At 63.0% G+C, this 55,376-nt stretch carries 57 protein-coding genes and 3 pseudogenes (2 of these 60 cut by a window edge); 21 read left to right on the top strand and 39 right to left on the bottom strand.

Annotated elements, in window-relative coordinates; genetic code table 11:
• Positions 1-259: pseudogene (locus tag CKW06_RS24250) on the top strand (conjugal transfer nickase/helicase domain-containing protein) (it extends 36 nt beyond the left edge of the window).
• 80 nt (positions 260-339) lie between these two features.
• Here the strand turns inward: CKW06_RS24250 and CKW06_RS21855 are convergent.
• The 10 genes from CKW06_RS21855 to CKW06_RS21810 all read right to left on the bottom strand — a co-directional run bounded on the left by CKW06_RS21855 (position 340) and on the right by CKW06_RS21810 (position 10,843).
• The gene (locus CKW06_RS21855; protein ID WP_024957962.1) at positions 340-2,991 is read right to left on the bottom strand and encodes an excinuclease ABC subunit UvrA; all 2,652 of its coding nucleotides are present in this window, start codon (positions 2,989-2,991) and stop codon (positions 340-342) included.
• A 25-nt stretch (positions 2,992-3,016) separates the two neighbouring features.
• Positions 3,017-4,882, bottom strand: a complete 1,866-nt coding sequence (gene nhaA, locus CKW06_RS21850; protein ID WP_024957961.1) for a Na+/H+ antiporter NhaA — start codon at positions 4,880-4,882, stop codon at positions 3,017-3,019.
• A 4-nt stretch (positions 4,883-4,886) separates the two neighbouring features.
• A complete protein-coding gene (locus CKW06_RS21845) occupies positions 4,887-6,215 on the bottom strand; it encodes a replication-associated recombination protein A (protein ID WP_269458352.1) in 1,329 nt (442 codons plus the stop codon).
• Between the two features lie 194 nt (positions 6,216-6,409).
• Complete coding sequence (locus CKW06_RS21840) at positions 6,410-7,027, bottom strand: DUF3422 family protein (RefSeq protein WP_223224752.1); 618 nt, start codon at positions 7,025-7,027, stop codon at positions 6,410-6,412.
• Positions 7,028-7,118: 91 nt separating this feature from the next.
• Positions 7,119-7,517, bottom strand: coding sequence for a VOC family protein (locus tag CKW06_RS21835; protein ID WP_024957960.1), 399 nt, complete (start codon positions 7,515-7,517; stop codon positions 7,119-7,121).
• Between the two features lie 43 nt (positions 7,518-7,560).
• Positions 7,561-8,670, bottom strand: coding sequence for an S-(hydroxymethyl)glutathione dehydrogenase/class III alcohol dehydrogenase (locus CKW06_RS21830; RefSeq protein ID WP_024957959.1), 1,110 nt, complete (start codon positions 8,668-8,670; stop codon positions 7,561-7,563).
• A 59-nt stretch (positions 8,671-8,729) separates the two neighbouring features.
• Entirely contained in the window at positions 8,730-9,002 is a 273-nt protein-coding gene (locus CKW06_RS21825; protein ID WP_050426966.1) for a metal-sensing transcriptional repressor, read from the bottom strand.
• Complete coding sequence (locus CKW06_RS21820) at positions 8,939-9,829, bottom strand: carbon-nitrogen hydrolase family protein (protein ID WP_024957958.1); 891 nt, start codon at positions 9,827-9,829, stop codon at positions 8,939-8,941. Before CKW06_RS21820 ends, CKW06_RS21825 begins: the two co-directional genes overlap by 64 nt.
• Positions 9,826-10,434, bottom strand: coding sequence for a GNAT family N-acetyltransferase (locus CKW06_RS21815; RefSeq protein ID WP_024957957.1), 609 nt, complete (start codon positions 10,432-10,434; stop codon positions 9,826-9,828). The genes CKW06_RS21820 and CKW06_RS21815 overlap by 4 nt, the downstream gene beginning before the upstream one ends.
• Position 10,435: 1 nt before the next feature.
• Positions 10,436-10,843, bottom strand: a complete 408-nt coding sequence (locus CKW06_RS21810) for a ketosteroid isomerase-related protein (protein WP_024957956.1) — start codon at positions 10,841-10,843, stop codon at positions 10,436-10,438.
• Positions 10,844-10,997: 154 nt separating this feature from the next.
• Here CKW06_RS21810 and CKW06_RS21805 point away from each other — a divergent pair, with 154 nt between their 5' ends.
• Positions 10,998-11,903, top strand: coding sequence for a LysR family transcriptional regulator (locus CKW06_RS21805; RefSeq protein WP_024957955.1), 906 nt, complete (start codon positions 10,998-11,000; stop codon positions 11,901-11,903).
• Between the two features lie 96 nt (positions 11,904-11,999).
• Here the strand turns inward: CKW06_RS21805 and CKW06_RS21800 are convergent, their stop codons facing one another.
• Positions 12,000-12,629, bottom strand: a complete 630-nt coding sequence (locus CKW06_RS21800) for an IS30 family transposase (protein WP_024957954.1) — start codon at positions 12,627-12,629, stop codon at positions 12,000-12,002.
• Positions 12,630-12,762: 133 nt separating this feature from the next.
• Between CKW06_RS21800 and CKW06_RS21795 the strand changes: the two genes are divergently transcribed.
• A complete protein-coding gene (locus CKW06_RS21795; RefSeq protein ID WP_231910821.1) occupies positions 12,763-13,542 on the top strand; it encodes an SDR family oxidoreductase in 780 nt (259 codons plus the stop codon).
• Between the two features lie 82 nt (positions 13,543-13,624).
• Here the strand turns inward: CKW06_RS21795 and CKW06_RS24245 are convergent, their stop codons facing one another.
• Positions 13,625-13,834: a helix-turn-helix domain-containing protein gene (locus CKW06_RS24245; protein ID WP_194434233.1), complete on the bottom strand. Its 210-nt coding sequence runs from the start codon at positions 13,832-13,834 to the stop codon at positions 13,625-13,627.
• 177 nt (positions 13,835-14,011) lie between these two features.
• On the opposite strand from CKW06_RS24245, the gene CKW06_RS21785 reads away from it, so the two are divergent.
• The 3 genes from CKW06_RS21785 (at position 14,012) to CKW06_RS21775 (ending at position 17,542) form a co-directional block, all read left to right on the top strand.
• The gene (locus CKW06_RS21785; protein ID WP_024957952.1) at positions 14,012-15,001 is read left to right on the top strand and encodes a zinc-dependent alcohol dehydrogenase family protein; all 990 of its coding nucleotides are present in this window, start codon (positions 14,012-14,014) and stop codon (positions 14,999-15,001) included.
• 417 nt (positions 15,002-15,418) lie between these two features.
• On the top strand, positions 15,419-16,897 hold the full coding sequence (locus CKW06_RS21780) for a SulP family inorganic anion transporter (RefSeq protein WP_032964208.1): 1,479 nt from the start codon (positions 15,419-15,421) through the stop codon (positions 16,895-16,897).
• A gap of 111 nt (positions 16,898-17,008) precedes the next feature.
• Positions 17,009-17,542, top strand: a complete 534-nt coding sequence (locus tag CKW06_RS21775) for an arsenate reductase ArsC (protein ID WP_076738356.1) — start codon at positions 17,009-17,011, stop codon at positions 17,540-17,542.
• Here the strand turns inward: CKW06_RS21775 and CKW06_RS21770 are convergent.
• From CKW06_RS21770 to CKW06_RS21755, 4 genes are read right to left on the bottom strand one after another with little or no spacing between them, the layout of a single operon-like run.
• On the bottom strand, positions 17,503-18,588 hold the full coding sequence (locus tag CKW06_RS21770) for an ArsO family NAD(P)H-dependent flavin-containing monooxygenase (protein WP_024957949.1): 1,086 nt from the start codon (positions 18,586-18,588) through the stop codon (positions 17,503-17,505). The two genes, CKW06_RS21775 and CKW06_RS21770, sit on opposite strands and share 40 nt — an antisense overlap.
• A 33-nt stretch (positions 18,589-18,621) precedes the next feature.
• Positions 18,622-19,680 (bottom strand): ACR3 family arsenite efflux transporter, encoded by a 1,059-nt coding sequence (gene arsB, locus CKW06_RS21765; RefSeq protein WP_024957948.1) that lies wholly within the window; start codon positions 19,678-19,680, stop codon positions 18,622-18,624.
• 20 nt (positions 19,681-19,700) lie between these two features.
• Complete coding sequence (locus CKW06_RS21760; RefSeq protein ID WP_024957947.1) at positions 19,701-20,192, bottom strand: arsenate reductase ArsC; 492 nt, start codon at positions 20,190-20,192, stop codon at positions 19,701-19,703.
• Between the two features lie 25 nt (positions 20,193-20,217).
• A complete protein-coding gene (locus tag CKW06_RS21755; protein WP_024957946.1) occupies positions 20,218-20,532 on the bottom strand; it encodes an ArsR/SmtB family transcription factor in 315 nt (104 codons plus the stop codon).
• 39 nt (positions 20,533-20,571) lie between these two features.
• Between CKW06_RS21755 and arsH the strand changes: the two genes are divergently transcribed.
• From arsH to chrA, 3 genes and pseudogenes are all read left to right on the top strand, one after another.
• The gene (gene arsH / locus CKW06_RS21750; protein WP_024957945.1) at positions 20,572-21,312 is read left to right on the top strand and encodes an arsenical resistance protein ArsH; all 741 of its coding nucleotides are present in this window, start codon (positions 20,572-20,574) and stop codon (positions 21,310-21,312) included.
• A pseudogene (arsC, locus tag CKW06_RS21745) lies at positions 21,309-21,726 on the top strand (arsenate reductase (glutaredoxin)). The gene arsH and the pseudogene arsC overlap by 4 nt, the downstream one beginning before the upstream one ends.
• Before the next feature lie 54 nt (positions 21,727-21,780).
• Positions 21,781-22,983, top strand: coding sequence for a chromate efflux transporter (gene chrA / locus CKW06_RS21740; protein ID WP_024957944.1), 1,203 nt, complete (start codon positions 21,781-21,783; stop codon positions 22,981-22,983).
• A 118-nt stretch (positions 22,984-23,101) separates the two neighbouring features.
• On the opposite strand, the gene CKW06_RS21735 is transcribed toward chrA, so the two are convergent.
• The 3 genes from CKW06_RS21735 to CKW06_RS21725 all read right to left on the bottom strand — a co-directional run bounded on the left by CKW06_RS21735 (position 23,102) and on the right by CKW06_RS21725 (position 26,441).
• Positions 23,102-24,274: a serine hydrolase domain-containing protein gene (locus CKW06_RS21735; RefSeq protein WP_024957943.1), complete on the bottom strand. Its 1,173-nt coding sequence runs from the start codon at positions 24,272-24,274 to the stop codon at positions 23,102-23,104.
• 169 nt (positions 24,275-24,443) lie between these two features.
• Entirely contained in the window at positions 24,444-25,559 is a 1,116-nt protein-coding gene (locus CKW06_RS21730; protein WP_050426964.1) for a serine hydrolase domain-containing protein, read from the bottom strand.
• A gap of 513 nt (positions 25,560-26,072) precedes the next feature.
• Positions 26,073-26,441 (bottom strand): H-NS histone family protein, encoded by a 369-nt coding sequence (locus CKW06_RS21725; RefSeq protein WP_049461414.1) that lies wholly within the window; start codon positions 26,439-26,441, stop codon positions 26,073-26,075.
• 298 nt (positions 26,442-26,739) lie between these two features.
• Here CKW06_RS21725 and CKW06_RS21720 point away from each other — a divergent pair, with 298 nt between their 5' ends.
• The 3 genes from CKW06_RS21720 to CKW06_RS21710 all read left to right on the top strand — a co-directional run bounded on the left by CKW06_RS21720 (position 26,740) and on the right by CKW06_RS21710 (position 31,262).
• Positions 26,740-27,837 carry a hypothetical protein gene (locus tag CKW06_RS21720; RefSeq protein ID WP_024957941.1) on the top strand — a complete coding sequence of 366 codons (1,098 nt, stop codon included), beginning with the start codon at positions 26,740-26,742 and terminating at the stop codon, positions 27,835-27,837.
• A gap of 51 nt (positions 27,838-27,888) precedes the next feature.
• Positions 27,889-29,868, top strand: coding sequence for a BCCT family transporter (locus CKW06_RS21715; protein WP_024957940.1), 1,980 nt, complete (start codon positions 27,889-27,891; stop codon positions 29,866-29,868).
• A 122-nt stretch (positions 29,869-29,990) separates the two neighbouring features.
• Complete coding sequence (locus tag CKW06_RS21710) at positions 29,991-31,262, top strand: DUF2254 domain-containing protein (RefSeq protein WP_024957939.1); 1,272 nt, start codon at positions 29,991-29,993, stop codon at positions 31,260-31,262.
• A gap of 72 nt (positions 31,263-31,334) precedes the next feature.
• On the opposite strand, the gene CKW06_RS21705 is transcribed toward CKW06_RS21710, so the two are convergent.
• Genes CKW06_RS21705 through CKW06_RS21685 form a run of 5 tightly spaced genes read right to left on the bottom strand, consistent with a single transcriptional unit; the run spans position 31,335 to position 34,355 of the window.
• Entirely contained in the window at positions 31,335-32,096 is a 762-nt protein-coding gene (locus tag CKW06_RS21705; RefSeq protein WP_024957938.1) for a sulfite exporter TauE/SafE family protein, read from the bottom strand.
• A gap of 18 nt (positions 32,097-32,114) precedes the next feature.
• Positions 32,115-32,552 (bottom strand): protein tyrosine phosphatase family protein, encoded by a 438-nt coding sequence (locus CKW06_RS21700; protein ID WP_024957937.1) that lies wholly within the window; start codon positions 32,550-32,552, stop codon positions 32,115-32,117.
• The gene (locus CKW06_RS21695; RefSeq protein WP_024957936.1) at positions 32,549-32,980 is read right to left on the bottom strand and encodes a DUF6691 family protein; all 432 of its coding nucleotides are present in this window, start codon (positions 32,978-32,980) and stop codon (positions 32,549-32,551) included. The genes CKW06_RS21700 and CKW06_RS21695 overlap by 4 nt, the downstream gene beginning before the upstream one ends.
• The gene (locus CKW06_RS21690) at positions 32,977-33,417 is read right to left on the bottom strand and encodes a YeeE/YedE family protein (RefSeq protein ID WP_032964199.1); all 441 of its coding nucleotides are present in this window, start codon (positions 33,415-33,417) and stop codon (positions 32,977-32,979) included. Before CKW06_RS21690 ends, CKW06_RS21695 begins: the two co-directional genes overlap by 4 nt.
• Positions 33,414-34,355, bottom strand: a complete 942-nt coding sequence (locus tag CKW06_RS21685; protein ID WP_024957934.1) for an MBL fold metallo-hydrolase — start codon at positions 34,353-34,355, stop codon at positions 33,414-33,416. Before CKW06_RS21685 ends, CKW06_RS21690 begins: the two co-directional genes overlap by 4 nt.
• A gap of 172 nt (positions 34,356-34,527) precedes the next feature.
• Here CKW06_RS21685 and CKW06_RS21680 point away from each other — a divergent pair, with 172 nt between their 5' ends.
• The gene (locus CKW06_RS21680) at positions 34,528-34,821 is read left to right on the top strand and encodes an ArsR/SmtB family transcription factor (protein ID WP_024957933.1); all 294 of its coding nucleotides are present in this window, start codon (positions 34,528-34,530) and stop codon (positions 34,819-34,821) included.
• A 263-nt stretch (positions 34,822-35,084) separates the two neighbouring features.
• Here the strand turns inward: CKW06_RS21680 and CKW06_RS21675 are convergent.
• A pseudogene (locus CKW06_RS21675) lies at positions 35,085-35,990 on the bottom strand (YifB family Mg chelatase-like AAA ATPase); the annotation flags it as partial.
• A gap of 262 nt (positions 35,991-36,252) precedes the next feature.
• On the opposite strand from CKW06_RS21675, the gene CKW06_RS21670 reads away from it, so the two are divergent.
• A complete protein-coding gene (locus CKW06_RS21670; protein WP_024957932.1) occupies positions 36,253-37,011 on the top strand; it encodes a carbon-nitrogen hydrolase family protein in 759 nt (252 codons plus the stop codon).
• Positions 37,012-37,110: 99 nt separating this feature from the next.
• Here CKW06_RS21670 and CKW06_RS24240 read toward each other — a convergent pair whose 3' ends face one another.
• From CKW06_RS24240 to CKW06_RS21650, 5 genes are all read right to left on the bottom strand, one after another.
• Positions 37,111-38,757, bottom strand: coding sequence for an XVIPCD domain-containing protein (locus tag CKW06_RS24240; protein WP_425513023.1), 1,647 nt, complete (start codon positions 38,755-38,757; stop codon positions 37,111-37,113).
• Between the two features lie 15 nt (positions 38,758-38,772).
• The gene (locus tag CKW06_RS24235; RefSeq protein WP_425513024.1) at positions 38,773-39,810 is read right to left on the bottom strand and encodes a hypothetical protein; all 1,038 of its coding nucleotides are present in this window, start codon (positions 39,808-39,810) and stop codon (positions 38,773-38,775) included.
• Between the two features lie 41 nt (positions 39,811-39,851).
• Positions 39,852-40,514: an imm11 family protein gene (locus tag CKW06_RS21660; protein WP_024957931.1), complete on the bottom strand. Its 663-nt coding sequence runs from the start codon at positions 40,512-40,514 to the stop codon at positions 39,852-39,854.
• A 100-nt stretch (positions 40,515-40,614) separates the two neighbouring features.
• A complete protein-coding gene (locus CKW06_RS21655) occupies positions 40,615-41,211 on the bottom strand; it encodes a hypothetical protein (protein ID WP_024957930.1) in 597 nt (198 codons plus the stop codon).
• Between the two features lie 43 nt (positions 41,212-41,254).
• Positions 41,255-41,611: a hypothetical protein gene (locus CKW06_RS21650; protein WP_024957929.1), complete on the bottom strand. Its 357-nt coding sequence runs from the start codon at positions 41,609-41,611 to the stop codon at positions 41,255-41,257.
• Positions 41,612-42,241: 630 nt separating this feature from the next.
• Here CKW06_RS21650 and CKW06_RS21645 point away from each other — a divergent pair.
• Positions 42,242-42,844, top strand: a complete 603-nt coding sequence (locus CKW06_RS21645) for a DUF998 domain-containing protein (protein WP_024957928.1) — start codon at positions 42,242-42,244, stop codon at positions 42,842-42,844.
• Positions 42,845-43,046: 202 nt separating this feature from the next.
• On the opposite strand, the gene CKW06_RS23665 is transcribed toward CKW06_RS21645, so the two are convergent.
• The 5 genes from CKW06_RS23665 to ubiK form a co-directional block, all read right to left on the bottom strand.
• A complete protein-coding gene (locus CKW06_RS23665) occupies positions 43,047-43,628 on the bottom strand; it encodes a hypothetical protein (RefSeq protein ID WP_138927662.1) in 582 nt (193 codons plus the stop codon).
• Between the two features lie 150 nt (positions 43,629-43,778).
• Positions 43,779-43,961: an SOS response-associated peptidase family protein gene (locus CKW06_RS24035; protein WP_231910981.1), complete on the bottom strand. Its 183-nt coding sequence runs from the start codon at positions 43,959-43,961 to the stop codon at positions 43,779-43,781.
• 430 nt (positions 43,962-44,391) lie between these two features.
• The gene (locus CKW06_RS23660; protein ID WP_143568547.1) at positions 44,392-44,601 is read right to left on the bottom strand and encodes a hypothetical protein; all 210 of its coding nucleotides are present in this window, start codon (positions 44,599-44,601) and stop codon (positions 44,392-44,394) included.
• 447 nt (positions 44,602-45,048) lie between these two features.
• Entirely contained in the window at positions 45,049-45,483 is a 435-nt protein-coding gene (gene arr / locus CKW06_RS21630; protein ID WP_024957926.1) for an NAD(+)--rifampin ADP-ribosyltransferase, read from the bottom strand.
• A 126-nt stretch (positions 45,484-45,609) separates the two neighbouring features.
• Positions 45,610-45,861: a ubiquinone biosynthesis accessory factor UbiK gene (gene ubiK / locus CKW06_RS21625; protein ID WP_005419983.1), complete on the bottom strand. Its 252-nt coding sequence runs from the start codon at positions 45,859-45,861 to the stop codon at positions 45,610-45,612.
• 155 nt (positions 45,862-46,016) lie between these two features.
• Here ubiK and CKW06_RS21620 point away from each other — a divergent pair, with 155 nt between their 5' ends.
• A complete protein-coding gene (locus tag CKW06_RS21620) occupies positions 46,017-46,355 on the top strand; it encodes a P-II family nitrogen regulator (RefSeq protein WP_005411374.1) in 339 nt (112 codons plus the stop codon).
• A gap of 150 nt (positions 46,356-46,505) precedes the next feature.
• The gene (locus CKW06_RS21615; RefSeq protein WP_012479022.1) at positions 46,506-47,450 is read left to right on the top strand and encodes an IS481-like element ISStma1 family transposase; all 945 of its coding nucleotides are present in this window, start codon (positions 46,506-46,508) and stop codon (positions 47,448-47,450) included.
• Positions 47,451-47,663: 213 nt separating this feature from the next.
• Here CKW06_RS21615 and CKW06_RS21610 read toward each other — a convergent pair whose 3' ends face one another.
• The gene (locus CKW06_RS21610; protein WP_024957654.1) at positions 47,664-48,323 is read right to left on the bottom strand and encodes an RIO1 family regulatory kinase/ATPase domain-containing protein; all 660 of its coding nucleotides are present in this window, start codon (positions 48,321-48,323) and stop codon (positions 47,664-47,666) included.
• A 434-nt stretch (positions 48,324-48,757) separates the two neighbouring features.
• Between CKW06_RS21610 and CKW06_RS21605 the strand changes: the two genes are divergently transcribed.
• Positions 48,758-49,663: an aspartyl/asparaginyl beta-hydroxylase domain-containing protein gene (locus CKW06_RS21605; protein WP_024957655.1), complete on the top strand. Its 906-nt coding sequence runs from the start codon at positions 48,758-48,760 to the stop codon at positions 49,661-49,663.
• 118 nt (positions 49,664-49,781) lie between these two features.
• Here the strand turns inward: CKW06_RS21605 and speE are convergent, their stop codons facing one another.
• Entirely contained in the window at positions 49,782-50,633 is an 852-nt protein-coding gene (gene speE / locus CKW06_RS21600; RefSeq protein ID WP_005411371.1) for a polyamine aminopropyltransferase, read from the bottom strand.
• 191 nt (positions 50,634-50,824) lie between these two features.
• Here speE and speA point away from each other — a divergent pair, with 191 nt between their 5' ends.
• Genes speA through CKW06_RS21585 form a run of 3 tightly spaced genes read left to right on the top strand, consistent with a single transcriptional unit; the run spans position 50,825 to position 53,409 of the window.
• Positions 50,825-52,714: an arginine decarboxylase gene (gene speA, locus CKW06_RS21595; protein ID WP_005411370.1), complete on the top strand. Its 1,890-nt coding sequence runs from the start codon at positions 50,825-50,827 to the stop codon at positions 52,712-52,714.
• Between the two features lie 37 nt (positions 52,715-52,751).
• Positions 52,752-53,072: a DUF6122 family protein gene (locus CKW06_RS21590; protein ID WP_024957656.1), complete on the top strand. Its 321-nt coding sequence runs from the start codon at positions 52,752-52,754 to the stop codon at positions 53,070-53,072.
• A gap of 10 nt (positions 53,073-53,082) precedes the next feature.
• Entirely contained in the window at positions 53,083-53,409 is a 327-nt protein-coding gene (locus CKW06_RS21585) for a hypothetical protein (RefSeq protein WP_024957657.1), read from the top strand.
• 249 nt (positions 53,410-53,658) lie between these two features.
• On the opposite strand, the gene CKW06_RS21580 is transcribed toward CKW06_RS21585, so the two are convergent.
• Both CKW06_RS21580 and CKW06_RS21575 read right to left on the bottom strand, forming a co-directional pair.
• Positions 53,659-54,978, bottom strand: a complete 1,320-nt coding sequence (locus tag CKW06_RS21580) for a sensor histidine kinase (RefSeq protein WP_024957658.1) — start codon at positions 54,976-54,978, stop codon at positions 53,659-53,661.
• Positions 54,975-55,376, bottom strand: the 3' portion of a protein-coding gene (locus CKW06_RS21575; protein WP_005414726.1) for a response regulator transcription factor. Its footprint extends 258 nt past the window's final position; 402 of the gene's 660 nt are visible here — the last part of the coding sequence; its start codon lies off the right edge, out of view; it ends in the stop codon at positions 54,975-54,977. The genes CKW06_RS21580 and CKW06_RS21575 overlap by 4 nt, the downstream gene beginning before the upstream one ends.

Below are 55,376 nucleotides of genomic sequence, written 5' to 3'. Positions count from 1 at the left end.
ACACGCTATGCGCAGGAGCATCCCGAAGTGGCCGCACTCGCCAAGCAGGAGAATCAACAGGATTGGCAGTGGGTGCAGAAGAGCTTCGAGAAGCTGCAGCTACATCGAAAGCAGCCCAGGACTGAACACTTGGACCTGTGAAGTCACGGGCCCGAGGAAGTCCCGCCGACTGCATGGCTACCTCCTCGAAGATGGGTCCTTGGCACTCGCCGAAATACCGCCCAACAACCCCCATCTTGCTCTGACTCAGGAAGGATGACGCGATTCGGGCATTGATCGCCACCGTCGTGTGGCGACGATCAAGTCCCCGCGAAAATTGGCAACATTTGGCGAACTGAGCTACTCGGCCCGCGCCAACTCCTGTGCAAGGAACGGAGCGGTTCTGCTGCCAGACGTTCGGGCCACCTGCTGAAGGGAGCCCGCCACCACGATGCTGCCGCCGGCAGCGCCTGCACCAGGCCCCACGTCGATCACCCAATCGGCCTGGGCCACCGCGCGCATATCGTGTTCGATCATCACTACGGTATTGCCGGCATCGACCAGGCGCTGCAACTGTACCAGCAGCCGGTCGGCGTCCGACGCATGCAGCCCGGTAGTCGGCTCGTCGAGCACGTACAGGCTTCGGCCGCGCTGGCTGCGCTGAAGCTCGGTCGCCAGCTTGATACGCTGCGCCTCGCCACCGGAAAGCTCGGTGGCCGGTTGCCCCAGGCGCAGGTAGCCCAGTCCGATATCGCGCAGCAGTTGCAGTGGCCTTGCCACAGCGTCTTCACCCGCGAAGAATTCGCTGGCTTCGTCCACGGTCATCTGCAGCACCTCGGCGATGTTGCGCCCGTTCCATTGCACCTTCAGCGTGGCCTCGTTGTAGCGTGCGCCATGGCACGTCGGGCACGGCGCGTACACGCTGGGCATGAACAGCAGTTCCACGCTGACGAAGCCCTCGCCCTCGCAGGTCTCGCAGCGCCCCTTGGCGACGTTGAACGAGAAGCGCCCGGCGTCATAGCGGCGGCGTCGCGCATCGGGCGTGGCAGCGAACAGCTTGCGCACATGGTCGAACAGGCCGGTGTAGGTGGCCAGGTTCGACCGCGGCGTGCGCCCGATCGGTTTCTGGTCCACCTGCACCATTCGCTGTATGGCGTCCACGTCGCCTGCCAGACGACCGCCAGTCGCTTCGATCACTGTCGGCCCTTCGCTGGTGGCGGTTTCGGCCGCATCGTCTTCCGGCTCGTGGCCCAGGTGCAGCAGCACCAGCTCCGGCAGGGCCTGCGCGACGAGGCTGGACTTGCCCGAGCCGGAGATGCCGGTGACGGCCGTCAGCACGCCCAGCGGAATGCGCGCATTCACGCCATGCAGGTTGTGGCGGTGAATGTCCTGCAGCTCCAGCCAGCCGGTCGCTTCGCGTGCCCGGCTTCCCGGCGCGGGGATCTCATCGAACAGGTAGCGTGCAGTACGCGATTCGGCAATCTTGCGCAGGCCATCCGGCTCGCCGCTGTAGAGCACGCGGCCGCCACGCTCGCCGGCATCCGGCCCGACATCCACGAGCCATTGTGCACGGCGCATCAGGTCCAAGTCGTGCTCCACCACGAACACCGAGTTGCCGGCCTCGCGCAGACGGTCGAGCGCGTCGTACAGGGCTTGGCTGTCGGAGGGGTGCAGGCCCGCCGAGGGTTCGTCGAGTACGTACACGACACCGAACAGCATGGAACTCAATTGCGTCGCCAGCCGCAGGCGCTGCAACTCGCCGGCTGAAAGCGTCGGCGTGGCTCGGTCCAGCGTCAGGTAACCCAAACCCAGCCCACGCAGTTGACGCAGGCGCGCCATCACGCCACCGGCCAGGCGCTGCGCGGCGAGGCGCTTTTCTTCCGATAGCGCCGAGGTGCGGCGCACGTCGGGCGATACCGCATGGACGGCGCGGCCGGAGGCCGCGCGTTCGGCACGGTCGCGTCGGGTCGCTTCCTTGTCCGTAGCCGCCCCCGCTGCATGGGCGCGGAAATCGCCCTGGGCGATGGGTTCGAGCAAGGCCGCCAACTGGTCCAGCGGCACCTGCATGAACTCGCCGATGTCCACGCCGGCGAACGTGACCGACAGCGCCTCGGGCTTGAGCCGCTTGCCGTGGCAGGTGGGGCACGGTTTGCCCTCCATGAACCGGGACACGCGCTTTCTCATCAGCGCGCTCTGGGTGTTGGCAAAGGTCTGCAGCACATACCGTCGGGCGCCGGTGAAGGTGCCCATGTAGCTCGGCTCCATCTTGCGCTTGAGCGCGGCGCGGGTCTCGGCCGGCGTGAGGCCGGCGTACACCGGCACCGTCGGTGTTTCCTCGGTGAACAGAATCCAGTCGCGATCCTTCTTCGGCAGGTCCTTCCACGGTCGGTCAACGTCGTAGCCCATGCTGACCAGGATGTCGCGCAGGTTCTGGCCTTGCCAGGCGGGGGGCCAGGAGGCGATCGCCCGCTCGCGGATGCTCAGGGAGGGGTCGGGCACCATGTTCGCCTCGGTCACCTCGTACACATGGCCCAGGCCGTGGCAGGTCGGGCACGCTCCCTGCGGCGTGTTGGGCGAAAAATCCTCGGCGTACAGCATCGGCTGGTTGGCCGGATAGGCGCCGGCACGCGAATACATCATCCGCACCAGGCTGGACAGGGTGGTGACACTGCCCACGGAGGAACGCGCGTTGCTGGAGCCTCGCTGCTGCTGCAGCGCCACCGCCGGCGGCAGGCCGTCGATCGCATCGACGTCCGGCACGCCGGCCTGGTCGATCAGTCGCCGCGCATAGGGAGCCACCGACTCGAAGTAGCGCCGCTGGGCCTCGGCATAGATGGTGCCAAAGGCCAGCGAGGACTTGCCGGAGCCGGAGACACCCGAGAACACCACCAGCGCGTTACGCGGGATGGAGACGTCCACCTCCTTGAGGTTGTTCTCGCGCGCGCCACGCACCTGCACGAGGCCGCTGGCCGCAGCGGCACAAGAGGATTCACCGAAAGAATTGTTTGGCATGTTCTTGACTTGTAGTTCGTCCCGCTCAGGACGGGACTTCCTGAGTTCGGGTGCCGCGGCGGCTGGCTTCCAGTGCTGCGGTGACAGAGCGGGCGTCGTAGCTGCCGCGCAGGCGGCGACCCTCGACGAAGAACGTCGGCGTGGCGTGCGCACCGCTGGCGACCGCACTGGCGAGGTCGCGCTCGACACGCTCGATCACCGCAGGGCTGTCGAGATCGGCGATGAACCGATCGACGTCGAGCCCAAGCTCTGCGGCGTAGCCGATCAGATCCTCGCGCTCCAGCGCGTGCTGACGGGTGAACACGAAGTCCAGCCACGGCCAGAACATCCCCTGGTTCGCCGCTGCCTCGGACGCACGCGCGGCAATCGGCCCGTGCGGGTGGTGCGGAAGATGGCGCACCACATACCGCAGGTCGTCACCGAAGTGGGCGCGAAGATCGTCCCACGAACCGGTGGCGTGCGCACAGTACTCGCACTCGAAGTCCACGTACTCGACGAGTGTGAGCTGCGCGTCCTCCGGCCCGCGGATGTGATCGATCTCCGGATCGACCGGCGGCTCAAGCACCATCGGCAGGTCCGCGGTCTTCTCACCCCACCGCTGGGCGGCGACCTTGAAGATGAGCCACCCGAGCAACGTGGCGAACACCATCGACACGAGCACGCCGACCGTCGCCTGGCGGCCCAGGTCCGAGGTCGTGCCGAACGCGAGCCCGATGATCAGCAGCGACACGGTAAAGCCGATCCCGGACAGCGCCGCCCCACCGAACACGCTCCCCACCCCGACGCCCTCGGGCAGCCGGCCCAGGCCGAGACGGATGGCGACGAGCGTGGTGAGCCCGATGCCCAGGAGCTTGCCGAGCACGAGCCCTGCGATGATGCCCCACGTGACTGGCGAGCCAAAGGCCTCGGCGAGCAGCCCGCCACGCAGGTCCACCCCGGCGTTCGCCAAGGCGAACACCGGCACGATCAGCAGCGCCGTCGGCAGCCGCAGGAACTCGTGCAGCCGCTCGTTCACCGAGATACCCCGGGACAGCCCGTAGTCCACCGCGCGGGCCGATGCGGCACTCGGAGACTGCCAGAAGTCACGGAACAACTGTCTTGCCGCAACGACCCCGTGACGTTGCGTCGCATAGGCGGGGATCAGCAGCCCCGCGGCCATCCCGGCGAGGGAGGCATGGATGCCGGAATACACGGTTGCGAGCCACAGCACGATCACGATCAGCACATACGGCATTGCCCGCCACTGGCGGGTGCGCCCCAGCAACCACAACCCGACGAGACTGGCAAGGGCGATCAACAACGGCACGACGCGGATCTCCTCGCTATAGACGATGCCGATGATGGACACGGCGAGGAAGTCATCGACCACGGTCAGGGTGAGCAGGAACACACGCAATTGACCAGACAGCCGCGGACCGACGATCGCCAGGGTGCCCAGCATGAACGCCGTATCGGTGCCGACCACCGCCCCCCACCCGTGCAGGCCCTGACCTCCGGCCAGCCCCACGAGCAGGACGTACACCAGCGCGGGAAGCACAACACCCGCGACCCCCGCGATCAGGGCGAGACGGGCACGGCTGGGGTCCCTGAGCGACCCGTGGGCGAATTCCTGACGCACCTCCAGGCCGATCAGGAAGAAGAAGATGACCATCAGGCCATCGTTGACCCAGTGATGCAGGTCCATGTGCAGGCCCAGCGGCCCAAAGTTGAACCCGACGTCCAGGTGCCACAACCCGAAATAGGCATCGGATAGCGGCGAGTTCGCCCACGCCAGCGCCACAACCGTGACGATCACCAGCAGCACCGCCGCCCCAGACTCCGTGCGTAGATAGCGGGCAACTCGACTCCGTCTGATATTCGCAGAGGATTCACCGAGAGAAGCGTCTGGCATATTCTTATCCTGTAGTTCGTGAGGTAGCAATGGGCCGATTTCGGGGGGGATGTCGGTCAAGCGTCCGGGCTTGGCGGCGTCGCGTCATCGAGCGAGCGCAGCCAAGCAAGCCTTTCTCCCAGCCTTCGCTCGACGCCCTGTCCGTTGGCTGGTACCAGCCCGGCCGCGCCACGCCCTCGGGAAAATAGGTTTGCCCAGCGGCATAGCCGTTGGGCTCATCATGCGCGTAGCGGTAGCCTTCGCGATAGCCCATCTGCTTCATCAGCTTCGTCGGCGCATTGCGAAGATGGAGTGGCACTGGCTGGGAACCGCTGCGCTTGACGAATGCCTTGGCCTGATCCCAGGCCGCATAGGCGGCATTCGACTTGGGGGTCAGTGCGAGGTAAGTCACCGCCTGGGCCAGCGGTATCTCACCTTCGGGTGAGCCCAGCCTGTCGTAGGCCAGCGCGGCATTGAGTGCCAGTTGCAGCGCCTGCGGGTCGGCATTGCCGATGTCTTCGCTGGCCATCACCACCATGCGGCGGGTCACCTGGCTTACGTCGCCGCTGCCGTCGAGGATGCGGGCCAGCCAATACAGGGCCGCATCGGGGTCGGAGCCCCGTAGCGACTTGTGGAAGGCTGAGAGCTGCCAGTAGAACTCGTCACCGCCCTTGTCGAACCTGCGCAGCGATGGACTGGTGGACAGCCTGGCAAACTCGCCATCGACCACGGTCTTGCCAGCGCCCGACGCCGCATTCGTCACCTGCTCAAGCAGATTGAGGAAGCGCCTGCCATCGCCATCGGCAAAGCCCTTGAGCAGGTCAAGCGCGTCCGCGTCCAGCGTGACGCCCTGGAGATGCGGCAGTGCGCGTTCGTAGAGCTGGTTCAGTTCGTCGCTGGACAGCGGTTCGAGGGTATAGACCTGTGCGCGCGAGAGCAGTGCGGAATTGACCGCCAACCCCGGATGCTCGGTCGTCCCCCCCACCAGGGTCAGGAGACCGGACTCGACATGGGGCAGCAGGGCATCCTGCTGCGCCTTGTTGAAGCGATGGATCTCATCGACGAAAAGCACCGTCGATCGACCATGGTTGTCCAGTTCAGCCTGGGCCTCGTCGATGGCTTGCCGGATGTCCTTCACCCCGGCCAGCACGGCCGAGATGGCGATGAATCGGCTGTTGGTCGCACTGGCGGCCAGGCGCCCCAGGGTGGTCTTGCCCACGCCTGGCGGCCCCCAGAGGATGAACGAGTGCAACTTGCCCGCCTCGAACGCGAGACGCAGCGGCTTGCCGGGGTCGAGCAAGTGCCGTTGCCCAACGAATTCATCCAGCGCCTTGGGCCGCAGGAGTTCGGCCAAGGGAGGCTTGGGCTTTGTCGTGAATAGATCGGCCAAGTTCCTCACCCTGGCATTTGTGATAGTTGACGTTCCGATAACGTTGGCACCTCAATCCAGGGAGCCGGATTTGTCCAACGCCGTGGGCTCTTTGTCGGCAATCGCATGCATGATGATGCGAGAGCCGCGGTAGCCGATGCTGTGGTTCCATACCCAGCTCAAAGCGACGCTGAGCCGTTCTCCACCAGCGAGTAGCACAGGCTGGCAGGATCGAAGCGATCGACCTCCTTCTCCGTTTCCTGCGTCCACGGAAGAAGTCTCAAACGGATGCCGGATACGACCGGGCCGGGAGGAACAAATCCATGCTTGAACGGATTTTCGCCGCACGGCTCTCCGGTCTCGGAATCCAGCGAAGCGCACCAGAGATACGTCGAGAACTCGGTGTGCTTTTCGCAGTGCAGGTCTCCTTCATCCCATGTCACGCCGTGAAGCGGCGTAGCATGGTCGGGTTCGGCAACGCCGAAGCGATGGGACAACTCGCTCATCGCCATCTGATCCCTGGCCTGGTCGCCTTCGGTCATGAAAGCGAGCTGCAATATGCCGCGGGGGGCCTGAATCAACAGATGCGGGCGCGCGTGCACTTCACCCGCGGCGGCAGCACGATCGGTATAGGCCGGCATGCCGTACACGGTGGCGGTCGCAGTGGGGTGTACGGTCGTCGTATTGATGTTGGCCGGCTCTTTCACAACGACCTCATTTCTTCTTGGTGAAAAAACACGCTTCAAAGCAAATGCCCGCAGCCATGCGTTTGGCACATGGCTGCGGGCCATCTTCATGAGCGGGCACCGCTCTACACGGTCCGTCCAATAGGCTGGCCGTCTAGAGGCTTGTGCTGGCCTTTTCAGAACGCCCTCAGCTTCCGGGCTTTCAGACGAAGGTGTACGCGCAGACCTTGTTGCCCGCCGGATCACGCAGGTAGGCCGCATAGGCACCCGGCAGGTGGCCACGCGGGCCGGGCTGGCCCTCGTCGGTACCGCCTGCGGCAAGGCCGGCGGCGTGGAAGGCGTCCACTTCGGCGGGAGTGGCGGCCGCAAAGCCGACCGTCACGCCGTTGCTGGAAGACGCTTCACCATTGCCCGGACGGGCGATGATGAAAGCCGGCTTTTCGCGACCGAAAAGCACCCATCCGTTGCCGAAAGGACCGAGGTTCTTGATGCCGAGAGCACCCAGAGCGGCGTCATAGAACGCGGTCGACTCCTGGAGGTCGGCGGCGCCGACGAAGACGTGCGAGAAGATGCCGTCGCCGGAAATGACAGGATTGGACATGGTTGATTTCCTTGGTGGCTGATGTTGAATGGATAGTGGGTGATCAGTAGTGGATCACCGTGCGAATCGACTTGCCTTCATGCATCAGGTCGAAGGCCTTGTTGATGTCGTCCAGGCCCATGGTGTGGGTGACGAACGGGGCGAGATCGATCTCGCCTTTCATTGCGTCTTCCACCATGCCGGGAAGCTGAGTGCGGCCCTTGACCCCACCGAACGCCGAACCCTTCCAGGTGCGACCGGTGACCAACTGGAACGGGCGGGTCGAAATTTCCTTGCCAGCACCAGCGACGCCGATGACGATCGACTGGCCCCAGCCGCGGTGGGCAGCTTCCAGAGCCGAACGCATCACGTCGACGTTGCCGATGCACTCGAAGGTGTGATCGACACCCCAGCCGGTCATCTCGATCAGAACCTCGTGAATCGGCTTGTCGAAGTCCTTCGGGTTGAGACATTCGGTCGCGCCGAAGGTACGAGCCAGTTCGAACTTCGCCGGATTGGTATCGATGGCGATGATGCGCCCCGCTTTGGCCTGGCGTGCACCTTGAATCGCAGCCAGACCGATGCCGCCGAGGCCGAAGATGGCCACCGAGTCGCCGGGCTGTACCTTGGCCGTGTTGTGCACGGCACCGATGCCGGTGGTCACGCCGCAGCCCAGCAGGCAGACGTGCTCGTGGTTGGCGTCCGGGTTGATCTTGGCCAGCGAGACTTCGGCGACGACCGTGTATTCGCTGAAGGTCGAGCAGCCCATGTAGTGGTAAACCGGCTGACCGTTGTACGAGAAGCGAGTCGTACCATCGGGCATCAGCCCCTTGCCCTGGGTTGCGCGAACCGCGACACACAGGTTGGTCTTGCCGGACTTGCAGAACAGGCACTCGCCGCATTCGGCGGTGTAGAGCGGAATGACGTGATCGCCAGGCTTCACGCTGGTCACACCTTCACCCACCTCCACGACGATACCCGCACCTTCATGACCCAGCACGACCGGGAAGATACCTTCGGGGTCCTCGCCCGACAGGGTGAAGGCGTCGGTATGGCAAACGCCGGTATTCGTGATCTTGATGAGCACCTCGCCCTTGCGTGGTGGCTCGACGTCGATCTCGACGATTTCCAGCGGCTTTCCTGGCCCGAAGGCTACTGCTGCACGTGATTTCATGATGTCGCTTCCTTTACTGCCTAACTGAATTTGCCCTCATCGAGGGCACCCTGGTGCCTCTATCGCAGATAGGAGCGGACGATAGAGATGGTCTCGTCAATGGACTTGTTCTGCGAATCGCTCCTGATTTCGCTACTGGGAAATTCTTCCCGCAGATAGCTCTCCAGAACGGTTTCCATCCATCCGTTGACTGCTCCACGAACGGCCGCAAGCTGCTGAGCAGCTGCAGGGCATTGCGCACCTGCATCAAGCGCTTGCTCAAGAGTCGCTAGGCGACCTGATGACCCGAGTGGCGAGCTTTCCGCAGTGCAGGCAACATCTGTCCGTCCCAGTCACGATCGACCGCAACCTGGGCCTGTTCTTGGTTTCGTTCCAGTGCCTCAACGTCAAGATCACTGATCGCCCATGTCTGCGTGCCGCAAGTAGTCGCGAGAATGCCGTCCTCGGGGAATCCACGATCCATGGGTGCATAGATCGTGGCCTCGCCAGTGTTCGTGTCCAGCGCCGGACTCCAGTCAGCGGCTCCCGTCGTCACGGCCTGTGCGACGAACATCCGGTTCTCCAGTGCCCGCGCCATGCAGCCCACACGAACCCGGGTTGCACCTGCCCTCGTGTCCGTACAGCTCGGGACCAACAGCAGGCGTGCACCCGCCTCTCGCTGGGCTCGCACGGGCAATGGAAACTCACTGTCGTAGCAAACAGCGATGCCGGCACGCACGCCATTCAGGTCGAACACCTTGAGTTCGTCGCCCCCCTCGATGACGCCAGTGTCTTTCTCGAACCCCGTCAACTGCAATTTGTCCTGGTAATCACGCGTGCCGTCCGGCGCAAACCACCACGCGCGGTTGCGATAGCGATCCGGTCCAACCCGGGTCAAGAACGTACCAGCCTGAATGGTCATGCGCAGCTCGCGCGCCAGGTCGGTGTACAGGTCCAGCCACGCAGGCTGCAAGGCCTGCAGCGCGGCCAGCGAGGCGTTGAAATCCTGGCGGATGCCAGGCTCGAACATCGCAGCCAGTTCGAGGGACAGATATTCGGGCAACACGGCCAGTTCCGCTCCGGCACGGCTCGCCTCCTCCAGAACCTGCCGCTGCCGCGCTGCGAATGCCTCGAAGTCCGTGGGCTGACCCACGGCGTATTTCGCAACTGCTACTTTCATTTCGCGTTCTCCAGGGGGCGCAGCCACATCGTGAGCGTCTGCTCGGTTTCGCTCGGCTCACCCACCTGTTTCCAGGGCAGCGTAACCTTCATGTCCGACTGCCGCACGTAGCCACGACGGGTCCAGAAGGGATCATTACTGCGGTAGTTGGAAGGACGCCGGGGATCGTCGTCTGCTCGATCCACCGACGCGAACGATGTCCACTGCATGCCCCCCAACGAACGGGCATGCGCTTCGCGTTCGTCAAAGAAGCGATGGCCCAGGCCAAGGCCCCGGAAGGCCGGAAGCAGGACTGATTCGCCGCAGTAAAACACTGTCTCCATCGGGATTCCTCGATCGGCGAACGGCACGTGGAAGGCCGGCTCCGCATCGCCGAGCGGCAATCCCGTGGACGCACCCACGACCACGTCATCAGCGAGCGCGAGTACCAGCAGGCTGTCTGCCGAACGGGCGTACATAGCGAGGTAGTGCTTCTCGTATTCGGTGTCGCCCTCGTACAGGTAAGGAAAGCTGCGGAAGACGCTCGCCCGCAGGCCTGCCACGGCATCGAACCATTCGGCAATGTCCGGACCACGACGAACCAGCACCTGCACGTCGCTGGTCATCTCAGGCGTCCCCTCCAACCTGTGCGATCCAGTCGCCGAGGTTGTAGTAGTTGGTGACACGAGCGATCTTGCCATCGCGGATGTCGAAGAACGCGCCACCCGGCAGCACGTAACGCTGGCCCTTGGCTTCCGGCAGCCCGTCGTCCGTCACTTTGTATTCGCCATGCACCACGTACTCCGCGCCTGCGCGCAGGCCGTCGGCGCTGACCATCACCACGATCCCGCGCAGTTGCTCGCCATAGCAGCGGTCCATGCGCTGCAGGAAGGCGCGGAAGGCTTCGCGACCGACCTCACGAGCGCCCTGGTTCAAGTCGTGCGCGACGTCATCGGTCAACATGGACAGCATGGCCTCGCGGTCGCCGCGGTTGAAGGCGTCGTAGTAGGCAGTGATGAGAGTGGCAGCGTTCATTCGCGTTCCTTATTGGGTTGTTCGGAGCGGAGCATTCCGGGGTGCTGTTAGTCTGGGCAACCGCTCCCCGCTTGTATATGGAATTGTTTCGATTTTATAATTTCACAATCTGGAACAATCAACGAGCAGCAAAACCGGCCATGAGGCGTGCGTCATGAACAAGGAAATGGAACTACTGCGTATCTTTCGGGTGGCGGCCGAAAGCAGCAGTTTTCGCGATGCGGCCGCCCGGCTGGGGACTTCTCCGCAAGGTGTAACCCGTGCCATCCAGCAACTGGAGCAACACTACGGCGAGGTGTTGTTTCATCGAAGCACGCGCCAGGTGCGCATCACCGCCTTCGGCGAAGGGCTGCTAGACCGAGTGCGCCCCGCATTGGAGCAGTTCGAGGATCTGTGGCGAACGCCTGGCTCCGACCAGCAGGCCTCTCTGTCCGGTACGGTTCGCATCACCGCACCGCACAGCCTGGGCACCAGAGCGGTGCTACCGGCACTGGAGCGCGTGGCCGAGCGTCATCCGGGCATCACGCTGGATGTGCGCCTGTCCGATCGCATCAGCAATACGGTTGACGAAGGGATTGACGTCGGGATCAGGGTCGGATTCATGCGCGATAGCCGCTTCGTCGCACGCAAGGCCGCCGACATGAGACTCCCCATCGTTGCCGCTCCGCGCCTGATCAAGAAAGTGGGCGTACCTGCAAAAATCGATGCGCTAAGCAGCCTGCCAGTTACCGTGGCCTTGGATATCAATACCGGCCGTCCCTGGCCTTGGCACTTCAAGGCGGGACGCCAGTGGACACCTACCGCACCCACTCTCGTCGCCGACAATGCCGACATGGAAATGGGAGCGGCGCTGGCCGGGATCGCGTTCGCGCAACTGGCGGACTACATGGCCGCCCCCTACATTGCCAGCGGGAAGCTCGTGCAAGTGCTGGAGAACGAAGAACCTCCGGCATGGGGGTTGTACGTCTATCGGCCTCAGCGTGGCCCAATTCCGGGAAGGGTTCGAGCGGTATTTGATGAAATGCTGGTCGCCGTTGGATCGTTGCCAGCTTTGCCCTGACGCGTCGCAAGACTCTGTAGGGCACACACCTTGAAAAGCGGGGCACTGAGGCTCGGTGGCTCACCCCTCCGGTTGAATGGTAATCCCCCGGCGAATTCAACGTTGAAGTGCAATGTGGTTGGGGTTGAAGAATACCTCGCTTGGGGTTAGGTAGCCGAGCCTCTTTCTGGGCCTGTCGTTGAGACGATCCTCGGCGGCTTGTAGCTCTTCCATGGTGATGGTCGAGAAGTCGCGGCTGCGCGGGAAATACTGTGGCAGCAGGCCGTTGAGGTTCTCGTTGCAGCCGCGTTGCCACGGGCTGTGCGGATCGGCGAAGTAGATCGCAGCCTTGAGTGATCTCTCCAGCCTGCGGTCCTCGGCGAACTCGCTGCCTCGATCGAAGGTGATGGTGTGGATGTAGTCGGCCAGCCGATCCATGCGGCACTCGATGGCTTGCGAGACGGCATCGGCGGTGCCGTCCGGACTCCAGGTCAGGCGCACGAAGCCGCTTCGCCGCTCGACCAATGTGATCACCGCGCCCGTGCCGCGTGCGGGACGCACCGAGTCGCCTTCCCAGTCGCCAATGCGGCTTCGCTCGGCGACTTCAGGCGGTCGAGCCTGAATCGGCTTGCGGTCGGCGAAGCGGCCCGTGCGGCGCTGGCCGTAACCGCGACGCCGCTTCGGTTGCCGCAAGTGCGAGTGCAAGCCGAGCTCGCGTGCATACCGGTAGACCGTCGTGTGGCTCACCTTGCCGGCTTTGAGCGGTTAAGCATGTTGCCCTCCTATTTGTTCCATATTCAGGAATAGCTTAATCCAATAATTTCCATTTATTGAGATCAATCATGGGGCTAAGATTTGTTCACTGCCAGGTTAATCAGCCATGGCGAAATACAAACCCGCCGATGAGGTTCTCAACATGAGCAATAACATTTCTGGAAAAGTTGTCGTTATCACCGGCGCCAGCAGTGGCTTGGGTGAAGCGACTGCACGCCACCTTGCTGCGCTTGGCGCGCGCGTAGTGCTGGCCGCACGCCGCAAAGATAAACTCGACGCATTGGTGACTGAGCTGACCAATGCAGGTGGTCAGGCAATCGCGTATCAGACCGATGTCACCTCTCAGGAAGAAGTCAAAGCGCTCATTCAAGGTACCGTGGACACCTACGGGCGCATTGATGTACTGGTCAACAATGCCGGGCTGATGGCGATTGCACCGCTCAGTGATGCTCGCACTGACGAGTGGGATCGCATGATCGACATCAACATCAAGGGGCTGCTGTACGGAGTCGCGGCTGCATTGCCGGTCTTCCAGAAACAAAACAGTGGCCACTTCATCAACATCGCATCGGTTGCAGGCCTGAAGATATTCAGCCCTGGCGGCACGGTGTACAGCGGCACCAAGTTTGCTGTACGGGCCATTTCCGAAGGACTGCGTCACGAAGTCGGTGGCAGCATTCGCACCACGACTATCGAACCGGGTGCTGTGGACTCCGAGTTGAAATTCGGCAGCACCCACCAACAGAGCCGCGATTTCGTGGTGGACTTCTACAAGCATGCAATTCCCGCTCAATCCGTCGCTCGGGCTATCGCCTTCGCAATTGAGCAGCCTGCTGAAGTGGATATTAACGAGATCGTTCTGCGCCCAACGGTGCAGGAATTCTAATGAGCTTAGGGCCTGCCGCTTCGGCGTCAGGCCCCGCTTATATCGAGTGAAAAGCTGTGTGAATCGCCCCCTGGTTCTGTAGTTACCAGATAACCGCGTTTGGCCGGTTTGAGTTTGTTGCATCAGATGGGTGTCGGCCAATAGCCGCCATTGTGTTCCCGGTGAGGCTTTGCCTGCGCGTAGTCCGATGCAGCAAGGAAACCCCCAGGTGTTGTTCGAGCATTTTTACCTGCTTTCCCACCAACTGAGGGGATAGGTTGAGGTCATCCGCAGCAGGGCTGAATGATCCCAGCTCTGACGAACGTAGCCATCTGGGTCGGGCGATCCATTAAAAACTCTCTGTTTCAAATATTACGTCATAGTAGGCCTTTATCCGCTACCAACCAATGATTACATTTTATTCACTCTTCGATTAGCCGCAGACCTTTCCTGCGCACTTCGAAGCCCATTCAAAAACGAGGTATCCGCAATGGCACGCATTGTCAGAATCCATGAATACGGTGACGCCAGTGTTCTGAAGCTGGAAAATTTGGACGTATCGGCACCGGCGGCAAACGAGGTGCAGATTGGCGTCAAAGCGATTGGCTTGAACCGAGCCGAGGTGATGTTTCGCAATCACGCATACCTACAGGAAGCCGAGTTCCCTAGCCGCCTGGGCTACGAGGCCGCAGGCATCGTGGTTGCAGTGGGTAGCGCAGTAACCGGGATCAAGGTGGGTGATGCAGTCGCTCTCATCCCGCCTCTGGACATCGCCCGTTGGGGCACCTACGGAGAGCTGGCCAATGTACCTGCTCATCTGGTGGTGAAGAGCCCCGAGAGGTTGTCCTTTGAAGAGGCTGCTGCGTCCTGGATGCAGTACGTCACCGCCTGGGGTGCACTCATCGAGCAGGCCAAACTCGGGCAACACGACTTTGTCCTTGTCACCGCGGCATCAAGCAGTGTCGGTCTGGCTGCCTTCCAGATAGCACGCATGGTCGGCGCCACACCAATTGCAATCACGCGAACCCGTGCGAAGAAACAGGCCCTTCTGGATGCTGGTGCCGCGTATGTGATCGTGAGTGACGAAGAGGATATCGTCGAGCGCGTGATGGAGATAACGGCCGGACAAGGCGCCCGCGTTGTGTTCGACCCGGTTGGCGGGCGGTCCTTCGAGCCCCTCACGCAGAGCATGGCCCGAGGTGGCATTCTGCTGGTATACGGTGCACTCAGCTCGGAACCGACGCCATTCCCGCTGTTTACCGTGCTGGGCAAAAGCCTAACCCTCAAGGGCTATCTCTATGCAGAAATTGTGGCCGACCCAGAAGTCCTTGAACGTGCCAAGGCGTTTATTCTGCAGGGGCTGGAGTCTGGAGCACTGAGCCCGATAATCGCCAAGACCTTCCCTCTGAGTGACATCCAGGAAGCCCATCGTTTCCTTGAGGCCAATCAGCAGATTGGAAAGATCGTGGTGACAGTCTAATCGCCATTTCTGGGGCTGAGAGCAGAATCTTTCGGCCCCAGTTCAACCCGTCCAACTGACCGCTTTTGGCCGATAGCGGACATAGGCCCCGCGGCGAATGTCCACCTCTTCTTTGGCGATTCGGTCAGAGCTCAATTCAATCTGATCAACTGCCTACCAGCTTGTCGACTTCGCCTGCGAAATGCTCTTGGGATCTGGGAAGCTACCCTTGAGAATGCACCGACGCGACCGCGATGCCGGCCGGATTTCCCCTCAGGCGCTATGCAAGTCTACAATATACCGTCAAGTACCCAACGGATCGGCTAGCGATGACTCCACCCTGATGCTTGATTGAAGAAGCGACCCAGACACATAGGTCTGGAAGGGTGCCTGTTTCTTTCGTTTGGCGCGCACGGCTGTGCGCGGAGATCATTTTCTATGTCTGCAATTTATCCCCTGCGCCAGCAATGGCTCGGTAACATCCGTGGTGACCTGCTGTCGGGCATTGTCGTTGCGCTAGCCCTGATTCCTGAGGCAATCGCGTTTTCCATCATCGCCGGCGTCGACCCAAGGGTAGGTTTGTATGCCTCGTTCTGCATCGCCGTCATCACCGCCATCGCCGGTGGCCGCCCTGGCATGATCTCGGCTGCGACCGGCGCCATGGCGTTGGTGATGGTCACGCTGGTGCGCGAGCACGGCATTCAGTATCTGTTTGCCGCCACCATCCTGGCCGGCGTCCTGCAGATGCTGGCCGGCGCCCTGCGGTTGGGCTCGCTGATGCGCTTTGTGTCGCGCTCGGTGGTGACCGGATTTGTGAATGCACTGGCGATTCTCATTTTCATGGCGCAGCTTCCCGAGCTCATCGGCATGCCGTGGATGGTGTATGCGATCTGTGCTGTGGGTCTGGCAATCATCTACCTGCTGCCGCTGCTGACCAAAGCCGTTCCTTCGGCATTGGTGGCGATCGTGGTTCTCACGGCCGCTTCCATGTATTTCGGCTTCCAGGTACGCACCGTAGGCGACATGGGGGCGCTGCCTGACAGCCTGCCGTCGTTCCTGATTCCGGATGTGCCATTCACCTGGGAAACACTCCAGATCCTGCTGCCGGTTTCGGCGACTTTGGCGGTCGTTGGCTTGTTGGAATCGCTGATGACCGCGCAGATCGTCGAAGACATGACCGATACCCCGAGCCAGAAGAATCGCGAATGTGCGGGCCAAGGCTTGGCTAACACCGTAACGGGCTTCTTTGGGGGCATGGCAGGCTGTGCAATGATCGGCCAGTCGGTGATCAACATCACTTCCGGTGGCCGGGGCCGTCTCTCGTGCCTTGTGGCCGGCGTGGTTTTGCTCCTTCTGGTTGTTTATGGGTCAAACCTGGTGAGTCAGATTCCAATGGCCGCACTGGTCGCAGTGATGATCATGGTCAGCATCGGCACCTTCAGCTGGCGCTCGCTGCGCGAGCTGGCCATTCATCCCAAGAGCTCTTCGGTCGTGATGATTGGCACGGTCATCGTGACCGTGGCTACCCACGACCTCGCCAAAGGCGTGTTGACAGGCGTGATCCTGTCGGCGGTGTTCTTCACCCGCAAGGTCGGCAAGATGCTGATCATCGACGACACCCAGGTCGAGACCGACTCGCGCGTCTACGTTGTGAAGGGGCAGGTGTTCTTTGCGTCTTCTGGACAGTTCGTGAGTAGCTTCAACTATCTGGATGTCCCCAAGGAGGTCATCATCGATCTGAAGGACGCCCACTTCTGGGACGTGACCGCCGTTGATGCGCTCGACCGGGTAGTGATGAAGCTGCGCGAGCACGGCGCGACCGTTGAGGTGTTCGGTCTCAACGATGCAAGTGAGACCTTGGTAGACCGCTTGGGAAAGCATCGTACGCCAGGCGCCACACGGTCGTCGGGTCATTGAACAGATGAGCGAAGCGGGCACCGAGGGGTGCCCGCTTCCTTTTCGGCAGTCATCGAGTTGACATATGGCAAGGCAATACTTCGATTATTCTAGATAAATGGTTGCGATGACATGCGTCCCCTGAATGTTCTGTTCCTTTGCACAGGCAACTCGGCGCGCAGCATTCTTGCCGAAGCACTGGCCAGCCATTTAGGGCGCGAACGTATCCGCGCTTACAGTGCGGGCAGTCATCCCAAGGGCGTAGTTCATCCGGTGGCCCTGCAGGTGCTCTCGGAGATTGGCTTCGACGTTGCCGGGCTGTCGAGCAAGCCGTGGGATGCATTCGCAGGTCCGGAAGCACCGCAGATGGATCTCATCGTAACGGTGTGCGATCGTGCCGCGGGTGAAGCGTGTCCCGTGTGGCCGGGCCACCCGGCTACCGCCCACTGGGGCATCCCCGACCCGGCCGCAGTGCAGGGCAGTGCTGATCAGGTCCATAAGGCGTTCCTGAGCACGCTTCACCAGCTCCAGCACCGTCTCGGATTGCTGTTGGCGCTTAAGCCTGAAGCGCTGGACCGCATGGCCCTGCAATCGCAGGTGCGGGCGCTGGGCAATGGCGCCGAGGCTCACGCGCGAGATAACACCGGAGAAGCCTCCCCGATGTAGTCGCTGATCTGCCTTACTGCCTCGCGCGCGTATCGGGTCACCCCGATCAGCGTGGCCGATGCTGCGCCATTCCAGTCGCCATAGCCGAGCAGCCAAACCGATGGCGCTGCGACCGACCGAACCTGGGTGTCATCCACGTCGATCCGACCACGAGCGTTGACAATGCCCAGTCCTTCCAGGTGCGACAATACCGGCCGGAAGCCGGTGCACCAGATCACCGCGTCGAAGTTGCGTTCGCTGCCATCTGCCCACTGCATGCCGGTGGCGGTGAAACGGACGGGTGGCGGCATGGAGACCAGTACACCGCGGCGCCGTGCGTCCACCACCGGCGGCACCATCACGATGTCGCCAAAACCATCCCGCTGAATATCCGGCTCACGTCCTTCCTGCTGAGCCCTCCACTTCTCGGTTGCGCGTGCGAACAGAACGCGCCCGTCGACATCGTCGGCCAGGAAGGCTGGCGCCCGCTGGGTGATCCACGTGGTCTTGGCCACCTTGGAGACCTCGGCCAGAATCTGTGCGCCTGAGTTGCCGCTGCCGATGATGGCCACGCGCATTCCGGCGAAGGGTTCGGGATGGCTGTAGTGGGCCGAGTGCAGCTGCACGCCGCCGAAAGCGTCCAGACCTTCATATCCGGGCGTGCAGGGATGCCGCCACGTACCCGTGGCGCTGATCACTGCACGTGTCTGCCACTGCCGGCCGTCATCTGCTTCCACCCGCAGCCGGCTCCCCGAGCGGCTGATGCGTTTCACCTGCACGGGACGGATGACGGGCAGCGCATACTTATGCTCGTAGCGCGCGAGGTAGTCGAGCACTTCCGCCTGCGACGGGCACGGTTCCCGGGTAGCAGGCATCGGCCAACCGGGAATCGAGCTCCAGCCCGCCGGCGAGAACAGATGCAGGGATTTCCACGCATGCTGCCACGCCCCGCCAGGTGACGTTTCGGCATCAAGAATCACATAGGACAGCCCGCTGCGACGCAGGAAGTAGCCAGCCGAAAGACCCGCCTGGCCACCTCCGATCACCACGACATCGACGCTGTCCATCGGGACTTCCTCATGCTGCAGCACCTAGGCGATTCAGCGGCTCCGTGCATCGGCAGGAAAGTAGCTTTTGCCCAGGCGCAGGGCGACGTGGACCAGCAGAATCAGCACGGGCACTTCCACCAGCGGGCCGATAACAGCCGCGAAGGCTACCGGGGAAGCCAGCCCGAACGCCGCGATCGCCACGGCGATGGCCAGTTCGAAGTTGTTGCCTGCTGCGGTGAACGCGATCGCGGTGGTGCGGGGGTAGTCTTTGGCGATCAGCTTGCCCATGAAGAAACTGATGACGAACTGGATGATGAAGTACAACGTCAGCGGGATCGCGATGCGTACCGCGTCCATCGGAATCCTCAGCACATCGCCTCCCTTCAGGCTGAACATCGCCACGATGGTAAACAGCAGTGCGGCGAGGGTTGCCGGGCTGATGGCGGGCAGGAACGTCTCTTCATACCATTGCACGCCCTTGCGCGCCTTCAACCATCGGCGGGTGAGGAAGCCCGCCAGGAACGGGATACCAAGGTAGATCAGAACAGCCTCGGCGATGGTCCAGAAACTGACATCGATGACGCTGCCCTGCAGACCGAACACCGGCGGCAACCAGGACAGGAAGAACCACGCATAGACGCTGAACAGCGCAATCTGGAAGATCGAGTTGAATGCCACCAGCCCGGCGACGTACTGGCCGTCACCGCGGGCAAGCTGATTCCAGACCAGCACCATGGCGATGCACCGTGCCAGCCCGATCAGGACCAGGCCGGTCATGTACTCGGGGTAATCGCGCAGGAACAGCACGGCCAGGCCGAACATCAGGAACGGACCGACGATCCAGTTCTGCAGCAGCGAGAGCATCAGTACCCGTTTGTCGGCGAAGACCCGCGGCAGTTCCTCGTACTTCACCTTGGCCAGCGGCGGATACATCATCAGGATCAGACCAATCGCGATCGGGATGTTGGTCGACCCTATGGAGAGGCTGTTCAACGCGCTGGGTACACCTTCGAACAACGCCCCCATGCCGACGCCGAGCGCCATGGCGGCGAAGATCCAGAGCGTGAGATACCGGTCCAGGAAGGACAGGCGGGAGGTATCAGTGGTCATGGGGATTTCCGGAAAGACGGTCAGTTGATCTGTGCGATCGGGTCGAGCCGGGCCTTGAGGGCCTCGCTGTCATCCCAGACGCTGTCTGAGATCTCCAGAAACGCCTTCAGGCGCGCCTTGATGATCTGGTGCGCGCGATCGAACGCTTCGGCTTTCTGTCCGTCCGAGCCTTCAACGCCGGCCGGATCGAACAGGCCCCAGTGCACCCGTACAAAGTCGCCGAACACTACCGGGCATGCCTCGGCCGCCGCGCTGTCGCAGACGGTGACGATCAGATCCATCGGCGCGGCATCCGCTTCGGCGAACTCGTCCCACGACTTGCTGCGAAGGCCGTCCACCGGGAAACCCTCGCGCTGCAACTGAGCAATGGCAAACGGGTTGACGCGGCCGGCCGGCTGGCTGCCGGCGCTGAAGGACTCGTAGCGGCCTTGGCCCCACTTTTTCAGGGTCGATTCGGCCAACACGCTGCGAGCGGAATTACCGGTACACAAGAACAGGACGCGACGGGTCATCTGAGCGATCTCTAAGGTGGGTTGGTCAGCAGCCAACGGGTCGTTCGCAGGCCTGTTCGTCGGCACAACAGTTCTCCGTGAGATAGGCCACCAATGCGGTCATCGCCTCGAACTCGGCCCGGTAGCAGATCGTCCGACCATGTTGCTCGGCGCTGATCAGGCCCGCAGCCAACAGTTCCTTCAGGTGGAAGGAGAGCGTGGCACCAGGCAAGCAGAGCGTCTGGGCAATGTCACCGGCCAGCTTGCCGCCGCTGCCGGCCTGTACAAGCAGGCGGAAGATCGACAGGCGGGTGGCGTGGCCCAAGGCAGCAAGAGCGTGGGTTGCAGCGTTATGTTCCATGATTCTAGAATAATAGAATCGATTCCGTAGGACAACCCCGTGCAGCAGATCCCCAACTTGGTCCCAGGTGCCTTGGACATCCCGACGGCCACCAAGCTCAACGACCCGGCCGCGCAGCCGCACCGCCCGCGCATCCTGATCCTGTACGGGTCGCTGCGACCTCAGTCGTTCAGTCGCAAGCTGGCGCTGGAGGCGCAGCGGCTGCTGGAACAGCTCGGGGCGGAAACCCGCCTGTTCGATCCACATGAGCTGCCGATGCTTGACTCGGTGCCAGCCACCCACCCAAAGGTGCAGGAGCTGCGCCAGGCCTCGCTGTGGTCGGAGGGACACGTGTGGGTCAGCCCGGAACGCCATGGCACCCTTACCGCGGTATTCAAGAACCAGATCGACTGGCTGCCACTGGAAGAGGGCAGCGTGCGCCCCACCCAAGGCCGCACGCTGGCCGTGATGCAGGTCTGCGGCGGTTCGCAGTCGTTCAACGTCGTCAACGCGCTGCGTGTGCTCGGCCGGTGGATGCGGATGGTGACGATCCCCAACCAGTCCTCGGTCGCCAAGGCCTGGCAGGAGTTCGACGACGAAGGTCGAATGAAACCCTCGGCGTACTACGATCGCGTGGTGGACGTCATGGAGGAACTGGTCAAGTTCACCCTGCTGGTACGTGGGCGCACCGACTACCTGGTGGACCGTTACAGCGAGCGCAAGGGGGCCATCGAGGCGGCGGCGCTCGCGGCCGCTGCAGGGGTGGTGGAAACTGTTTTGAACGAGGAGGAAAGTGCGTGAACGCGGTCATCTACCACAACCCCAAGTGCGGCACCTCGCGCAACACCCTGGCGATGATCCGCTTCGCCGGGATCGAGCCGGAAGTGATCGACTACCTGGCCCACCCGCCCAGCCGCGCGCGCCTGGTCGACCTCATCAGGGCCGCGGGCTTGAGCGTGCGCGACGCCCTCCGGCAGAAGGGCACTCCTTATGACGAGCTGGCACTGGGCGATGCGGCACTGAGCGACGACGCGCTGCTTGATGCCATGCTGGCGCACCCAATACTCATCAATCGTCCTTTCGTGCAAACCGATAATGGCACGCGCCTGTGCCGCCCTTCCGAACTGGTGCTGGATCCTGCCGAAGCTTCCCGGACCATTCCGGAAGGAAGATGGAGAGTTGGTGGCCGAGCACAGGGGAAGCCCGGCGACCTAGTCTGGGTGCTGGGCCGGGCTGGCCGCCTTTGAGAACAACCGGAGATCCTGCCCCATGCCGACGCTCCATCCCGCAAAAAGCGAAAGTGCGTGGCGTGTCTTCCTGGTGTTCCTACGACTGGGACTGACCTCGTTCGGCGGCCCGATCGCCCATCTGAGCTACTTCCGCCTCGAGTTTGTCGAGCGCCGCCGGTGGCTGACGGACCGTAGCTACTCGGATCTGGTGGCCTTGTGCCAGTTACTGCCAGGCCCAGCCAGCAGCCAGGTTGGGATGGCGCTGGGCTTGGCTCGCGCCGGCTGGCTTGGCCTGCTGGCCGCCTGGGCAGGTTTTACCCTGCCATCGGCCGTACTGATGATCCTGTTCGGATTTGGCGTTGCTCGATACCAAGGCATCCTCGAATCCGGTTGGCTGCATGGCCTGAAGATCGTTGCAGTTGCCGTGGTGGCGCAGGCTGTATGGGGAATGGCCCGGACCCTATGCCCGGACCGCCTGCGGGCAGGGATGGCGCTTGTCGCCGCCGTATTGACGCTAGCACTGCCCTCGGTCTTCGGCCAGATGGTGGTGATCATCTGCAGCGGCCTGCTCGGTCGCTGGGCGCTGAAAATCGAGCCTGCCCAGGGCCAGTTCGCTTGCAGCTATCCCGTCTCGCGAAGAACGGGCTCGGTAGCGCTGATGCTGTTGGTGCTGCCGCTTGTTCTGCTGCCTGTGTGGGTGGTGGCTAGTGGCTCCCCGTTGGCTGTGCTGTTGGAGGGGACGTACCGTGCTGGTGCCTTGGTCTTTGGCGGCGGCCATGTCGTACTGCCGTTGCTGCAGACCGCGGTTGTCCAAAGCGGCACGGTGACCACTGCGGATCTGCTCGCTGGGTACGGTGCGGCGCAGGCGGTGCCAGGCCCTCTCTTCACTTTCGCGGCGTACTTGGGAGCCCTGGCCAAGGGGCCGCTGGGTGGCTGGCTTGGAGGCCTTGTGCTGTTGGCAGTCATTTTCCTGCCAGCCTTTCTTGTGCTCGTGGGGGCGCTGCCGTTCTGGGAGGCCCTGCGCCACCGAAAGGCTTTGCAAGCTTCGATTGCTGGCGTCAACACCGGGGTGGTCGGGATTCTGCTGGCTGCGTTGTACAACCCGGTGTGGACGAGTGCGATCCATGACCGATGGGATGCCGCGATGGCGCTGGTTGCGTTCGGGCTACTGGCCCTCGCGCGTACACCGCCGATCTTGGTTGTGTTGCTGGCTGCCATGACGACCTGGGCCCTGCCACGGTAACGCCGCCAGGTCAATCAGGCGCGCCTCTGCAGCACAACATAACGTCTGCTTCTGGCCAGCAGCGGTCATTCACAATCCCTCGGTCAAGTCGAGTCGCAGGACGCGAACGTGACAGGCCCTAGCTAGAGATGTTATCTCGCGCGGCTATTCTCTCGACCAGTGTATTGATCGCCGCCTCCATGGCGTGGGCAGTCTTGTCGCCGCTCTGGTTGGTGATGACGAAAATGCCAAGGTCATACTTCGGCATGATGTAGATATAGCACTGCGAGCGGGGCACACCACCATGATGGGCATAGTAGGTGCCCTTCAAGCGGTCGCCGCCGACGATGTTCCAGAAATAGCCGATGCTGAACTCGGAATCGAATTCGACAAGAGTACGGTGTGATTCCGTCACGACGGGCCCACCGGCCAGCTGGAACTTGAGGAACTTCACCATTTCCGGAACGGTCGCCTTTACGTTCCCCGATGCTCCCCAAGGCAACTCCGGCATGGGCGAGGTCGGTACCGCGTTGTCACTGTGGTAGCCGACCGCAAGCCGGGGCGCCTCAGCATCGCCCAGCCTGATTCTGAGGTCCGCCATTGCCGCGGAATCGCGGAAGAATTCGCGTAACAGCGACTCATAGTCGCTCTTGTAAACCGTCTCCAGAATATGCGCCGCCAGTTGGGTTCCAGCACTGGAGTAGGCGTAATCCTTTCCGGGCACCTGGTGAATCTCGACGGCATGCAGGTCCCTGAAGAAATCCGCCTTGCCATAGCCGGCGTAAATGGCATTGAGTTCACGAGGCGTACGCTGATCGGTGAAGTCCGCGAGCACCGTGTTCGCGCGTTCCGGCAACATGTTCGGAAGACCGCTCGTATGCGACAGCAGGTGACGGATGCGGATGGGGTCGCCCTTGTACTGCAGGTTCGGATAATTGCCGTGCAGATACTTCCGGACATCGTCGTCCAGCCCCAGCCTGCGCTCCAGGACGGCATTGGCCATCAGGGTCCCTGCCATGGTCTTGCTCAACGAACCGATTTCGTAGAGGGTCGCGTCGGTCGGAGGGCTCAGCCTGCCGGCTTCCATGTTGCCGCGATGACGGATGAATTCCTGGCCCCGATATACGACTGCGATCGAGGTTGAGTGGAGCAACGGCTGCTGTATCAGTGTTGCGGCCACCTCATCGAGGTCCGCCCCGAGATCCTTTGCCGGCACATGCTCGCCCTTGCAGCCGGCAGCCAAGAACACGACGGACAATACGAAGTAGTTGAGCCACCGCCCGTTTCGAACAATCCTCGAAATCGCTTGCATGCGTCTGTGCTTGAAGGGTTTTGGCAAGAACTCTCAAGATAGCCGAACACCGAGGGCCGCACACCTGTCCCTGTTCTCGCGGCGGCCGCCCCTGGCGCCAGCCAGAAGGTGTGCGTGTGGACGTCCGCTTCGTGCCGAAAGCACACGTCGTCCCGGAGCTTCGTCGGCATCAATGGGTGGAGTCGTTCGCCCGCGACTGGTAGAACTCGCCGATGCGTCGAACAAACCGCTGCGGGTTCGCACCGGCAAGATTGGTCAGTACGATCACGGCCAAGTCTTCGTCCGGGTAGACGACGAATGCCGCGCGGGCACCGCCAATGCCTGCGACCTGGCGCGGGCGATCAGCCTTCAAAACCGGCCAGCCTAAGGCCCAATCGCTTTTCGCCCCGCTGTTCAGTGGCTCTTGCTGCCACATGCGCTGGACATGTGCATCATCAATCAACTGGTCCTGCGACAGCGCAATGATCCAGCGCGACAGCTCTTCGGCCGTCGTCTGGATTCCGCCACCCGCCCACAGGCTGTAGGGCATTTCATAAATCCAATGCGACAGGCGCTCACCATCGTCCGGTGCCAGCGAGCCCCGCGGCGACCAGCTGTAGATCGTGGCGGCTCCGGCAACCAGGTCATAGCTGTCACCGAACGTGGTAGAGGGCATGCCCGCCACATCGAACTGTCGCTGCGTCACGAATCGCTCGTATGGTTGCCCGCTCAACTTGACGATGATCCGCGACAGCAGGCCGTAGTTGGTCTGGTTGTACGAGAACTGTTCGCCTGGCGATACCTCCAGAGGCCGAGCCTCGACCGCGCTCCATGCCTCCGGCTCCGTCGCACCGCCAAAGGCCCCCTGCGAGTCGATGATCTCCGGAAGGCCTGATGTATGCCCCAGCAGCTGCCGGATCCGCACCCCACGCCAGGTCGCGGGCACATCGTCCAAATAGCGTGACAAGGGGGCGTCCAGATCCACCCGTCCGTCCTGGACCAGTTGCATCATGGCTACGCCGGTGAACGACTTGGTGGCCGAGTTGATCGGGAACAGCGTCTTGCCGGTAACAGGCACCCGGTTCTCGACATTGGCGAACCCGTAGTTCTCCAGCAGCACTACTTTCCCGTTTTGCACCACTGCCAGCTGGAGGCCCGGAATCCGCTGCTTCTGCATGGCCTGCTGGATGAAGGCCCTGGCCTTGCTGTTGGCTTCCTTAAGAGAACCGGCCGCAAGCGCCTGGGCTGGAAGCCATGCCGACAGGGCAACGGTCAGCAAGGCGGTGCGCAAGAGTGCAGGCAGCATGGATTTCCCTGGGCCAGGTCGTCTGGAAAATGGATTGGCGAGTGCCGACGGAACCGATGCCGGCCGGCAACCTTAGGCCCAGGCACCCGGGCACGACAGTGCAAAGAGTCATGCTCACAATGGAGTTGGCTGAATGGTCCGGGGGAAGTTAGGTGAGCCCGCGCATCGGCGGCCCGCTCGGCATGGGGCTGATCGGGCTGCCTGACGCCCGGAGCGGTTGCACGCCACACGCATGGCCCGGGCAGCGTCGAATCCCCGCTAGGAATCGGATCCTGCCAGATCGGACGGCAGCTGTCGGCCAGAAGTGGATACTGCAATCATTGCTGCCTGAGCCCACTCTCCAAAGGCAAGGGGAGCGCCTGCTGTTCGCCCGCTGTCACATCAACTGCGACTAGCTGAAATCTTTGATCGCCTACCTGGCAGGGCATTCCGCGCACCAGCATCCTGTTCGATCTGATGACTAATGATTCTCAGGACTTGCTGCGGTACCGGTGTGCGGCTACCTCGCTATCACTACTTGATCAGGAAGTCATTCAGTGATTTTCCGCTTGCTACCAGCTCGGCTATCCATCGCGGTTGCCGCCCTCGACCGGACCACGTCTGGCCGCGCACTGCAGGATTGCGGTACTTGGGAGCGATCTTGGGCACTGTCGATTTGGCAGGCCTCCGATCACCTCGCTTCTTGGCGGTTTCGGAGGGCACGATCACTGAAGCGCCGTAGAGTTCCTCTATCGTGTATCCATGATCCTTGACGTACTTGTTGATCTTGGCGCGCATCGCTGTGGCCTTAGGGCGTGACAGCACTTTGGACTGCTGCTTCTCCGCCTGAGCAATCAGTGAGCGAAGTTCCTTGGCAGAAAGGCCGCTGATATCAATAGTCATGAATTCTTCCCCGATGTCGAGGCCCTAGCCTATTCTCAAATGACATTGCGTGTCACTCCATGTCCACTATGAGTCGCTCAATCTCAGGATCGACTACTAAGAATTTTATCGTGTTAGCTACTCTCTCACTGCACATGATTTTCACGTGGCATATGGACCTGAGGACTAAAGATGCGCCGTGAGTGATTGCTGTGGTCCCGCCAAGAATTCTTTGAGATCGCCAGTTTGAGGCATTGGATGAATCGACGTTAGACTCAAGCGCTTTCCGTAGCAGATCAGGGAGGCAAGGCGCATAACCGTGAGATCAATTCCCTTCATTGTCGCTGCCGCGTTGGCGGGAACTTCGCTGGCTGCAGATGCTTCTGAGGATAACCTCCATAGAGATCCTTACTTTGATCCAGGAGGCGCCGTCAGGTTCAACTATGGCTGGCTCGACTACGGGCCGACCAGCCGCCTGCAGCTTGAACTGCTGCGTGCAGACCTTGACGCTGGAACCGGACCGTTTTCCTTCTCTGCCCAATACCGCTGGTACGATGGCTTCGACGCCGTGCATCACGCCTACGCGGGCTGGCAGTTCTCCGATGCTACCCAGCTCAAGGCAGGTATCCAGCAAGTCCCGTTCGGGCTGCTCCCTACCGTTTCGCAGAGCTTCTGGTTCGGCTCCGGCTACTACTTGGGCATTGAGGATGATTACGATCCGGGCCTTGTAGTGATTCACCGCACCGGCAGCACGACCTGGCATCTCGGCTGGTTCTCCGGAGACGAATACGGGTCCGGGGCTCGCTATGATCGCTACTCCTTTGATGTCGCGCAGACCGAGGCGTTGCCGTATCGTGAGCGGCAACGACTGCATGCACGCGTGGAGCGCGCGCGCGCCTGGGGCGGCGGCGAGCTGTTGCTGGGCGCATCAGCGTTTGCTGGCAAGGTGCAGAACACTCAGACACGGCGTCACTACGGTCATCAGGGCGCGGCCCTCCACGCACAGTGGCAGCGCGATGGTTGGACCGCGCAGTTGCAGTGGGCGCGGTACCGGTATGCCGTGCCCGGAGATCGCATCGCAATGTCGGCGTTCCAATCCCCCTTCCAGGTTGCAGCGCAGGCGGATGTGCCAAGCGCCAACATCGCCTATTCGTTCGGCCAGAAGGGCTGGCTGGATGACATCACCTGCTATAACAACCTCAGCATGACCCGCCCGGTCGGGCACCGCGCGGGCCTTCGTGATTCGTGGCAGAACGTGACCGGTTGCAGCCTGCAGAAAGGCATCATGCTCACCTATGTCGACTGGATCGCTGGCCGCAACATGTGGTTTGCCGGTGGTGATGGTATCGGCATCGACGAGGGAGGTCCTTCCCGCTGGCATTCACGGCTGAACTTCAACATCGGCTTCTACTTCTGATCGGCCTCGCGCAAGCCAGAGGCTTCTTCACCCAACAACACGGAGGTATCCATGCAGAGCACGGCTCCGCAACATCCCCCCGTTCGCCAGCGGATCCTTCCGCAGGTGTTCATTCCCACGGCAGCCATCGTCATCGCGCTGCTGGCGCTTGCTGCCATCGCGCCCGATATAGCCACGCGGTGGTTCACCGCGGCCAAGTCATGGGCTGCCAATGATGCAGGCTGGTTCACCATCCTTGCGGTGGCCGGCTTCCTGGTCTTCGTCGTCGGCGTCGCCATCAGCAGTTACGGCCGCATCAAACTCGGCCCTGACCACAGTACGCCGGACTACAGCTACGGCTCCTGGTTCGCCATGTTGTTCGCTGCCGGCATGGGCATCGGTCTGATGTTCTTCGGCGTTGCCGAGCCCATCATGCACTACGCCACGCCGCCGGTCGGCTCGCCCGAGTCGGCCGCAGCTGCCCGCCAGGCCATGCGCATCACCTTCTTCCACTGGGGCATCCACGCATGGGCGATCTACGCAGTGGTAGCGCTGTCGCTGGCGTACTTTGCCTACCGGCACAATCTCCCGCTGCGTGTCCGATCCGCACTGTATCCGCTCATCGGCGATCGTATCCACGGCCCGTTGGGGCATGCTGTAGACACGTTCGCCGCGCTGGGTACCATCTTCGGCCTGGCCACCTCGCTGGGGCTGGGCGTCATGCAGATCAACGCCGGCCTGAACTACCTGTTCGGCCTGGAGGTCAGTACGCTCGTCCAGGTTGGCTTGATCACCGTCATCACACTGGTGGCGACCGGCTCGGTCGTGGCTGGCCTGGACAGCGGCGTACGCAGGCTGTCCGAGCTCAACATGATCCTGGCGGCAGCGTTGCTGGCCTTCGTGCTGGTCTGTGGACCCACCGTGCACCTGATGCAGGCACTGGTGCAGAACACCGGCATGTACGTTTCCCAGCTGTTCTCGATGACCTTCAACCTTTATGCCTACGAACCCACGGGTTGGCTGGGTGGCTGGACGCTGTTCTACTGGGGCTGGTGGATTGCCTGGTCGCCCTTCGTTGGCATGTTCATCGCGCGCATCTCACGTGGACGCACCGTCCGTGAGTTCGTGGTGGGGGTGTTGCTTGTGCCGCTTGGCTTCACATTCCTCTGGATGACCATCTACGGCAACACCGCGTTGCACATGGTGCGGGCGGAGGGCATCCAGCAGTTGGTGCAGGCGGTCTCAACCGACAGCTCGACGGCGCTCTTCGAGTTTCTGGAGCACCTGCCGCTGACCATGCTGACCTCTTCGCTGGCGGTCATCCTGGTTGCGCTGTTCTTCGTAACCTCAGCGGACTCCGGTGCCCTGGTAATCGACATGCTTACCTCGAAGGGTGAGCAGGAATCGCCGGTCTGGCAGCGGATCTTCTGGGCGCTGCTGGTCGGCGGCCTTGCGATTGCCCTGCTGGTGGCCGGCGGCTTGGAATCATTGCAGGCGGCCACCATTGCCAGTGCGTTGCCATTTACGATCGTCATGATCCTGATGTGCTGGGGACTGCTGAAGGCCATGCATCTGGATGCAACCAAGCGCTCGATCCTGCGCGAGGCACGTATCTTGCCGGGTACCAGCGAGGATTGGCGGGCGCGCCTGCGCCTGCTGGCGCACAATCCGTTGAAGATCGAGGTGACCGGCTTCATCGAGCAGCGTGTCATCCCAGCATTGGAAGAGGTTGCGGCTGAGCTGCGCAAGCAGGATCTGCCGGTCCAGGTCTCCAAGGGGGAGGATGGTCGTGCGTGGCTGCAGGTTGGCCATGGCGAGGAGATGGACTTCTTCTACTCGGTACGGCCCCAGCCCTATGAGCCGCCGACGTTCGCCCTGCAGGATCCCCGTCGGCCGGTCAGCGAGGGTACCCGTCATTACCGTGCGGAGGTCTATCTGCGGGAGGGCGGGCAGGACTACGACGTCATGGGATGGACCAAGGTTCAACTCATCCACGATGTGCTCGATCAATACGAGCGCCACCGTCAGTTCCTGGACAAGGTGCGCTCGTAGAATCTGCACACAGATGCCGCCCGGAGTAGCGGCATCTGCCTTGGGTCGGGCATGACCCTGCGTTGACGTGGCCTCGGCGCCCGGCCGTGCTATTGATGGTCGAACTTCCCAGGAAGTAGCCCATGCTCACCAGATTGAGGCTTGCAGCCAGCAAAGTTACAAAGCGGATGTGGTTCCGTTCGACCCTGTATGGCGCCCTAGGCATCATCACGGCGTTGGCGGGCGCGTTCCTGAAGTTCCTCATTCCCGTCGGCCTTGCCGCGCGGATCGGCGCAGATTCCGTCGGCAACATTCTTGGCATTCTTGCCGCGTCGATGCTGACGGTCACCACTTTCTCGCTGTCCACCATGGTCTCGGCCTACGGGTCCGCGTCCAGCAGCGCCACCCCGCGCGCGGCCCGCCTGCTGATCGAAGACACCCGGGCCCAAGGTGCGCTGGCCACCTTCATTGGTGCCTTCCTGTTCTCGATCGTGGGCCTCATCGCGCTCAGCACCGGCATCTACGGAGATAGCGGCCGGCTTGTACTGTTCGGGGCAACTATCGCGGTCATCATCGTCATCACAGTGACGTTGCTCCGGGCTATCGAGCAGTTCTCACGCTTTGGCCGCGTCGGCGAAACCATCGATCTGGTGGAGCGGGCGACCCAAGTGGCAATGAAGCGCCGCGCCGAGGAGCCTTCGCTCGGCGGAGCCAGTGCGGTTCGGGTAGGAGAGGGGGCGGTGCAGCTGGTCGGCGATCAGGTGGCCTACGTTGAACACGTGGATGTCGGGCGGATCAACGCCATTGCGCAGGAACATGATCTACGCGTTCATCTGCTCTGCCAGCCGGGTACGTTCGCAACCCCAACCCGTCCGTTGATAGCCATCGAGGGAAATCTACTTCCTGAAGTACAGAGTAAAGTGATCTCAGCCATTTCCTTTAGCGACGCGCGCTCCATCGAAAATGACCCACGGTTCGGGCTGGTCGTGCTTGCGGAAATTGCCCAGCGAGCCATGTCACCTGCGGTGAACGACCCTGGGACCTGCATCGACGTCATCGGGACATGTGTCAGGCTGCTCTGTGCATGGTCCAGCCACGGAGGGGACGCTGCGACAGGCGAGGTGCTGTATCCGCGCGTGCACGTGCAGTGTCTCGACGTACGCGACATGTTTGAGGACGCGTTCACTCCGATTGCCAGGGATGCCGCCGCGTCCCTGGAGGTCAGTATCCGGCTGCAGAAGGCCTTCGCAGCGTTGGCAGGGTCCTCGAATGAAGCGACAAGAGTCGCATCACAGGCGCATGCCCGCATCGCGTTGGAGCGCGGCCTATTGGCCATGGATTTCGAAGCTGATCGCGAGGCGCTTCGAGCCGTCGCATCTTATTTGACTCTGGAGGATGTGGACCACCGTTCGTAGTATCTTCCTATCAAAGCCTTTGAAGCGCTGCGCTGGCTATCAGTGCTCGGCTGTGGTCTGGAGCACATCCGGTCAGCTCACCTTCCACAGCATGTATGCGGCAGTAATGAAGATCAGTACTGCAAATACCGTGTTCAGAGCTCCACGATAGTTGGCCAGCTTCGTCGAAGTTGCTGCACCTGCAATACCGCCAGCCACGCCGGCAACGACGAAAACTGCCGCGAGCTTCCAGTTGACCAGACCTATACGCGCGTAGTTCAGTGCGGTGGTCATGCCAAATGCGGCGACGGCGACGAGCGAGCTTCCGACTGCGGCGATCATCGGCATGCCCGTCGCGGCCACCAGTGCGGGCACGATGAGAAAGCCTCCGCCAATGCCAAAGAAGCCAGAAAGCCCGCCGGCGGTGGCGCCCAGCCCAATCAGCGCGGGCGCGTTGCCTCTGCCGAGCCGAGCGTCCGTGAGTCCAGGCGTGTTGCGCCTGCGAAGCATGGCGATGCCGACAACGATCATAGCCACAGCAAACAGCGCCAACAGGCTCCTGCCGTCGAACGCCTTGCCCAAGCTGGAACCCAGGTATGCGCCCGCGATCCCCGCCAGAGCGAAGACCGAGGCACAAGGCCATCGAACGTTCCCTCTACGGGCATGTATCACCAGATTCGACACCGCATTGACCGCTACTGCCAGGGCGCTGGTGCCGATAGCCACATGCGGATCTCCCACTCCGACCACGTAGAGCATCAGTGGTACCGCCAGGATGGATCCGCCCCCACCGACCACGCTCAGGACGAAGCCGACCAGGACGCCAGACAGGCCGCCCAGAACCAACTGCAGCAGAGATAGCGCTTCCATATGTCAGTCGCCGGACGCCGGGCCTTGCTGCAGCCGTGTTGCGATGGAAGAAAGGTCATAGCCTGCATCCGAAGCAACAGACAGGACGTGGTCAAACGCCGCTCCATTGTGAACGACTTCCGACAGCGCCCAAAGCATCGCAGCACGGGTGCCGGTTCTGCAGTACGCGGCAACAGGGCTTGGCAGCGCTTCGATCAACGTGGCAAAGGTATGCACCTGATCATCGGTAATGACGCCAGGCAGCGCAGGAAGATAGGCAAACTGCATGCCCGCCTGGTGGCAGGCGGCCTGCAGCGCATGGTGACTGGGCTGCTCCGGCTGTTCATCGTCGGGGCGGTTGCAGATCACGCTCGCAAAGCCCTGCTCCTTCAGGGCTTCAATGTCCTTTGGCAGGAGCTGGCCGGACACCTTGAGGCTGGCGGAGAGTGGCTTGAGGTTCATGGTTTTCCCGTAGTTGCAGTGGGGCGGTGAATGAGGCCATGCAGGAGCACGCCAGCGATCATTGCCGTGGCGAAGATGATCGCGAAGGGCTGGCCGGTTCCCAGCAACGCGATGGCTGGGCCGGGACATAGTCCGGCCAGACCCCAACCCAGGCCGAATATCGCCGCACCGATCACCAGGCGCCGATCGATGATGCGATGGGCGGGAATGTGCAGCGATACGGCAAGCAGCGGCGTTTTGCGGGCGCGTATCCACAGGTAGGCTGCGCCGGAAGGGATCAGTGCGCCCAGCATGACCAGCGCCAGGGAGGGGTCCCAGGCGTCGCTCACCTCAAGGAAAGCAAGCACGCGGGCTGGGTTGGCCATATCGGATACGACCAGGCCCAATCCGAAGAGTGCGCCGCACAGGAACGCGGCTAGACGGATCATGCCGGGCCCCCGGTCGTAATCTGTACCAGGGTTGCCGTGGCCATGCCCACGAGCATGAACACGCAGGTCGCCACCACCGACCGCGGCGATGCCCGGCCCAGGCCGCAGACACCGTGCCCACTGGTACAGCCAGCCCCAAGGCGAGTTCCGTAACCCACCAGCAGTCCGGCGATCACCAGCACCACAGTTCCGTTTGCGGAGAGCGCCGGCAGGGGTATGGGTCGGGCCGCCAATGCCAAGCCTGACGCCAGGACAAGTCCTGCCAGAAACAGGACTGCACCGCTGCGCCCGCCGTCACCCGTCATGCCCAGTGTCTTGGCAAGCAGTCCCGAGATGCCAGCAACGCGCCCGAGAAGGAGTAGATAGGCTCCGGCCGCTGTTCCGATCATGGCACCGCCAGCGAGCGGCCAATACCAGGCCAGGTGAGAGAGCGTCATAGCAGGTCCACCGGCAGCTTGAGATATCGCACGCCGTTTTCCTCGGGCTCGGGCAGATGGCCGGCGCACATGTTGACCTGCACTGACGGCAGGATCAGCCGTGGCATCGGAAGTGTGGCATCACGAGCCTCCCGCAGTTCCACAAACATGGCTTCGCTCACGCCCTCGTGCACATGCATGTTTGTTGCCCTTTCGGCACCGATGGTAGTTTCCCATGCGAAATGGTCCCGGCCGGTGGCTTTGTAGTCGTGGCACAGGAATACGCGGGCGGCGTCGGGCAGGAACAGCAGGCGCTGGATCGAGCGATACAACTGGCGCGCTGAGCCACCTGGGAAGTCGCATCGGGCAGTGCCGTAGTCCGGCATGAACAGCGTGTCGCCAGGAAATACGGCGTCGCCGATCACGTACGCCAGACAAGCGGGAGTATGGCCTGGCACGTGCAGCGACATCGCCTGCAGATTACCGATGCGGAAGGAGGCACCGTCGGCGAACAGGTGATCGAACTGGCTGCCATCCCGCTTGAATGCAGTACCGGCATTGAAGAGCTTGCCGAAGGTTTCCTGGACTGCGGTGATGTGTTCGCCAATAGCCAGCGCGCCTCCCACCTGCTCCTGCAGCCATGGAGCCGCGGACAGGTGGTCGGCATGCGCGTGGGTTTCCAGCAACCACTGCACCTGCAGGCGCTCGGCACGCACGTAGTCCACCAACGCCGATGCGGAGGAAGTGGACGTGCGGCCTGCGGCCATGTCGAAGTCCAGGACGCTGTCGATGATGGCGCACGCTGAAGAAGTTGGATCGCGTACGACGTCGCTGGCAGTGAACGTAGCAGGGTCAAAGAACGTCTTCACGGAAGGTGAGGGAAGCAGGCCGGCACGCGCATCGCTGACCAGGCGCACAGCCTGGTCCAAGGGGGCGTCTACCGCTACGGATGGGATCATGGCTGGCTCCAAGAGGCTTCGCGACCTGAGAATTACATAGTTACGTAATATGTGCAACTATGGAAATATGCTAGATTGGACGCGTGCCCGCATGGTCTTTGCATCACATCACCTGCCCAAGTTGCCCTTACCCGTGACCAGCCCCCCATTCAGCCCGTCAGACCTAGCCACGATGAAGGAGCGCGTGCCTGAAGTGGCCGAGTTGCTGCGCTTCATGGCCACCCCCTCGCGCCTGTTGCTGCTATGCCAGCTCGCGCAAGGTGAAATGACGGTGGGCGGACTGGAGGAAGCCACCGGCATTCGACAGCCGGCGCTCTCCCAGCAACTGGCCGAACTCCGTCAACGAAAGCTCGTAGCGACCCGACGGGAATCGCGGTCGATCATCTACCGCATGGAAGACCCGCGCGTTGCAGCACTGCTGGGCGCGATGCATGGGATTTTCTGCGTGGACGATGCATCAACTTGACGTGATCTAAAGCGTCCTGGAAGGGGCGGGCTGGACTTCCTGACCCAGGGAATTTAGGCAACTGGCGTAGTCTGCCCCAAAACCCTTTGGCCACAGCGGGCCCGAGGTCTGCTGCGGCCTAGGGGTATTCATGAGGGAGGGGGTGGCTGTCTGCTTCTGGTCGGAAACGGACCCCGCACATGGTGACTATGTGAAACGCAGTGAGTACTCCCTCTTCCCGTCAGAAGCCGACGTGTTGTCAGTCAACTTGACGACCTAAGGACGAGCTCATCCAGGAACAGCACGCCGTGATGGGCCAACGAGATTTCGCCAGGGCAGGGCGGGTTGCCCCCACCCACCAGCGCCGCCGCACTGGCACTGTGATGCGGTGCCCGAAAGGGCCGCTGCCGCCACCGTCGCGGGTCCAGTCCTTCGCCACTCACCGATGCAATCGCGGCCAGCTGCAGCGCCTCAGTCTCTTCGGTATCCGGCAACAGGCTGGGCAGGCGCGAAGCCAACAGCGTCTTGCCGCAGCCAGGGCTGCCGATCAACAACAGATGGTGCCCACCGGCGGCCGCCACTTCCAACGCGCGCCGTGCATGCGCCTGCCCCCGCACGTCGGCCAGATCGGGCAGGGGCAACGGCGTCGTGTCCACGCGCTCCACGGGTGGCAGCAGGCGCGGATTGCCCAGCCCGGCGCAGCACTCCAGCAGCGTACGCGCTACACGCACATCGGCGTGCTCGGCCAACGCAGCCTCTGCGGCATTCCCTGGCGGTACCACCAGGATGTGACCGGCTTCAGCGGCGGCAATCGCGGCCGGCAGCGCACCCGCCACCGGCCGCAGTTCGCCGGTCAGCCCCAGCTCGCCCAGAAACTCGTATTGAAGCAGCGACTGTGGATCGACCTGGCCGCTGGCCGCAAGAATGCCCAAGGCAATCGCCAGGTCGTAGCGCCCGCCTTCCTTTGGCAGGTCGGCGGGCGCCAGATTCAGGGTGATGCGCCGCTGTGGAAAGTCGAAGCGAGCGCAGAGCAGGGCGGCCCGCACACGCTCGCGGGATTCGCGCACGCTGGTTTCGGCCAGGCCAACGATCTGGGTGACAGGCAGGCCGCCAGAGAGATGCACTTCCACCCGCACCAGCGGGGCATCGACCCCGGCGCGGGCACGGCTGTGGACCAGCGCCAGGCTCATGTGTGGTTTCCTGCGGATGGATGTTCGATGGTGCGGCAGGCATTCGTCACGGCGCCATCGGGCATTGCGGGTGAAACGGCTAGGGGGATTCCGGTCAAGGGCGATCCTTCGCTCTGAATAGTCATCGCTGCGCATCAGGAGTCGCCTCGCTGAAGCGTCAAGATCGCGCCTCGATCCCCGATGGATGCACTCAACCGGCGGTTGCATAATCAGCGTACGAGGCGGTTCTTGCTTCGGCCTGCGTCTGAGTAGAGAGGATGGAATGAAGATTGTTGCAGCACAGATGCGATCAGCCCCTGGCGACATCGATGGCAATATCGAACGGCACGTGCACTTCATTGAACGGGCCGCTTCGTGTGGCGGTGCAGCGGTCCTCTTTCCGGAGATGTCGCTGACCGGCTATGAGCCACGGTTGGCCGAACAGCTTGCAATGACGGCAGATGATGTACGTCTGGAGGTATTCCAATCTCTGAGCGATCGGCACCAGATTCTGGTCGCAGTCGGTGGGCCATATCGTGGCAACGATAGGCCGGAGATCGGCATGTTCGTCTTCCGCAGCGGTCAGGCGCCGGATGTCTACACCAAGCAGATGCTGCATGCCGACGAACTGCCTTATTTCAAGGCAGGAACCACGTCCCTGTCAGTAACCCTTGGAGAGGAAATTCTTGTCCCCGCCATCTGCTTCGAGTCGCTACAGATGGAAAGTGCATTGCGGGCCAAGGACGCGGGAGCGACGGTCTACGTTGCCAGTGTTGCAAAGAACATGATCGGTATGGAGCGGGCTCACCGCCACTACGCAACAGTCGCGCGGGAGCTTGGGATGATCGTGTTGGCATGCAATGGCGTGGGCCATGCCGATGGATTCGAGATGACGGGAGGGTCTGCAGCCTGGGACAACAGTGGTGCGCTCAGGTGCAGCGCCGGAACTGGAGACGAGGCATTGGTGGTGTATGACCTCGCAGAACAGAGCGGTAGTACCGTGACACTCCCAGCAATGGGCACGCTCGGGAGTGCGGGCTAACCTCCGGAAGGCTTGAGATGTTCGGAGGGAGCATTCGCCTGATTCCGTCCAGGCAGGAACCCTGGCGTTCTCATGAAGAACCCAAGCGTCACGTTGCCATCAACCCAACCGCGGCCCCTGCCGGCTCTCTTCCTGCTGCCGTTCCTGCGCTTGCGCCAGCTGCTGCGACTGCTCCCGATCCTGAGCGCCGAGGCTCCGGTTGGCCGCTGCATACTGCTGCTCCGGTGCGACCGCCAGGGCGTCCTGTATTGGCATCTGCACCCGGTTGGCGGCGGGGTCCGATGACGCGCCCGGTCCTGAGCGCGTCACGAACAGCGTGGCGCCCGCAGCACGGGTTTCGGTGGCCTCACTCAGTGCCATGTCTACCTGGTCGCCGGGCTTGAACCCGGCTTCTGCTGCAAGCCGGTAGGCGCTGGCCAGCAGGCGGTCGCTGTTCTGGTCCCACGGCTTGTTGTTCTTCTCATCCAGCATGGCTACCGACGAGCGCAGCTGTTCCAGCAGCCCGCTGCCATCTGGGCGCAGGGCCGTGCCGTGGCGCCGGTCTACGTCAGCGTCGTGCTGCGTGGCAGGCCTGGAGGTGTGTGGCGGCGATGCACTCGGTGCGGGCTCAGGTGAAGCTGGCGCGCGCGGCAGGGCATCCGCGGGCTGCTGCTCCGCAGTCGAGCGCTGCACGTGTGCCTGGGCAATCTCCTGTGGCGTGGTGACGCAGACGATCTGCATGCGTTCGTCATCTTTCCCGGCCAGTGTGGCCAGCGAGCCATCCTTCTGTACCTGCAGCATGAACGTACCGAAGTCGGGCACGGCGCGTGCATGATCCTGGGCAACGGCGGCTACGGCATCATCAATCTCTTCGGCACTGCGCACAATGCCGGCACTACGGTAGGCGTCCACCACCTGGCTGCGCAGGCCGTATTCGGTTGGCGTGGGGTTGGCCCGGGCGATGTCGGCCATGGACGTCAGCTCCTGTACGCCGGCCTGCTGGCTCTGGCGCGTACGATTGAGCTCCTCGACGATGCTGCCCTCGGCCAAGTTGGTGCCATACACCCAACCCGGCGTTTGCCACTGCCCGTTGGCGTCCTGCGTGTACTTCTCGCCGTTGGAAGCGCGCAGGGGCTGCGTCTGGGTCAGCGCGTTGGTGATCACCTCCGGTACCGGCTCAATGGTGGCGAACTCGTGCCAGTTGTACTGGTTGAACGCCACCTGGTAACGGGCGGCAAGCGCCTCCGGCGTGTTCAAGGCGTTCTGGGCAATGATGCGCTGCGATTCCCGTTCCAGTTGGTCGGACTTTTCCGGGCTGACGGGCACGCTGTAGTCAAAGGGGACGCGTCCATCAATCATTGAGTGGATGGAGAGGTTCCATTCGCCGTTGTGCGGATTGCGCACGTAGTGGCGGTTGGTTTCAAACGGCTCGCGCGGCGGCGTACTCTCGCCGCCTGCATCGAGCTTGAAGGGGTTCTGCGGCTTGGGCAGGTTGGCCATGCCCAGTGAATATGAGTCGTTGGCGGCTTTGTAGTTCAGCTCATCCTGCAGCCGGCCACCGGCGACAACCGTGGTCTCGCGGTAGCTTCCGTCGGGCTGCGGCATGCGCACGCTGAGCCTCCAGGTGCCCTTTGCATCTTCCGGATCGCGGCTCCATTCGTTGCCGCTGCGGTCCACCTGGGTGTAAACGGCCTTCTTGTCCTGGTACTGGGCCCAGTACTCACCGGCGAAGCCACCGGCCACGCCGCCCAGCAGCCCGGTGGCCATCGCACCTGGCCCGGTTCACGAGCCGGTGACCAATCCGTACCCCGCGCCCAACAGGAAGCCGCCGCCGAAGCCGCCTGCAGTGCGCCCCACGAAGTGGGTGGCCGCAGATTTTGCGCCGGCGTTGTTGCCCTCGCTGTGCAACTCAGCCACGCGGTGGCCGGTGATGGCGAAGTCCACGGCCAGTGCGGCAACACCCGCGGCCCCGAGTACGCGTGCGCCGGTAATCTGTCCCCGCGCGGTGGCAGCTTCGGCGGCGCCTTCCGCAGCGCCAGCGCGCCCAGCAGAGCCGGCCAGTTCCGGAGCGGTGGTTGCCGGGCCAGGGCGCACGATGGTCAGTGGCATCTCCGGGTTGAACGCCGTACGCACGCGGGCCGCGGTGTGCTCGCTCAGCGGCAGGCGGCCGCCCTGGTTGGCCTCCTGGATTGCGGTGCCCAACGATGCGCGGCCCCCCCAGCGCTCGCTCAGGGTGGAGTTGCCGGATTGGTCGATGGCATCCAGCGCCGCCGTCACGTTGGCTTCGGAGCGGGTGACGCCGCGCCAGCGCAACTCGGTCGGGTTGAGGGTCTTCAGTTCCGCAATCTGCGCGGCGTGGGTGCGCTGGTAGCCGTCCAGATCGGCGAAGAAGGTGCGGATCCTGGCGTTGGCTTCGGCCGGGGTCATGTTCTCCGGCGTGTTGGTGACCAGGTCGCCGTTGAGGATGCCGGCGCGAAGCGTGAACTCCAGGTTCTGGATGCGGGCAGCCATACGCTCGGCGGCGGCAGCGCGCACATCCGGCGCAGAATCCTTCGCCAACAGCGCTCGGCCATCGTAGGTTTCTGCGAGGTCGTCGAGAACGAACTTCAGTTGATCCGAGTACGCACTCAACGGGCCGCCCGAGTGCGGCGATATACCCAACCGGATTGCCAGCGCGGGGTTCGCGGGCAGGTTGAGGATGTTGTCGGAACCGTGGAGCGTGAAATGACCACTCCTGGCAAGCGACTTCAGCAGCTGGCTTTGTTCGAACGCATTCTGTTCGATCAGATGGTGTCCCTGGAAAACCGGTGTGTCGGCCATGCGCACCACCTCATTCAAGAATCCGTTTGAAGGAGCTCGTCCTAGAGATCGGCTACATCGCGCAGCCGTACGCCGGAGAAGTTGGCGGCATTCAATGCATCAAACATCGCGCGGTCGCAGATGGGCGGTGCGCCCATGCGATCCTGGCGGAAGATATGGGCATCACCCACAACGTCCTGTTTGAACACCAGGCTGGCGCCGCCGACGAGGCTGTAAAGCTTCTCGTCCTCGCCGGTCTGATAATTGTGGTCGAGCTTGATTCTCACGCGGGACGAGGCCTCATCCAGGGCGTCGAGCCTGCGCAGCACATTGCCCAGGTAGTACTGGGGCCCGGGGCTGCCGTCGGCAAGGCTGAAGTCGCAGGCCACAAAGGCAAACGCCTGGGGGTCCATCTGCTCAAACAGCTGCTTCAACGGTTCCGACACAATCCAGATGCCAGCGAGCTCTTCCAGATCGCGTGGCATTGCGCCCTTCTCGGGCACATGAACCAGGTGGGGGCGCTCCGGATACTGGCCTGGCGTTCCATCAGGACGCGAGATGACATTCATCCCCGGATCGATCAGCTTGTCTTCGTTGGCGATCTCTATACCGGGTACCCCGCCGTTGCTCAGCAAGCCTGCGTCGATCAGGAAGAATTCGCCCTTGTGAGATGCGGCTTCGGCTGAAACTTCAGTGGCGGTCGATTCGGTCACGGGGGCTTCCATCATGGATGCGGGGGCAGAACGGGAAAAACCGTTGAGCCGATGCTAGCGGGGCTTCTGCGCAGCCACAAGTTGCGCCGAAACGGTGCCGAGGGCACGTGGTTCACGCGGCTCTTTTGGAATTTCGGAGCAATGCCGAGGATGATGCTGCCATTCCTTTCACTGCCTGCAATGGTCTGCTGGATAGGCGGAATGACGAGGGAGATTCCAGCCGAGGGTGGCCTGGGTCCCTGAACACGCAGCGCTGGTCATCAGGCACCGACCTGTCAAGGCGCCCAAGCCGTGCCTCAACCCACGAAGGCCCCGCACTTTCCACCAGCAACCGCCCCTGGCTCTGGTGCAGATCCAGCCAACGCTCGAAGCTGGTGCGCAGACGCTCGATGTCTGGCGCCCGCCAGCGTGCATCGGCGGGCATGCGGATCAGCACGCGCGAGGGCGCGTTCTCCACGTCCATCACCAGCACGCCCTTGCACCGGATCTCGAAGGACGTCGCCCCGGCATGGCGCGCGTGCAGTTCAAAGCCCTCGTGGGCCTTCGCGGTCACGAAGCCAAGTGCATCACTGTGCAGCAGGCGGTAATCGGCCGGCCGCAGCTTCTGGTAGGCCCACACCTGATCGCCCGCAGGCTCGGGCCACCCCATCCACACCGCCGCCATGATCGAGGCGCACACCGCCGCAGCGGCAAGGCTGTGGTTCTTCATTTGTCACCCCAGACACAGGCAGAAACGTACGCGCCACAAGCGCTCAGTCCTTGGGCCGTACCCGTTCGTGGATGAACGCAGTAAGCGCCAGATCGGCCATCACCAGCCCCTCCATCACCCGGTCGCCCACGTACTGCTCAGGCTCACCGTTCTGGCGCGTGCGTTCGGCCGCCAGCAGGATCTCCTGCACGATGCGCTGGCCAGTGAGTGCGCAGTCGGCGTCGGACAACGCCATCTGCCGGCTGCGCAGGTGATGCCGCTCGGGCCAGGGCTGGCCGTCGGCCGCAGCACCCGCGCCGATGGCGTGCAGGATGGCGATGAGGCTGTTGGGATCCAGGGCCGGGGCGGCCGAGGGCGCTTCCTGGATCGGGCGCGGGGGAGGGGAGTGCGGCGTGGTCATGGCGGGCTCCGTGCAAGCAGGCAGAAGCCGCCACCGATAAAGGTGGCGGGCAGAGCGTGGCTCGAAAACCGGTTGCTAGACAAAGCCGGCGGGCACGAGGCCCCCACGCCCCGCCCGCCATAGCCGGCAGACGGATTGCCAGCCGGCACCACGTGCGGTGGTGCCGGCTGGCAAGCGCAAACTTACGTCTAGCAATCCGGGTTTTCGAGTCCCGACCACCGATGCACGGTGGCGCAGTAACGATTACCTGCTGTTGTTCGGAATGCCAACGGGTAGGGGTCAATGCCGCCAAAACCCGAGACGCTTTTGGCATTGTCGCATAGCGTTGGATGGGGCGAGAGCCTTGGCGTGCTTGGCGCAGCGGCACTTCTGGAACGGAGTCGTCAGAACCTTCCGTCAGAGATGTGGGGCGCGGCAAATGCGACAGCATTGGTCCGACGGTCGCTGATGGATGCCGCGTATTTCGCCTCCATTCGTGAGTGACTTTCTGCCTATTGACCCCGTGGGGCGTCACGCAGAGTCTGACTACCGCTGTAGTCACCAGGAACTGTCCTGCCCGCAGCAGGAAGGTTCTGCGGCGTTTGAACGGACTCCACCCACTGGCGCAGGCCGCTACAAGGATCACTGTACGTGTTACGCCGCAATCGACTTCTTCTGTCTGCGGGTCTGCTCCCGCTTCCGTGGTTCCTGTTCTGGACCAGCGTTGCTGCCCTGTTCGCGCCGGGTTACAACCCGCTTGCCCAGCACGCCAGCGAGCTGCTGCAGGCGCCCACGCTTGCAAGCATCTGCGGCAGGATTGCGGCTATCGGCTCCGGTATGGGCTTCGTGGCGTTCTCCATCGGGGTATGGCGGGAGTCCGGTCGCCGGATTGCAGTAGGTGCAATCTGCTGGTTGGTCTTTGGCATTTCCATGCTGACCAACGGGCTCTGGCCCATGGGCCATCCGATGCACGGCTTCTACACCATCGGTATCGCCAACATCATTGCACCGGCGATGTCGCACATCGAATTGAGCGCGTGGTCGGCCAACCGAAGGGCGTACGCCGTGACCGCTGCGGTGAGCGTCGCGGGGATTGTCTATCTCTGGTTGAACGTGGTGGGAGTGGATCCGGAGGGGCTCAGGGGGCTGACCCAGCGCGTGTTCTCGTCGATCAACTCGCTGTGGCCGTTCCTGGTTGCGTTGTACCTGCTGCGCAGAGGGTCAAGCGCGCTGCGGACGCAGCCTGCGCATTGATAGGACGGGCAGGGCAAGAACATGGATAGCTGTTGAGCGTGTGGGGCTTAGAAGGGATGAATCTCTCGCCGTCACCTGATCTACGTTCAAGCGAATCAAGCCAACTTCGTTGCCCGCGTGGTCGGTGGTGACAGAACCACTCGTCGTCAGTGCCATGATATTGGCAATGGCGTGGCTCCGATGAGGAGCTTCGTGCTCCTGCTCATGCACATGGTTGCTTCGGAATGTGGATTTGTCGGTAATCGACGATACCTGAAACGTAAAGAATCATCTGTGCCATCAGTTCAGTTCCATCGTAATGGGACAAGAAAGCGCTAGCGGATTCACCCTGCATGCTTCGGTCGATGGAATATCTACGCCATTGCACCGGGACCACCGCGTGACGTTCAAAGTGCCATCGTCCATTGTGACTGAATGCGTTGCGTAGGTGGTGTGCAAACGCAAACCAGTGTTCTTTCTTTAGGCTCTCCCATTCGCCGATATGGCGCGCATATGCCCTGACAGTGTCGACGGAGTCGCTAAGAACTTTCTGGAAAGCTAATTGAAGAAGTGCTGCAGCCTCGTCTTTTTCCGTGGCGCGATTGAATGAGACGATTCGTGCATTTCCAGCTGGTTTCTCCGCACCTTTGAGATTAACGAAGAATCCAGCTTCCGAGAAGACGATCTCGTGCTCGAGGATGAGCTTTCCGCTTGACGATCCCGTGAGCAATGCATACGCCGCACCCGCGACGAAGAATCGCGTGCGAGCATGTTGCAGATTCGCATGTGCGGTAGTCTGGTCCACTGATCTTCGCTAGTTGCCGTTCTCTGGCTACTATGCCACGGGAACGAGCAAGGCCTCGCTGTTGTTGCGAAGCGTGCTCACCACGCGCCTGACAAGGTGGGCCCCATCGGCGTCGGCCTTAATCCAATCCTCGGCCTGGCCAAGTGCCAGTCATACTAGCGGGCGGTCATGAAGGTCCGCCGTCACACTGCTGCTGTCGCCGGTGGTCACGGTGAAGGTGGCCAGATTGTCCTCGCCCACCAGCTTGCTGGCGTTTCCCCAAGCGCCTGCAGCCCGCAGCGGCGTCGCAGAACGGATGAACCCCGGGTACTTCATCTTGTCGTCAGGGTTGATGGACCACTCGTAGTAGCCCGCTATCGGGATCAGGCACCCGCGTGCATGGAACGTGCTCCGGGCTACCCGATACGGGCATTGATGGTAGAGCCTTGCAGGCTCTTCGCCTTTGCCCAGAAAGGCAGGAGGCCCCTGGACGGTCGCTGCACCTACAGGCCCTTCGCCTCAACTCGGAACCACGATAGAGCGCTTTGTGGGCGCTAGGTTGTACCTCGCTGGTATGGACAGCAGGTCGCCCACTAGGTTGGGAGCTCAAACCGATGGCGCGTCGGATCTGGGTTTGGACAAATCGGCCGCATATGACTTGGGCTCCTTTCATTGATCTTCGCTTCGCGCAAGCACTACCTGCGTCATGAGAATCAAGTCTCCGGACGCACTTGATCTGGTAGTGTTTGCAGTACAGGTTGTTCTCCCCGCGGATCTGGCCGCGCTAACGGTAGTTCAAGTGGTAGCGCAGAAGGGCTGAGGCGCCGTGATGACCGCGTTTGGCTGAAATGATCTCGCCTGCATCGATCAGCGACGATGGAAGCGGCTTCGTAGCACGATTGAAAGCAATGCGCCGTGCTTCGTCGCGCCATTGGTATCGTTCAAGCATTCGGAGCGGCAGAATGTTTGCGCTGTCGAAAGTGACCTTGCTCATGTGTCTCACGCTATGCCTTCTGGCCTGCACTCAACCCGGTAGCACCAACAACAATGTGGTTGCAGGGAGCAGAAGCGAAAGCTACGGCCACGAGTCTGCAGCGCTGATGGAGGCCAAAGCCCGCTCTGGCGACGGGCACGCTCAGGCGTTGGTCGAGAATCACTATCGCGAGATAGGCAAAGCAGCAATGTACAGGCAATGGATGGAGGAGTGGGTTTCCAGAGGAGACCTCGCATCGATGCAGCGCCTCGCTTCCCATCTCATTCCGTTGGGCGGAATCGAGAATTGGCGCCGGGCTTAAGTGATGCTGGTGCGCGCGCGCTTGTGACGGACGACGATGCCTCGTTCCTTGGAGGGCTCGACTCCACGATGCGACAGCTTAAGGGTGAGCTACCAGGCAGCACGTCTTGCAAGTAAGGACTACAGTGCCGCGCCGATCTTCCTCCATCAATTAATGATCTCCCCACTCCCCGAAGCAACAAACGCCTTCAACTGCCGAACGAACTCCGCGTCGTAGAGCTCCCACTCCACAATCTCCCCAACCACCCGCAATGGCTGCGCACTCCGATATGACTGCGTCGGATTCCCGGGAAATTTCTTGTTGGTCACATTCGGATCGTCTTCAAACGGCCCGGTCGGCTCCACCACATATACGCGCGGCCGTCCTTCGCCCCTGGCCATCTCCGCAGCCAACCCGGCGCCCTTGGCAATCGTGGTGAAGTAGACGTGGTTCATCACCACGCTGTCGCGATAGTTGGAGCGGAAGCCCGCGCTCAGCAGCTCGCCCACCGCCAGATTAGCGCGGGTGCCGTGATAGAACGGTCCGGCGACCTGGTCGCAGGTGTCATGCGAAACGGGTGTCCAATCGGTGTCCTGCGCCATCGGCACTGCCCCTGCGTGTCCTGCCGGATCGACAGGCCGGCGAGTCTAGGGCGCCCGGTGGGCCTTGCTGCAAGGCCCCATCCGGGAAATAATCTGTGAACGGGAGGCGCGGTGCGCCTCCTTTTTTCATTCTGCGGCGCCGCGCCCTTCCAGCTCGCGCACGGCCGTTTCCAGCGCATCCAGCTTTTGGCGGGTCTTCAGCAGCACGGCGCGCTGTACTTCGAACTCCTCGCGGGTGACCAGGTCGAGCTTGGCCAGGCCGGCCTGCAGCGCGCTCTTGAAGGTGGCCTGCAGTTCCTCGCGCGATTCGCGCAGGCCCGGCGGCACCAGGTCGCTGAGGCGACGGGCGAGGTCATCGATTTGGTTCAGGTCGATCATGGGGTGCTCCGTGGGGGTGGGCCCGTGCATCCGGCGCGGGCAGGCCATTCGGGCACAAGGATACTGCTGGCACCCACTGCCCGGACAGGCCGCAGCGGCTTCGCACGGGCCTCGTTCAGGCGCTATCCTCCACGCCGGAAGACAGGAGATAGACGATGAAGATGGTCATGGCGGTGATCAAGCCGTTCAAGCTCGACGACGTGCGCGAAGCGCTGGCCGAGCGTGGGGTCACTGGCATCACGGTGACGGAAGTGAAGGGCTTTGGTCGCCAGAAGGGCCACACCGAGCTGTACCGTGGCGCGGAGTATGTGGTCGATTTCCTGCCGAAGGTGAAGCTGGAAGTGGCGGTGACCGATGACCAGGTGGAGGCCGTGGTTGAGGCCATCGTGAAGGCCGCCGGCACCGGGAAGATTGGTGACGGCAAGGTGTTTGTGTACGACCTGGGCAGTGTGGTGCGTATTCGTACCGGTGAGTTGGACGCGGACGCGTTGTAAGCGCGCCGCGGGCTGCCGGCACACGACAGGGATGCCGGAATGGGACGAGGTAGAGTCGACTGTTAGTTGTGATCTCTCTGTACGTTGTTCATCCGGGACATCTTTGGAAAATGGTGGTTACCACACCTCTCCAGACCCCAAAGAGCCCGGATGAACCACCATAAAAATGCCCGTTTGACCGTCCATAGTCGAGCACTTCTTATTCGCCGCATCCTCCACGAGGGCCTGCGCCCAGAGGAAGCAGCCCAAGCATGCGGCGTAAGTGTGCGTACGGCCTACAAATGGCTGGCCCGATTCCGCCAGTTCGGGGCACCGGGGCTGGAAAACCGCAGCTCACGGCCTCACCAGACGCCGCATGCCACACCTGCTCCGGTAATCGAGCAAATCAAGGAGCACCGCCGTAAACGGCAGACCTACCTGACCATCTCCAAGGCGCTGGGGGTCGGCCACAGTACGATTTCAAGGCTGATGCGTGCCCACGGCCTCAATCGGCTGTGTCGGCTTGAACCGCCCAAGGAGGTCATCCGATACGAATACGATCAGCCCGGAGGGCTGCTGCACCTGGACATCAAGAAGCTGGGCAACTTCCAGCGGCCAGGGCACAGAACCGATGCCAAACGTCGGGGAAACGCCGCTGGCGGTGGCTGGGGCTACGTCCACGTGGCCATCGACGATCACTCCCGGGTCGCCTTCAGCAGCGTCCACCCCAACGAACAGGCCGAAACCGCCTGCCAGGCGCTGCTGGGCGCTCTGCAGTACTACGCCAGCCTGGGAATCACCTTCAAGCGGATCCTGACCGACAACGGTGCCTGCTATCGCTCCACCGCCTTTGCCAAGCTGCTCAAATCCCTTGGGATCAAGCACATCAGAACCAAGCCCTACACGCCGCGGACCAATGGCAAAGCCGAGCGCTTCATCCAAACCAGCCTGCGCGAATGGGCCTACGCCCGCGAATACGCCTCCTCGGACCAGCGCAATTCCGTGCTGACCCAATGGCTGCACCACTACAACTGGCACCGCCCTCACATGGGGATCGGTGGCCAGCCACCTATTTCCAGAGTCCTGCTGAACAACGTGGTGGGTTTACACAGTTAGTCGACTTGCGCGCGCAGCGCGGGGTTTTTCGGCTTCGGAACGAAGAGCAGTCGACTAACAGTCGACTCTACCTGATAAGGCGCACACAGCAGCCGAGATGTCGTCCCCATCGGCGCACGCACCCCCCGAGGCATCGTCCCCGTCGGGGCACGCAGCCCCCCGGCGCTGTCCCATCTCATCTCGCGATCCATCGCCGCCCGAAAGACGCGGCGCTTACCGCCGCTTGGCCCACTTGTAGAACCGCTTCCAGCCCTGCCGCACGGCCGCGACCCAGCCCGGGTCGGCCACCAGTGCGGCCTGCGCGGCGCTCGGCGCCTGGCCGGTCACGCGCTGACGGATCTTCAGCAGGTTCTTCATGTCGCTGCGGCTCAGTTGCCGGCTCAGCGGGTTGCGGCGCAGCCAGCGTGGAGCGCGCCAGGCCGAGGTGAAGTCCAGCAGCACCGGCACGCCGCCACTGACCACCACGTTGGTGCCATGCAGGTCGTTGTGGGTGATGCCGGCGGCGTGCAAACGGCTGAGCGCGTGCTGCAGCTGCTCGAACACGTCATTGCCCACGGCTTGCGCGGTGCTCAGGGTCTGGCCGGGGATGAATTCCATGCCCAGCGCCAGGCCACCGAGGGTGCCGAGCAGCGCGGGGGCGTGCTTCCAGCCGCCGAGGCGCTGCAGCATGCGGGCCTCGCGGCGCACCATCAGTCGCGCGATTAGCGAAACGGGCGTGCCGCGGTAGCGGGAATAGTCCTTGATGACTGCCTCGCGCCCGTCCAGGCAGGTGCGATAGACGTCGGGGGCCAGGAAGCGTTCGCCGCGCTTGAGCAGCAGCGGGGTGGCGGCCTCATCGCCGCAGGAGGAGGGGGGCAGAGCAGGAAGATACATGTCGGGGTCTCGGACGACCCGGTGGGTGGCGCAAAGCGTCAAGCGAACCGGTGTTACAGGGAGTTACTAAGTTTTCGTTAATTTTAGTACTCGCCAGTTCGCTATTCCACGATTTGTCGGAGAAATGTCAGGGGCGTGGCTGGAACAGTTCGTCGCGCTCAATCGGACAATTATGTCTCACTTGGTCGACGGTTCTTTCCGAATCAATAGGTTGGGCGTCGCATCGGTTCGTTCATCCGCGGCCCGCTGAACGTCGCGCACGTCCGGCTTGACCCCGACGCACGGCCTGCCGACCATAAGCTGTTAATTCGCGACATCGGCGGCCGCACCCTTCGGCACGTCCCGTTCCCTGCCGCGTTCCTTACCGGTGCTGGCCGCCAGGCCGTGCACCACCCCGATTCCCGTTCCGGCCGCGGCTGGAGGAAAGTGCTTTGATCATCAAAATCGTCATTGCAGCGCTGTTCGTCGCCTGCGTGCTGTACATCCACTTCCGTGGCAAGGTCCGCGCGCGCTGGTCGCGCCAGCTGCTGGACCACTCCAGTTTCATGGCCCCGATCAACGTGGTCATGTACATGTTCTCGAAGGTGCCGACCACGCCGTTCCTGGACCCGGCCAAGGAGTTCCCGCAGCTGGAGCCGCTGCGCCAGAACTGGCAGATGATCCGCGACGAGGCGCTGGCGCTGCGCGATGCGCAGAAGATCGCCGCGTCCAGCACGTTCAATGATGCCGGTTTCAATTCGTTCTTCCGCCGTGGCTGGAAGCGCTTCTACCTGAAGTGGTACGGCCCGTCGCACCCGTCGGCGAAGGCGATGTGCCCCAAGACCACGGCGTTGCTGGAGTCCCTACCGGACGTGCGCGCGGCGATGTTCGCGCAGCTGCCGTCGGGCAGCGAACTGCGCCCGCACCGCGACCCGTTCGCCGGTTCGTTGCGCCTGCACCTGGGCCTGGCCACGCCGAACAACGACGGCTGCTACATCGAAGTGGACGGCATCAAGAAGAGCTGGCGCGATGGCGAGTGGATGATGTTCGACGAGACCTACATCCACCACGCGCACAACGAGACGCCCGATGACCGGGTGATCCTGTTCTGCGACATCGCCCGCCCGCTGCGCTTCGGCCTGCCGGGCCTGTTCAACCGCGCGGTGGCGGCCACGCTGCTGGCCGGCGGTGCATCGCCGAACCTGCCGGGTGACCCGACCGGTGGCGTCAACAAGGCGTTCGGCAGCGTCTACAAGGTGCGCCTGAAGGCCAAGGCACTGCGCGAGCGCAGCGTGGTGGCCTACCAGCTGATCAAGTGGGGCCTGGTGGTGGCGGTGATTGCCGGTATCTGGGCGCTCTGATCGTTACATGAGGTTGCCGGCCAGCGGCCGGCACTACCGGAACATGAAAAAACCCGCGCTGTCGCCAGCGCGGGTTTTTCTTTTGCATGGGTGGGTGCCGACCGTTGGTCGGCACGCATTACTTCAGTGCCGCCTGCACGAACGGCGGGGTCACCAGCACGCCGGTGTGCAGCGCGGCGGTGTAGTACAGGGTGTTGAAGGTCTTGGCAGCCGAGTCGGCCTGGCGGAAGTCGAAGCTGCTGTCGCCCTTGCGCGCCATGGTCACGCTCCACCAGCCGGTGGGGTAGCACGGCTGCGGGAACGGCAGGGTCTTGAACGAGCCGAAGCCGGCCTTGCCCATCTCGGTGCGCATTTCGTTGATCAGCTCCAGCTGCATCAGCGGCGACTCGGACTGCTGCACCAGGATGCCGTCGTCCTTCAGGGCCTTGAAGCAGCTCTCGTAGAAGGCTTTGTTGAACAGGCCTTCACCCGGGCCGACCGGGTCGGTCGAGTCCACGATCACCACGTCCACGCTGCCGGCCGGGCAGTTGGCCATGTAGGCCACGCCGTCGTCGAACAGCAGCTCGGCGCGGGCGTCGTCGTTGGAGTCGCACAGTTCCGGGAAGTGCTTGCGCGCCATCACCGTGACCTGCTCGTCGATATCGCACTGGGTCACGCTCTCCACGCCGGTGTGCTTGAGCACTTCGCGCAGGGTGCCGCAGTCGCCGCCACCGATGATCACTACGCGCTTGGGTGCGGCGTGGGTGAACAGCACCGGGTGGCTGATCATCTCGTGGTAGAAGAAGTTGTCCTTGCTGGTCAGCATGATGGCCCCGTCGATGGTCATCAGGTTGCCCCAGTCGGTGGTCTGGAAGATCTCGATCTTCTGGAACGGCGACTGCACCTCGTCCAGCTTGCCGGTGATGCGGTAGCCGATGGCCGAGCCGGTGCGCTCGAAGTGTTCGATGTACCAGTTGTTGCTGTCAGTCATTGGAAAACAGTCCTGTTCGGAGGGGTGGAGCCGGGCTGGCGGGCGGGGCCGCGTGGCACAGATGCCACATCCGGACGGATCGGCCTGTTCAGGTTGGAACCTGTCACGGGCGCGGGCGCGCATGATAACGAACCTGTGGGCATATAGGCGTTATCATGCCCCCCCTTTTATTGCCAACAAGGCCGACTGAAATGACCGATTGGTCCCTCGACCAAGCCCGCAAGACCTACTCGATCCCGCATTGGGCGGACGGTTACTTCGACGTGGATCAGGCCGGGCACATGGTGGTGAGACCGACCGGGGCGGACGGCCCGGTGGTGTCACTGCCCAAGGTGGTCGATGCGGCGCGCGCGGCCGGTGCCAAGCTGCCGCTGCTGGTGCGCTTCCCGGACATCCTCGGCCAGCGCCTGGGCAAGCTGCAGGCGGCCTTCGCCCAGGCCCAGCAGGACTGGGAGTACAGCGGCGGCTACACCGCGGTGTACCCGATCAAGGTCAACCAGACCCGCGGCGTGGCCGGCACCCTGGCCAGCCACCACGGCGAGGGCTTCGGCCTGGAAGCGGGCAGCAAGCCCGAGCTGATGGCCGTGCTGGCGCTGTCGCGTCCGGGTGGCCTGATCGTCTGCAACGGCTACAAGGACCGCGAGTACATCCGCCTGGCCCTGATCGGCCGCAAGCTGGGCCTGCAGACCTTCATCGTCATCGAGAAGCCGTCCGAGCTGAAGCTGGTGCTGGAAGAGTCGAAGGCGCTGGACGTGAAGCCGGGCCTGGGCGTGCGCATGCGCCTGGCCTCGCTGGGCGCCGGCAAGTGGCAGAACAGCGGTGGCGACAAGGCCAAGTTCGGCCTGTCCCCGCGCCAGCTGCTGGACCTGTGGAAGTCGCTGCGTGACACCGAGTACGCCGACTGCCTGAACCTGCTGCACTTCCACATGGGTTCGCAGATCTCCAACGTGCGCGACATCGCCAACGGCATGCGCGAAGCCACCCGCTACTTCGTGGAGCTGTCGCGCCTGGGCGCGAAGATCACCCACGTCGACGTGGGCGGTGGCCTGGGCGTGGACTATGAAGGCACCCGTTCGCGCAGCTTCTGCTCGATCAACTACGGCCTGCATTCCTACGCCAGCAACATCGTGCAGCCGCTGGCCAACGCGTGCGAGGAGTTCGGCCTCACCCCGCCGCGCATCGTGACCGAGTGCGGTCGCGCGATGACGGCACACCACGCGGTGCTGATCGCCAACGTCTCGGAAGTGGAAGAGGCGCAGGAAGGCCGCGTGCCGGACCAGCACGACGACGAACCGGCGGCGATTCGCCACCTGCGCGAGATCCACGACGAGCTGGACGTGCGCCCGGCGGTGGAACTGTTCCAGGAAGCGCAGCATTTCCATGCCGAAGGCCTGGCCAGCTACGCGCTGGGCCAGATCGACCTGCCGCAGCGTGCGCGCATCGACGATCTGTTCTACGCCATCGCCCACGGCGTGCGTGCGCGCCTGAGCTACGACGAGAAGAGCCATCGCCCGGTGCTGGACGAACTGAACGAGCGCCTGGTCGACAAGTACTTCGTCAACTTCAGCGTGTTCGAATCGATCCCGGACGTGTGGGCGATCGACCAGGTGTTCCCGATCGTGCCGATCGAGCGCCTGGATGAAACCCCGGACCGCCGCGGCATCATCGCCGACATGACCTGCGACTCGGATGGCATGGTGGAAACCTATGTCGAGAACGAGAGCCTGGACAGCTCGCTGCCGCTGCACAAGATGAAGCCGGGCGAGAGCTACCGCATCGGCTTCTTCATGGTCGGCGCCTACCAGGAAATCCTGGGCGACATCCACAATCTGTTCGGCGATACCGACGCGGTGGAAGTGCTGGCCGATGCCGATGGCTACGCGATCACCCAGCAGCGCCGTGGTGACACCACCGACGTGATGCTGGATTACGTGGGTTACCGCCTGGACGAACTGCGTGCGACCTATGCGCAGCGCGTGGCCGAGGCCCAGTTGTCGCCGGAACGCGCGCAGGAGTTGTCGGAGGCGCTGGAAGCCGGCCTGACCGGTTACACCTACCTGTCCGACGAACCGCTGGTCTGATGGACGGCGCCGGGTTTGCCCGGCGCCACCGTTGCAGATGAGCGTCCGCGCGATCTTCCACCTGTTCCTGCATGCCGCCGTGCCAGCCCTGCTGGCATGGCTGTTCTGGCGCAAGCGCTTTGCTTCGGCGTGGCTGCTGATGCTGCTGGGCTGGATCATCGACCTGGACCACCTGCTGGCCGATCCGATCTATGCACCGAACCGCTGCAGCATCGGTTTCCATCCGCTGCACACCGCACCGGCAATTGCCGTGTATGCAGGCCTGTGCGTGCCGAAGAGAACGCGGTTGTTCGGCTTCGGTTTGCTCATCCACATCGTGCTGGACGCGATTGATTGCTGGTGGATGCATCACCGTTGATGTCTGATGTGTGTCGACCAAGGTCGACACCTACCGGGTGTACGGCGACCGGTCGGATTGGCGCTTGGTAGAGCCGGCCGCTGGCCGGCTTCCCCAAGGCGTTTCCGGTGACCACGTGGTTGCCGGCCAGCGGCCGGCACTACCCATCGTTGGGTTGGCCAATGTCGACGCCTACCGGGCGTACGGCGACTGGTCGGATTGGCGCTTGGTAGAGCCGGCCGCTGGCCGGCTTCCGCAGGGCGTTCCCGGTGACTACGTGGTTGCCGGCCAGCGGCCGGCACTACCCACCGTGAGGTTGGCCAATGTGGACACCTACCGGGTGCACGGCGACCGGTAGGATTGGTGCTTGGTAGAGCCGGCCGCTGGCCGGCTTCCGCAGGGCGTTCCCGGTGACTACGTGGTTGCCGGCCAGCGGCCGGCACTACCCATCGTGAGGTTGGCCGATGTTGACACCTACCGGGTGTGCGGCGACCGGCCGGATTGGCGCTTGGTAGAGCCGGCCGCTGGCCGGCTTCCGCAGGGCGTTTCCGGTGACCACGTGGTTGCCGGCCAGCGGCCGGCACTACCCACCGTTAGGTTGGCCGCTTCACGCCACCGGCAACCACAACGCTGCGCGCAGGCCGGGCTGCGCATTTTCCAGCGCCAGGCGCCCGCCATAACTGGCGGCGATATCGCTCACAATCGCCAACCCCAATCCACTGCTGCCCTCGCGCTCATCCAGGCGTACACCACGCTGTGTGACCTGGGACAGCGCATCCGCCGTCAGGCCAGGGCCGTCATCACGCACTTCGATGCGTAACTGCCCGTTGTGGGCTTCCGCTTCGACAGTGACCTGCTGTCGCGCCCACCGCCCGGCGTTGTCCAACAGATTACCCAGCATCTCTTCCAGATCCGCACTGGCACCGGCGAACTGCAGCGCCGGATCAATGCCTTCCGCTGTGAACGCAATGCCGCGTTCGCCATGCACGCGTGCCATCAGCCGGCACAGCGCCTGTCCGACAGTCGCCACGTCGGTGCGTTGGCGATGGTCGGCGGCCAACCCAGCGGCCAGGTAGCGGTCGACACTGGCCTGCATGCGGGCGCTCTGCTCACGAACGGTCGCCCGCCAGTCCGCGCCGTCGCCGTCGGCTTCGGTGGCCAGCACGCTCAGTGGGGTCTTCAGCGCATGCGCCAGATCCTGTGCGCTGGTCCGAGCGCGCGCGACCATGCGTTGCTGGTGGTCCAGCAGCGCGTTGAGTTCTTCGCCCAGTGGCGCGACCTCCGCCCCAAGTCCCTGCGTCTCGATGCGCTGCGCGTCGCCGCGCCGAACCCGTTCCAGCTGTGCGCCGAGGCGGTGCAGCGGACGCAATCCGAAGTGCACCTGGCTGGCCAGCACCGCCAGCCAGGCCGCGACCAGCACGCCCAGCGCGATGGCGGTGCGCTTGCGGAACGCGGCTACATCCGCATCCAGCGCGCTGCGGTCGGTGGCAACCACGGCCACGAACGGTGCGCTGGCGCGCGGCAGGCGCACCTGTTGCACGCGTGCACGCAGGGACTGCTGTAGTGGCCCAGCCAGATTGCGCGTGGCCGCACCTGTGGCCATGGCCGGCAGGGTTTCATCCCACAGCGAGCGCGACTGCAGCAGCACGCGGCCATCGGCACCGGCAATCTGCCAATAGGCACCGGAGAACACGCGCTGGAAGCGCGCGTCATTCGGTTCCTGGCGCAGGCGCAGCTGTCCTTCGGGGTCCACTTCGGCCTGCGCCAGCAGGGTCAGCATGTCCTGCTGCAGTTCGTGGTCGAGGCGGTCACGCGCGCTGCGCTTGAACAGTTCGCCCAGCAGCGCGCTGGCCAGCAGCGAAACCAGCAGCAGGCCGGCGCCGCCAGCCAGCAGCAGGCGCCGTCGCAGGGAGGGTTGCCGGCTCACGGCGCGGCCAGCCGCCAGCCCTGGCCGCGCACGGTCTGGATCAGGTCGATGCCGAGCTTGCGGCGCACGCGTCCGAGCAGCACGTCCAGCGCATTGGAGTCCGGGTCGTGGCCACCGTCGAACACCTGTTCGCCCAGGCGGTCGCGGCCGATCACCTGGCCGCTGTGGTGGATGAAGTAACTGAGCAGGCGGAACTCCTGCGGGCTGAGCGACAGCGCCTGCCCATCCAGCTCAAAGCGGCCGGCGTTGACGTCCAGCTGCAGCGGCCCGCAGTGCAGGCGCGGGCTGGCGTGGCCATGGCTGCGGCGGATCAGGGCGCGCAGGCGCAGCACCAGTTCGTCGGCCTGGAACGGTTTGGTGAGGTAATCGTCGGCGCCTGCGTCGAATCCGGCCAGCTT

Source organism: Stenotrophomonas maltophilia, assembly GCF_900186865.1.
GTDB lineage: Bacteria > Pseudomonadota > Gammaproteobacteria > Xanthomonadales > Xanthomonadaceae > Stenotrophomonas > Stenotrophomonas maltophilia.
Note: the sequence above shows the minus strand (reverse complement) of the source record. Positions and strands in the feature narration are given on the sequence as shown.

What these genes read in the sequence shown, in the direction of transcription:
- CKW06_RS21590 (WP_024957656.1), top strand. Translation starts at nt 52,752, where the DNA reads ATGAGCGTCCGCGCGATCTTCCACCTGTTCCTGCATGCCGCCGTGCCA.
- CKW06_RS21730 (WP_050426964.1), bottom strand. Translation starts at nt 25,559, where the DNA reads ATGCTGCCTGCACTCTTGCGCACCGCCTTGCTGACCGTTGCCCTGTCG.
- CKW06_RS21855 (WP_024957962.1), bottom strand. Translation starts at nt 2,991, where the DNA reads ATGCCAAACAATTCTTTCGGTGAATCCTCTTGTGCCGCTGCGGCCAGC.
- CKW06_RS21810 (WP_024957956.1), bottom strand. Translation starts at nt 10,843, where the DNA reads ATGAACGCTGCCACTCTCATCACTGCCTACTACGACGCCTTCAACCGC.
- CKW06_RS21615 (WP_012479022.1), top strand. Translation starts at nt 46,506, where the DNA reads ATGAACCACCATAAAAATGCCCGTTTGACCGTCCATAGTCGAGCACTT.
- CKW06_RS21830 (WP_024957959.1), bottom strand. Translation starts at nt 8,670, where the DNA reads ATGAAATCACGTGCAGCAGTAGCCTTCGGGCCAGGAAAGCCGCTGGAA.
- ubiK (WP_005419983.1), bottom strand. Translation starts at nt 45,861, where the DNA reads ATGATCGACCTGAACCAAATCGATGACCTCGCCCGTCGCCTCAGCGAC.
- arsB (WP_024957948.1), bottom strand. Translation starts at nt 19,680, where the DNA reads ATGACCACTGATACCTCCCGCCTGTCCTTCCTGGACCGGTATCTCACG.
- CKW06_RS21795 (WP_231910821.1), top strand. Translation starts at nt 12,763, where the DNA reads ATGGCGAAATACAAACCCGCCGATGAGGTTCTCAACATGAGCAATAAC.
- CKW06_RS21775 (WP_076738356.1), top strand. Translation starts at nt 17,009, where the DNA reads ATGCGTCCCCTGAATGTTCTGTTCCTTTGCACAGGCAACTCGGCGCGC.
- chrA (WP_024957944.1), top strand. Translation starts at nt 21,781, where the DNA reads ATGCCGACGCTCCATCCCGCAAAAAGCGAAAGTGCGTGGCGTGTCTTC.
- CKW06_RS21620 (WP_005411374.1), top strand. Translation starts at nt 46,017, where the DNA reads ATGAAGATGGTCATGGCGGTGATCAAGCCGTTCAAGCTCGACGACGTG.
- CKW06_RS21835 (WP_024957960.1), bottom strand. Translation starts at nt 7,517, where the DNA reads ATGTCCAATCCTGTCATTTCCGGCGACGGCATCTTCTCGCACGTCTTC.
- CKW06_RS21755 (WP_024957946.1), bottom strand. Translation starts at nt 20,532, where the DNA reads ATGGAACATAACGCTGCAACCCACGCTCTTGCTGCCTTGGGCCACGCC.
- speE (WP_005411371.1), bottom strand. Translation starts at nt 50,633, where the DNA reads ATGACTGACAGCAACAACTGGTACATCGAACACTTCGAGCGCACCGGC.
- arr (WP_024957926.1), bottom strand. Translation starts at nt 45,483, where the DNA reads ATGGCGCAGGACACCGATTGGACACCCGTTTCGCATGACACCTGCGAC.
- CKW06_RS21770 (WP_024957949.1), bottom strand. Translation starts at nt 18,588, where the DNA reads ATGGACAGCGTCGATGTCGTGGTGATCGGAGGTGGCCAGGCGGGTCTT.
- CKW06_RS23660 (WP_143568547.1), bottom strand. Translation starts at nt 44,601, where the DNA reads ATGAGCAAGGTCACTTTCGACAGCGCAAACATTCTGCCGCTCCGAATG.
- CKW06_RS21650 (WP_024957929.1), bottom strand. Translation starts at nt 41,611, where the DNA reads ATGACCACGCCGCACTCCCCTCCCCCGCGCCCGATCCAGGAAGCGCCC.
- CKW06_RS21710 (WP_024957939.1), top strand. Translation starts at nt 29,991, where the DNA reads ATGCTCACCAGATTGAGGCTTGCAGCCAGCAAAGTTACAAAGCGGATG.
- CKW06_RS21785 (WP_024957952.1), top strand. Translation starts at nt 14,012, where the DNA reads ATGGCACGCATTGTCAGAATCCATGAATACGGTGACGCCAGTGTTCTG.
- CKW06_RS21760 (WP_024957947.1), bottom strand. Translation starts at nt 20,192, where the DNA reads ATGACCCGTCGCGTCCTGTTCTTGTGTACCGGTAATTCCGCTCGCAGC.
- CKW06_RS21690 (WP_032964199.1), bottom strand. Translation starts at nt 33,417, where the DNA reads ATGACGCTCTCTCACCTGGCCTGGTATTGGCCGCTCGCTGGCGGTGCC.
- CKW06_RS21610 (WP_024957654.1), bottom strand. Translation starts at nt 48,323, where the DNA reads ATGTATCTTCCTGCTCTGCCCCCCTCCTCCTGCGGCGATGAGGCCGCC.
- CKW06_RS24240 (WP_425513023.1), bottom strand. Translation starts at nt 38,757, where the DNA reads ATGGCCACCGGGCTGCTGGGCGGCGTGGCCGGTGGCTTCGCCGGTGAG.
- CKW06_RS21695 (WP_024957936.1), bottom strand. Translation starts at nt 32,980, where the DNA reads ATGATCCGTCTAGCCGCGTTCCTGTGCGGCGCACTCTTCGGATTGGGC.
- CKW06_RS21685 (WP_024957934.1), bottom strand. Translation starts at nt 34,355, where the DNA reads ATGATCCCATCCGTAGCGGTAGACGCCCCCTTGGACCAGGCTGTGCGC.
- CKW06_RS21700 (WP_024957937.1), bottom strand. Translation starts at nt 32,552, where the DNA reads ATGAACCTCAAGCCACTCTCCGCCAGCCTCAAGGTGTCCGGCCAGCTC.
- CKW06_RS21655 (WP_024957930.1), bottom strand. Translation starts at nt 41,211, where the DNA reads ATGAAGAACCACAGCCTTGCCGCTGCGGCGGTGTGCGCCTCGATCATG.
- speA (WP_005411370.1), top strand. Translation starts at nt 50,825, where the DNA reads ATGACCGATTGGTCCCTCGACCAAGCCCGCAAGACCTACTCGATCCCG.
- CKW06_RS21840 (WP_223224752.1), bottom strand. Translation starts at nt 7,027, where the DNA reads ATGAAGATGGCCCGCAGCCATGTGCCAAACGCATGGCTGCGGGCATTT.
- nhaA (WP_024957961.1), bottom strand. Translation starts at nt 4,882, where the DNA reads ATGCCAGACGCTTCTCTCGGTGAATCCTCTGCGAATATCAGACGGAGT.
- CKW06_RS21820 (WP_024957958.1), bottom strand. Translation starts at nt 9,829, where the DNA reads ATGAAAGTAGCAGTTGCGAAATACGCCGTGGGTCAGCCCACGGACTTC.
- CKW06_RS21660 (WP_024957931.1), bottom strand. Translation starts at nt 40,514, where the DNA reads ATGGAAGCCCCCGTGACCGAATCGACCGCCACTGAAGTTTCAGCCGAA.
- CKW06_RS21815 (WP_024957957.1), bottom strand. Translation starts at nt 10,434, where the DNA reads ATGACCAGCGACGTGCAGGTGCTGGTTCGTCGTGGTCCGGACATTGCC.
- CKW06_RS21725 (WP_049461414.1), bottom strand. Translation starts at nt 26,441, where the DNA reads ATGACTATTGATATCAGCGGCCTTTCTGCCAAGGAACTTCGCTCACTG.
- CKW06_RS21715 (WP_024957940.1), top strand. Translation starts at nt 27,889, where the DNA reads ATGCAGAGCACGGCTCCGCAACATCCCCCCGTTCGCCAGCGGATCCTT.
- CKW06_RS24235 (WP_425513024.1), bottom strand. Translation starts at nt 39,810, where the DNA reads ATGGCCGACACACCGGTTTTCCAGGGACACCATCTGATCGAACAGAAT.
- CKW06_RS21735 (WP_024957943.1), bottom strand. Translation starts at nt 24,274, where the DNA reads ATGCAAGCGATTTCGAGGATTGTTCGAAACGGGCGGTGGCTCAACTAC.
- CKW06_RS21780 (WP_032964208.1), top strand. Translation starts at nt 15,419, where the DNA reads ATGTCTGCAATTTATCCCCTGCGCCAGCAATGGCTCGGTAACATCCGT.
- CKW06_RS21680 (WP_024957933.1), top strand. Translation starts at nt 34,528, where the DNA reads ATGAAGGAGCGCGTGCCTGAAGTGGCCGAGTTGCTGCGCTTCATGGCC.
- CKW06_RS21805 (WP_024957955.1), top strand. Translation starts at nt 10,998, where the DNA reads ATGAACAAGGAAATGGAACTACTGCGTATCTTTCGGGTGGCGGCCGAA.
- CKW06_RS21670 (WP_024957932.1), top strand. Translation starts at nt 36,253, where the DNA reads ATGAAGATTGTTGCAGCACAGATGCGATCAGCCCCTGGCGACATCGAT.